Below are 57671 nucleotides of genomic sequence, written 5' to 3'. Positions count from 1 at the left end.
ACGGTACAGAGGCTTTTTAATTCTGTGCTCGTTACGTGACATGGAAAGCAGTGCGGCACCTTTAGCGCACAGTGCACCTTCGTTGATAGGGAAGTCCGGATCACCCTCTGTGCTGATAAGCTTGCCATCGCGGACATGGGCGATGATGTGGCAGCTTACAGAGCAGAAAGGACAAATCGTAATGACTTCCTTTGCACCTTTAGTTTTGAGGGAAGTCGCGTAGGCTCGCGCTTCCGTCAAATCAAATCCCAGCTGGCTCAGAGACAGACATGCTACCCCTGCGCCTGTGAGTTTAAGGAATCCTCGCCGCGTATAACTCATGCGTCGACCTCCTGTTGCAGATAAAAAAACAGCACTGCGTACATACAGTGTTCAGGGCAAATCATCACATGTTGCATGATTTTTTTGCAATAAAAATATTTTAATTCAATATGTTAGTATTAGCATTGTGATGGACGCACCTCTCCTGTCCGTGTGTCCGGTCCATGCCGACACAATCCACTGTATGAAAAATATATATTAGTCCTTTGAAATGGCTGGAGGAGGCAGGTCTTTTATCGACCAATATTTATCCGGTGCATATCCAAAATGCTCTGTTGCTGATGCCAGAGCATATTCTTCGACACTGGAAAGCCATTCCCTATACGAGGTGATGAGGTGTTTTGCGGCTGTGCTGAGCTGGGCAGAAGAACCTTTACCTGCTTGTTGCTCCAGCAGCTTGACTCCGAGAATTTGTTCAGATGCTTTTATTTTACCCCATGCTGCCCGGTACGACATTCCAAGTGCCTTGGCAGCAGCACTGAGCGAGCCTGTATGCTGTATGTATTCGAGCAGCTGTAATCGTCCTTGCCCCATAAGAACCCCGGCTGAGGTTTCGAGCCAAAGATGAATACGCATTGTAGGAGCACCCGTTGTCATAGTTCTTCCCTGTGTGAAACTTTGTGTTGTTATGCTCGATTGGATATAACAAATTGCTAAAAAGGGTAAGGGAAAAAGAATTAGGTTCTATTTGACACCAAGATGTGTAACTCCTTTAAATACGGGGTATTCAAGAGTGGTCGTGAGTGTTTTTATGTGCTTGTGTTAAATAAAACATAGCGGCAGTTGGTTGTTGGACGCATGTAGAAGATAGGGGCTGTTGAAAACGTTTTTTTGTAGAATTGAGACCAAGCTGCAGTACCAATAATGAGAAGATGTCAGGAGGGATGCATATAGAGGCAATTGTGAGCGCCTGACTTTTTCGAAATGACGCTGCAATGTGCGGGTCTGTAGTAATTTGAGACCTATGTCTTTTTAGACATAGGTCTGGCGGAGGAACTCTAAAATAGTTGCAATTATCTTTAATGCATAAAAGCATGGATGCTCGTCCAGAGAAGTGAGTAATTTGATAGCAGGAGGGACTAATGCGAAAGAGTGATGGAGATATTACCAGCCCGGAAAGCATTGAAAGGGTGCTGAGCAGTGTTTCAGTTTGCCGGTTGGCAATGTGTGTGGAGAATACCCCTTATGTGGTGCCATTAAATTTTGCCCATGAAGGGACGACTGTTTGGGTGCATTGTGCAAAGGCTGGGAAGAAAATAGATATCCTTAAGCAGAACCCTGTGGTCTTTTTTGAGGCTACCCGCGAAGGAGCCTTGATACCTTCGGCTGTTGCCGGGAATATTTGTAAAAGTGACTTTTCGTACCAGTGCGTTATGGCGGAAGGTGCTGTGACATTTATCGAAAATGAAACAGACAAAAGAGATGTGCTCAATAAAATATGTGTAAAGTACTACGGGCATGCGGGAGAAATGCCGGCTGCGTCTGTACGTGGGACATGTGTTATGCGCATAGAATTACGGAATGCTACTGTTAAGCAGTCAGGTGAGTGGAAATAAAAAAGTTGTTTGGATGTAGTCTACCAGTGAATAGCAGGTAGTTTTGAGTGAAGAGAGGTGTGTTGATTCTGCATGTTGTTTGAGGCAGGGTGCAGCAGGCTATCTTTTTACGATAAGGAACAGATGAATGATTGTAGATATTCTCGAAAACATAGATACCTATGAATGCCTCTCACCACATTTTGCAACTGCGTTTGAGTTTATGCGACGCACTGATTTGGCGACGCTACCTGACGGGCAGTATGAAATAGATGGGCGCACTGTTTTTGCTACTGTCTTTCGTGGGCAGGGAAAGAAGGCCACTGAAGCAAAAATGGAAGCGCATAATGAATATATTGATATTCAGTTTGTGCTGCAAGGTACTGAAAAGATGGGCTGGAAAGCTCGCAGTACGATGAGTTCCGTTGCAGAAGAGCCGGAAGAGTATCCTGATGTCTTTTTTTATGATGAGGAACCGGTAAGCTGGAGCACTGTTCAGTCTGGAGCATATGCAATATTTTTTCCGGAAGATGCACACATGCCGTTGATATCAGATGGTGAAATTCACAAGGTGATCATCAAGGTTGCTGTCGCATAAGTCATAACTTGAGGCTGTTGATAAAATTTATTGGAGAGCTTGAGTAACTCTGTGCAGCGCAAAGCACAAGAGATGCTTAAGCAAGCGAAGCATCGTAGCCATTGAGCGTATTTGATTCTTTCAAAGCAACGTCGCAATGTGCGGTTTATCATTAATTAAAAAACGTGCACGTATTTTGAAATACGTGCACGTTTTGTTTTTTATTCGGCTCTCAGAGGCGAAGAGTCGCGTACTGCGCTCTTCGGGGGGATCTCTGGTGATTTATACGTACTGATTTCATTAAGAGCTGCGCGCTGGCCTTGGCGTGCTGCTTTTTCGATCCAGTACACAAATTGCTTTGTATCTTTTTCTACACCTTCACCATACTTATAGCACATGGCGATGCGGAATTGTGCATCTTTATCACCTTGCTTTGCAGCTTCAAGATACAAAAATGCGGCTTCGGCGAGGTCTTGTCCGACGGAATTACCTGTCCGGTAGCGTTCTGCAAGGTTGTACTGCGCAATGGCATGTCCTTGTCTGGCGGCATGGTAATACCAGAATGTGGCTTTTCCTTCGTCCTTAACCACACCTGTACCTGTTGTGTAGTAGTAGCCCATATTATTCTGGGCAACAGGATCACCGTATTCCGCGGCCTTGGCGTACCAGATGATTGCTCTGTTAAGGTCGGACTCAACACCTTCACCACGGGCATAGCATGCTGCTACATGAATATATGCTTCTTCGTAGTGCTGGTCTGCGGCGCGCTTAAACCAATAAAAAGCTGTAGCCAGATCATAATCAACATCAACACCTTTTGTATGAAAACAGCCAAGCGCAAACTGCGCCATGGCATTTCCGCCTTCTGCTGCAAGGGAGTACAGTTCGAGCGCGCGGGGAATGCTTTGCTCGATGCCGTCTCCGTATTCATAACAGCGGGCAACTTCTGCAATAGCGTCCGGCTGTCCTGTGACACGTGCGCGATCGTACCACTGGAGAGATGTTTTACTGTCTGCATCTACGCCGTGCCCGTGGCGGTAAATGTAGCCCAGTTCCATTTGCGCCTGATAGTAGCCTTGCTCGGCTGCTGCAATGAAAAGGCGTAAACCTTTTTCCTGATTTTTTTCAGTACCCAGACCCCAGTAATAACAGGTACCAAGGTAGTACAACGCCTTCGGGGTTCTGTCTCTTGCTAGTGATTCAAACAGAGAAATAGCTTGTTCATATTCTTCTCTGTTGTACGCCGTCAGGGCTTGATCTAGTGAGGATGGCTGGGGAGCTTGAGCGAAAATTTTTTTTACGGAAGATAACACGGGGGAACTCCAGTCAATAATAGGGAATGTCTCGAGTCAGTAAAAGCGTGTCCCTGCATTACATGGCAAAGTCCATATGGACAAGATGGAAACGTGCAGGAGTACACTACTGCGGGGGATGTAAGAAATTAGATGTAAAAAAAAGTTGTGTTGTCAACTTAAAAGCTGTGCATTTTTTTAGCTGGGGAAAGTTGTGCTGCGTGATGATAGTCCTGCTGAATGTAGTGATAATGCGGTTTACAAGGAGTATGTCTACGTGTTTTGGTCTAGTTGTATCATGAAAAAGTACTAGAATTGACTTTAGTCAAATCAAGGTAATTGATGATGCAAAAACGCAGGAGCGTGATAGACCAGAACCAGAGAAAACGATGTTTAGTTCTATTATATGTTTTCGGCTATATTTCTGAAAACATAAGGGTTAAAAAAATTGTTTTTGCGTTTTGGGGAAAATTCTCGAGAACGTTTCCTTTGCATGACTAAGAGCTTAGCCACTCTTTTTCATATATGAAACTCACCGCAGGGTCGCATTGTCTTCGTTAGCCGCGAAAGAATAGTGTGGAGCCACCTTGTAACAAGAGTTTCATCTTCGGCTGTATATTTTTTACCCATTGGGTACAAAAAATTGAACAGCCACTGACTTTGGACATTTAGTGAATTTAAGAAGGAAAAATTTTATGAAACGTATTATCGTTCTCGCACTTGCTGCATGCATGGTGCTTGGTGCTGCTTTTGGCGCATCTGCTGCTGAGTTTAAAGCTACTGGTTACCTCTACACAGGTTACGATTACCAGAGCATTGACGCTGGTAAGAAAACTAACGACTTCTCCCAGCGTTTCCGTTCCCAGATCGACATCGTTGCTTCTGAGTCCCTCTCCGGTACCGTATTCTTCGAAATCGACCAGACTTGGGGTAAGCAGAACGGCAAAGTTGGCGGCGGTTCCGGTGGTGGTCTCGGTGCTGACGGTGTTAACATCGAAACCAAACGTGCTTACATGACTTTCATGCTTCCAAGCACTGTTGTTAAAGTACGTTCCGGTATCCAGGGTCTTTCTCTCCCAGGTGCTGTAATGGGCTCCCCAGTTCTCGGTAACGACGTTGCTGGTATCGTAGCTAGCGCACCAGTTGGTAACGTTAACGTTACTGGCTTCTTCGCACGTCCTTACAAAGGCACAACTTCTAAATCTACAACTGACCTCTTCGGTGGTATCCTCTCCGCAGATCTCGGTGTTGTTTCTGTAAGCCCATACTTCATGTTTGCTAACAACGGCAAACAGTCCCCAGTTGCTAACGGCAAAGAAACTCAGTGGTACGGTATCGCTGTTGAAGCTGCTCCAGTAGAAAACCTCACCCTCGCATTCGACGGTGTATACGGTAAATCTACTAGCCTCGACGCTGGTTACTTCCTCGCTGGTAAAGCTGCTTACGCAACTGACTTCGCAGTTCCTGCATTCGTTGCTTGGTACGGTTCCGGTAACGACAGCGACGGCGAAGGCATCATGCCATTCGCTGGTGGCGACAACAACCTCAACGCAGCTCCAACTACTCTCGTAGGTTACGGTGCAGCTGCTACCTCTACTGATGCTACCTTCGGCAGCGCTATCGGTAAATGGGGTGTTTCCCTCCAGGCTTCTGAAATCACTTTCATCGAAAACGTAACTCACACTGTTCGCGCTACCTACCTCCGTGGTACCAACGACAGCTCTAAAGACATCGAAAGCTGGGGCGACGACGACTCCGCTTACGAATTTGACTTCGTAACTGTTTACGCTGCATACCCTAACCTCGACTTCATCTTCGACCTCGCTTACGCAGGTACTGATTTCGACAAAGGCACTGCAAAAGACGTAGACAACGTTTTCAAAGCTGCTGTAGGCGCAAAATACAACTTCTAATCTAGAAGCTTCGTTTTCACAAAGTCAGTGTGCAACAGCCACTCCAAGGGGTGCCCATTTGGGCACCCCTTTTTTGTTGAGTCATCATCAGGAGGCATTGGAACACGCCAAAAAGCCCTGCTACAAATTCTGTAGCAGGGCTTTTTGGTGATCGGTGAGATAGGCCACCGTACTGTATAGTATGATAAAAGGGATCGAGGAGCTAGATAACCAGCTGGTTTGATCCGTTGTAGCTGTCAGGGTGAAGAAGCAGTCTGTTGCCACGGTTAGGTAAGTGTGGAAAGTCCCTTACGCAGAGCGTACAGAGTTGCCTGCACTCTGTTTGACAGATGAAGCTTGGTAAGAATGTTGTTCATATGTGTGCTTACAGTAGCTTCGCTCACAGTAAGCTCTGTAGCAATTGTCTTGTTTCCTTTCCCTTCAGCAACAAGCTGCAGAATTTCTACTTCTCTTGGAGTGAGCGGATGAGATTCAACATGCTTAGGCTCACCCGGAGTAGCAATAATGGAAAGTGCTTCAAGAGCAATAGATGGTGTAAACGCAGGTTCTCCCTGATTTACCTTGCGAATGTACTGGGCGAGTTCTTCAGCCGCAATGTCTTTAAGAAGGTAGCCCATGGCACCGGACTTGATGGCTGAGAAAACAATGTCTCCAGATGTGTTATTGGTCAGGATAATGATCCTGCTGGACAGGTTAAGCTTTTTGAGCTCCTGACTTGTCTGCACGCCGTCCATGACAGGCATGCTGATATTCATAAGGATAACGTCTGGAGTGAGTAATTTTGCCTGAGCAAGGGCATCGTTTCCATTGGATGCTTCACCAACAATGGACATGTCAGCATGCTTGGAAAGGCTTTCACGCAGTCCTATTCGAAAAATTTCGTGGTTGTCTACAACAAGGAGGCGTATTGGTCTGAGAGAGCTGTTGTTCATGTGTAAGTCCAGCTAAGTAAAAATAGAATAAAGTGTGTATCATCTGTCAAATGGAAGCTGGTGTACTGGTCAAATTACACGCAGTATCCATATTATACGAAGGCAGAGGTCAGGCCGCGTTCGTTTGAAACAGTAAGGTTATTTACTGATTCCGTTTTCAACTAAAGCAAATATTTCTCGTATTTCTTCTTCTGGCGAGTGTGTGCATCGGGTCAGGATGCGTCGCACTATAGAGCCTTCAGTCGCGTCTGTAAGGTAATAAGCCGTCAGTTCAGCATTGAGCGGTCGAAATTGCTTGCTTTGTATGCCGTCTTCAAGAGTTTTGATGATGACTCTTATTACGTCCCAGTACGTTGATCGTCTGGTTTTGAGATCAATCTCTGTAAGCTGACCGAAAGCGCCGTGAAGTTCACAAAATAACTCGGGAGCATATTCACAGTGCTTGAACGAGGCAATGAGGTATTGCCGGATTTTCTCAAGCGGTTCGATATCCTTTTTGTAAATATCAAAAATTATTTGATTCAGCGGCTCATAATAGCAGTCTAAAATGGAGAGCAATAACTCTTCTTTACTGGAAAAATGCCTGTACAAAGAGCCTTTTGCAATTTCAGCATGCTCTGCAACCTTAGCCATGGTGAAACATTTTAATCCAATTGTTTTAAGGATATGAATGCCACTTTTCTGGATTCGGTCGCGGGCTGCTTTTTCCGCTTTTTCATGTCGTGTTGTTTTGTACTTCAAGGTGTAATTTTCTCGCTTGATCATGCTGTGAATCAAAATTCACAAAATGACCGTTAGTCATGGTCATGGATTTTTACGAAGGCTGATTTGTAAAGTCAACCCTGCGTTAGAACTGAACAGTGTTTTTCCGTAGATATAATCTATAGGTTCTTAAGAAAAAATGAAGATTTTTTGAGTCGGATTCTGGTTTCTGCTCGTAAAAAACAAGTAAGCCTTGCCAACATATCTGTTGGCAAGGCTTACAAGATTGCATGCATAAACATGGCGAGAGTCCGCATGACTATCTGGTTAACGAAAGGGACGGATTGGGTGAATCCGAGGTGTTCATGCACTGCAATTTGACGGATGGGTGACAAATAACAAAATGTTGAGGCTACTTACATAGACAGAACATAGCGCCATCCGGCAATAACGATCATTCCTGTGAGGATTGTTCCAAAAAAGCTTTTTGTGCGCATGGCAACAATAAAGACTGGGATGGAAGACCACAGGTATTTATTGTCAAAAGAAAATGAAAGTGAACCGTCCTGAATGAAGAGAGAAGGGGCCAGCAAGGCACTGAGAATTGCTGCCGGTACAAAGCTGAGCCAACGGGTCACAACTTCAGGAAATTGTTTGTTTGAAAGTAAGGCAATTGGCAACAGACGAGGGATATATGTTACAGCCATCATGCCTACGATAGTGAGAAAAATTATTTCGTGCGAATACTGCATAACACTACTCCTGTTGTTGCGCCGATAATAGCAGCAAGGATTACACACAACTGTTCAACACCGGCAAGGTAGAGCAAGACAGCTGTTATGGCAGATAGAAACGCAACAATGGCATGCATGTTTGATTTCATCTGCCAGATGAGCAGGAGAACGAACATGGACGGAAGTGCGTAATCAAATCCAAGAGGTTTGATGTCCGTTATCAGGTGTGAGCCATAGACTCCGAGTAGCGTGCCGAATGACCAGCAGAAATGCGCGATGCAGTTCAGCGTGATTGCCTGCACTTCTCCGAAGTGATTCCGGTCAATGTTAGCCATATGAATGGCGAAGCTTTCATCAATGAGCTGAAAACTGAATAACAGCTTGCGTGTTAAACTCATTTTTGAAAGATGCGGAGCTATGGCAGCTGACATAAGGAAGTGCCGCAGATTTACAATAAACGTTGTGATGATGATTGTGATAGGCGACATGGCGGCTGCAAACAGACTGACAGCAATAAACTGTGATGATCCTGCTAATACAAGAATAGACATGAGAACTGTTAGATAGCCGGGAACCCCATTCTTAGTAGCCAGGACGCCGAATGCAAAGCCGACAGGAATAAATCCGATAATGATGGGAATGGATTGTTTGATGCCGTCCGCTATATCGGCGCGCAAGGTACTGGTTGTGCTCACGATAGAAGTGGCTGTGTTTTCAATTGCTTCGCTTTGCATATTTTCTTCCTTTTGTGTGCTTCGATCTGCTTGAATAGAAACACAAAATCTGACAACATGACAGATGCAGATTTTACAAAAAACGATAAGTACAGATTGCTGAAAAACAGACAGGTGAGCTATGCAGGCAGTATCCAAAGATTTTAAGTACCAGAATCTTGAACATTATTTGCGTGATATGATTGACTCGGGCAGATTTGCGGTAGGTGAGAAGCTTCCTTCGCTCCGTGAGATAAGCCAGAAAATGCACGTATCTCTGGCAACAGTCACGCATGCCTATATGGAACTGGAGAAAAAAGGGATAATCGAAGCTCGCCCGCGTTCTGGATATTACGTTCGTCAAAAGACTGCTCCGCTACCTATCCCTGAGTCACCGGAACATGATGTTCAGATGGGTAAGCTGAGCAGGATACAGCTTATCCAGACAGTACTCGGGATTGTGGGTGAAAAGGACATGCTTCCGTTCGGCTGTATTTGTGCAGACAGCTCTTTGCTTCCGCATAAGGCAATGGCTCGGATTATGAATTCAGTCCTCAGAACATACGGACAGGATGTGATGGGGTATGAGTCCATTCAGGGCAATTCGCTGCTACGTAAACAGATTGGCTGGCGTATGCAGGAACACGGGTGCCGAGTTACCGGTAACGATGTCCTTGTAACCTTTGGTGCAATGGAAGCACTGTATCTTGCTCTTCGTTCTACAACCCGTCCGGGGGACAGTGTTGTTATTCAGTCCCCAACGTATTTTTGCTTTTTACAGTTGCTTGAAAACCTTGGGCTGAGAGCTATTGAAGTGGCATCCAGCCCTACGCACGGCGTTTCTCCGCGGGATTTGGACAGAGCCTTTTCCAGTTTTAATATTGCTGCGTGTATTCTGGCACCCAATTTTAATAACCCTGACGGGGCGGTAATTCCAGATGAGGCCAAGCAGGCTATTGTAGAATTATGTGACAGTCACAACATTCCACTGATTGAAGATGATGTTTCAGGTGATTTGTACTGTGATATGGAGGCGCGACCGCGTCCGCTTAAATCGTACGATACAACAGGGAATGTTATTCACTGTTCATCATTCTCCAAAACTATTTCAGCCGGTTTCAGGGTTGGATATATGCTTCCGGGAAAGAAACTGGATAAGGCGCTGGAAATTAAGGCGACAACAAATGTTTCCTGCACAACTCCTTTGCAGCTTGCTGTTGGAACGTATCTGGAAGAGGGTATGTATGACAGGCATTTACGAAAGTTGCGCACTGCTATTCAAAACCAGAGAGCAGTCATGCAGCAGTTCCTGCCGGAATATTTCCCTGAGGGAACAAGAGCGACACAGCCGAAAGGCGGTGGAGTGTTATGGGTGGAGCTGCCTAAAAAGGTTGATGGGACAAAGCTGTTTTTTGATGCGAAAAAGCATAATATTAGTATTGCGCCCGGTGCTATCTTTTCTACGAGCGAGAGTTTTACAAACTTTGTTCGTCTTTCCTGTGTAGGTTTTTGGAACGAGGAGATGCAGGCGGGGCTGAAGACTATCGGGAACCTTGCTCAGCAACAGATTGATCAGAGCTCATAATTATCCAACGTATTGGACGTTACAATATGCTGATAGGCAAAGCCCCTGCCGGAGGATGAAGTTGGCAGGGGCTTTGCTATGTATGCGCTATCCTTGTTGCAGATTGTGCATCATATTTTTAAGTGAGTCAGATACATCCCCCAGTGTGCAGACCGAGGTTTCTGCCTGCTGCATTTTGTCAGCAGTGACTGTGGAGATGTGACTTATTTCATCTATTGCCTGAGTAATTTCTTCGCTTGCTGCTGATTGCTGTTCCGCAGCAGTGGCGATCGCCCGAACCTGATCTGTTGCAGGGGTAACTTTGGATACAATACGGTCAAAAGCTTCACCGGATTCTGTAACAAGCTGAGTTGCCTCTTCAACAGCGACAGCAGTGTTGGACATGGCATCAATGTTCTGCTGTGTACCGGACTGAATGGTTTGGATAGCAGTTCCAACACGGCTGGTTGCTTCCATGGTGTTTTCCGCAAGCTTACGTACTTCATCAGCAACAACAGCAAATCCTCGTCCGGCATCACCTGCCCGTGCAGCTTCAATGGCAGCGTTCAGTGCCAACAGGTTCGTCTGGTCTGCAATGTCACTGATGACATTAAGAATATCGCTGATAGATTCAACCTGTTCACCCAGCTGTCCCATTTCTTTTTTCAGATGTTCGCTGAGGGAATGGACGTTCTGGATTGTGGAAACAGATTTTTCAACAACAACCAGACCGGATTGTGCCTCATGGGAGACTGCTTCCACACTTGTGGCAGCTTCAGAAGCGTTGCGCGAGACTTCCAGAATGGTACTGTTCATTTCTTCCATAGCCGTGGCTGTTTCACTGTTTCGCGTATCTTGCTGAGCAACGCCTTCAGACGTGGTTTGAATTTGTGTTGTTAGCTCTGAAGAAACAGTGGTCAGGTTCTGCACAAGGACTTCAAGCTGGCCTGCTGCTGCAAGCTGACCATTCCGGTGCGCCTCTGTTGCTTCCTGCTGCGCTTGTTCGGCTTTTGCCGTTGCTTGTTCAGCCTCTTCTGAACGAAGTTGCACTTCTTCCAGATTATGTTCAATTTCTTCTATATTTTTCCCAAGAGTTTCAGCCATGCTGTTTACAGCATGCTGCATGTCTGCAATTTCATCTTGCCCGTGCGGGTGGCAGCGAACAGATAAATCGCCTTCAGCAATTTTAGTAATGACTGAAGAGGTTTCAATGATCGGGTTGGAGATTATCCGGACAAGATACATAATAGCTGCCAGTGCAATGAGGAGGCCGGCGACACCTGTGATGAGCAGTGTATTGGTAATCTGGTCTGCTTTGGCAAGGACAATGTCCATAGGGACAGATAAGGAAACAACCCAGTTCTTATGGGCATTACCCAGAGTAACAGGAACCAGCACCCGTAAGTCTGTATCAGTTTCGCTGATGGTAACGCTGCCGCGCATTGCATTTTGCAGTAACGCGCTGCCGTCTTGAATCAGATCTGCGTACGGTGTTCCAAGCAGTTCCGGGGCTTGAGTTGCCGCTTGGATGGTGCCGTCAGACGCGATGAGGCTCATTTTGCAGTTCCCGTTGAATGCCTTGATGTTGTTCACAATGTTTTTGAGGAAATCCGCAGATAAATCCACACCAACAACACCTATTGCCTTGCCGTTTACAAGAACAGGTATGGAAAGGCTGGATACACTGTATTTGGAACCCCCAGTACTTGTGTATTCTGTAACGACGGTGGCGGCTTCTTCTTTGGTGTCCCTGCTGTAGGTATACCATTCACCGTTAAGGTCAGTGCAAGGGGCTAATGCCAGTGCACCATCTGACTTACTCCAGTAGGGAATGAATCGCCCGTCAGCAGCGCTGAACTTTCCGTCATTTGCAAATTGTGCATCTCTTCCATCGAAAAGCTGAGGCTCGGTCGCCATCCATACGCCGTACAATTTGCTTTGTTTGATAGCGACCTGCTGCATGATGCTGGAAAAACGCTCACGGTCAGGTGAATTGTTGTACGCAAGTAATCCTTCAACTGTATTTGCCAGTGTACGCGCCACTGCAAAGCCGTCGTCAAATTCCTGCTTAACAAGTAATGCCTGCTTCTCTGCTGCATCCTGTGTAATGACTCTGGCAGCTTCAATAGTTGCAGTACGTGTAAAGTTGATCGTGACAGCGAGTAAAGCTCCGATGAATACAGTAGAACTTCCTGAAATAATAAACAGAAGTTTAGTCTTGAGTGATTTGAATTGCATAGCTCCTCCGTCAAATGAGGCTAGAAAGTATTCATTACGAGAGTAAGGCAGATTGTAGAATTACGTATGACAAATAAATACAACGTATTGCGTAGTGAGTATGTTCTCTCATTTACTAAAGTGTTCTCTCAATTCTCTTCGGTGGACAATATTATGTCTTAAGGGGCATGAAGCATGTTTTACAACTTTACATACTGTTATAACTGCATAAATTTCGTAAAGAAAAATGGTGAGTGATAAGCCGTGCGCTATTGTTTTAATGGGGGTGATCATTATAAGAAGACAGTAGTAATTGTAAAAAATGTAAAAAAAGTATGGTGCACATAAAGTAAACTATTTGTTTTGTGTGGTTGGAGGACGTGTAAATAGTATTGCAGTGTCACTTCATGTGATCATTTCCTTTCGTATGAAAAAGATACGTTATGCAAAAAAAAACGGCTCTGTTATTACAGAGCCGTTTAACGCTTATTATAGTCTGAAAGGAATTATAAAATATTATCGCATAGTAGCCAGATGGCAACATGCCCTGCGACCAGGGGCAATTTCCATATCAACGGGTGCTTCTTTTTTACAGATATCCATTACGTGCGGACATCGAGGGTGGAAGTGGCAACCGGATGGCGGATCAAGCGGGGAAGGGATTTCACCTGCAAGCGGAGTAAAGTCGACGCCGCGGCGATCAAGTCTTGGAACTTCATCAAGCAGTGCTTTGGTGTACGGGTGGAACGGAGAGTTGAAGATATCCTCAACAGGAGCAACTTCAACAACACGTCCAAGGTACATCACTGCGATTCTGTCAGAGATATGCTCCACAACTCCAAGGTCGTGGCTGATGAACAGACACGTCAGGTTCAGCTCATTACGCAGTTCCATAAACAAGTTCAGAATCTGTGCCTGAATGGAAACATCCAGCGCTGCAACAGATTCATCACAGACAAGGCATTCAGGCTGTACAGCCATAGCACGGGCAATGCCGATACGCTGTCGCTGACCGCCTGAGAACTGATGCGGGTAGCGATGTGTGTATGACGGGTCAAGTCCGCAGCGCAGCATTACTTTGGCAAGATAGTCATCCAGCTCAGAAGATGTTGTCAGCTTATGGAAAAGCGGAGCTTCTCCAATAATATTCCGGACACGTTTACGCGGGTTCAAGGACGCGAAAGGGTCCTGAAAGATCATCTGAACATTAATATTGTAGTTCTTGATTTCTTGCGCAGAAAGGCTGTCTATGTCCTGCCCTTTGTAGTAAATCTTTCCTTCACTCCGTGGCAGAATACCGCAGAGCATGCGGCCCAATGTTGATTTACCACAACCGGATTCGCCCACAAGACCAAGCACTTCGCCCGGCATGACAGAAAGGTCTACGGAATCAACTGCCTGTACCCGTTCCTCACGTAAGTTGGAACCAAGGGAACGGGCAATACGGCCTGCTAAATCGAGCTTTTTGACGAAAGCGCGGCTCAGACCTTCGCATCGAAGATAAGGTTTATTGGTATCGCTCATAATTGTTTCCTACAAGTTCGGGTGGAAGCAGCAGACACGGCGTCCGTTGGCTGTCTCTGTAACAGGCGGTTCACAGTGACATTTTTCTGTAGCCTTTGGACAACGCATACGGAACGAACAGCCTTCAGGAAGATTGATAAGAGAAGGTGTCATGCCCGGAATCTGGTAGAGTGGTTCGCCTCTGTGGTTCTTGCTCGGCACAGACCCGACAAGACCTTCGGTGTACGGATGAAGTGGCTTATCAAGCACATCTTCCACAGCACCTTCTTCGATAATCTTGCCTGCGTACATAACAGCCACTCTGTTCGCAAGGCCAGCAATAACAGTCAGGTCATGTGTTACCCACATGAGAGACATGCCAGTTTTGCGGCAAAGGGTCTGCATTTCAGACAGGATCTGACTCTGAATAGTTACGTCGAGAGCCGTTGTGGGCTCATCAGCGATAATCAGGTCAGGACGGTTAAGCAGACCGGTTGCAATGGCAACACGCTGGCGCATACCACCGGAGAACTGGTGCGGATACGCTTTAACACGTTCTTCAGGAGAAGGAATACCCACCATTGCCAAAGCTTCGACCGCACGTTTACGTGCTTCTGCTTTGCTTACTTTTTCGTGGGTACGTACTGCTTCAATCATCTGGGTATCAATTCGCAGAACCGGATTCAGGGTCATCATTGGATCCTGAAAGATCATGGCAACTTCGTTTCCACGGAAATTACGCCATTCCTCCACGCTTTGAGTCAGGAGCTCACGTCCTTTGAACTTGATGGAACCGCCCACAACGCGACCCGGTTCGTCAACAAGCCCCATAATGGAAAATCCGGTTACAGATTTACCGCTGCCGGACTCACCAACAATACCTACGACCTCACCTTTGTTGATGGTAAGCGAGATGCCGTTAACAGCTTTTGCTACACCAGCGCGGGTGAAAAAGTGCGTTTTAAGATTAGAAATTTCAAGAAGTGGAGTGCTCATCGTTTTAACCTCGGATTCAATACATCGCGTAATCTGTCACCAACAAGGTTGATGCTTACAATAAGGATAAGCAGGGCAACGCCCGGATAAAAGCTGATCCAGTAGTATCCGCTTTGCAGGTATTTAAAACCGTTGGAAATAAGCAAACCTAATGACGGCTCGGTGATAGGCATGCCGAGACCGAGGAATGAAAGGGTCGCTTCAAGCGCGATGGCACTCGCCACTTTAACTGTAGAGATTACAATAAGCTCAGGAGTACAGTTGGGCAGAACGTGTGAGAACATGATTCTGCGTTGCGGAAGTGCAAGACATTTTGCAGCCTCCACATACTCTTTACTTCGCTCGACAATAACGTTGGAGCGGATAGCACGGGCATAGTACGCCCACTGGACAAGGATAAGCGCGAGGATAATTTTATCCACACCCTTACCAAGAATAGCCAGCAGAATAAGCGCCACAAGAATAGCCGGAAAGCTGAGCTGAAGATCTACAATACGCATGATGACAGAGTCAGTCTTGCCACCGACAAACGCAGCCCACAAGCCGATAACTGCACCAATAACCAGCGCAATAATGGTGGAAACCACGCCGACCCCCAGAGAAATACGCAGTCCGTATAGAATGGAGCTGAACATATCGCGTCCCTGACTGTCTGTGCCGAGCCAGTATGTGACGGAACCATCAAATGATTTGGAGCCTGGTGCAAGTTTTCCGTCCATAATATCAATGGACATAAGGTCATATGGGTTCTGTGGGGTAATGTACGGCGCAAACAGCGCAACGCCGATCATTATAATAAAAATGACAAGGCCGACTGCAGCGACGCGGTTTTCAAAAAATTCTTTTACTGCCTCGAGGATCAGGGATTCATCTTGAACCGCCGGAGCCTGAACGACAGCTTCAGTAGTATGTTCTGACATATCAGAGTCCTTGCGGTTATCGTTCCTGACCGAGGCGGACGCGAGGGTCAAGAATGGAGTAGAGAATGTCCACAACCAGATTGATGATGATGAACATTGTTACGGTAATGAGCAGGTAGGCAACAATAATCGGGCGATCAAGTACGCCGATGGAATCGATGACCAGTTTACCCATTCCCGGCCATGCAAAGATGGTTTCGGTAACTACTGCAAAAGCGATAAGGCTACCGAACTCCATTCCGAGAACCGTGATAACAGGGATCATAATGTTTTTCATAACGTGCAGACCGATAACCCGTGTTTCGGACAAGCCTTTTGCGCGGGCAAACTTAACATAGTCCATCTGCATGTTTTCCTGCACACCGGCGCGGGTAAGGCGGATTGCAAGAGACGTTTTGAACAGGGCGAGGTTTGTAGCCGGCAAAATAAGATGCGCAAGGCCACTTAAGGTAAGGAAGCTGACAGGTATGCCGAGAAGCATGACTGTTTCGCCGCGCCCCCCCGAGGGCAGCCAGTTAAGCTGTACTGAGAATATGATGATAAGCATAAGCCCCACCCAGAATGTAGGGAGACTGAAACCGAGAATGGAGAAACGCATAATGTTTCGACCAATCCAGTTGTTTGCTTTCATACCGGCAACCATACCGAGTGGAATACCGAAAATTACAGCAATAAACATAGCAGTAAAGGCGAGTTCCAGTGTGGCAGGAAGGCGATCAAGAATAACCTTGAGAGCTGGTTCGTTGTACACAAAAGAGTTGCCGAAATCACCGTGCAGCGCACCTTTTAAAAAGATGGTGTACTGTTCCCACAGTGGTTTATCCAGTCCCAGCTCGTGAACTGCACGGGCGTATTCTGCCGGAGTTGCATCCGGTGCGATTAAGATATCGATAGGGTTACCGATGTAGAATACTCCCACGAATACCAGCAGGGACATGACAAGCAGAACGACAGCGCTCTGCGAAATGCGACGTATGAGGAAAGCGAGCATAAAGGATGACGCTCCAAAAAAGCCAAAAGGGGTAAAAAACAGGCTGAAGGGGCGTGATGTTCACGCCCCTTCAGGTGTAGTCATTAAACATGGCATGCCGCGCAGTGCATTCTTGGGTATCCAGACGAAAAGGCTGAACACTGTTTTGTCTGCATTATCCTGAATCGGAGGCGTTGTCCGGTCAGGGGCACGGATGTCGTTTGTATGCGGCAGCAGAACCGCAGCATTATGTTCTGGTTATGTTATTTGGTTTCACTTACTTCGCGCGGAAGGGTGTAGCCGTCGGTACGACCATTGTAGTCGAGACCTTTTTTCATTGCCCACACGTTTACCTGATAGTGGATAGGCACGATACCGATGTCGTTCATACCAGTCTCAACTGCTTCAACAAGCAGAGCATTGTGTCTGGCAGGGTCAACAGTAACAAGAGCCTGTTCGAGCAGCTTGTCTACTTTCGGGTTGGAGTAACGACCGCGGTTTGCAGAGCCGAAACCTTTATCTTTGTCGTAAGTGTGGAGCAGAGCACCGAGACAGTTGGAGTGTTCACCGGTGTCAGTTGCCCAGCCAACGAGCATGAGGCTGAATTCCAGAGCAGAAGCTTTGCCGAAGTAAACGCTCTTAGGCATGGTGTTTACTTCTGTTTTAATGCCAACTTTTGTGAGCATCTGTGCAACAGCCTGTGCAATGTCGCCGTCGTTTACGTAACGGTCGTTCGGGCCGTGGATAGTAATTTTGAATCCATCAGGGTAGCCTGCTTCAGCAAGCAGAGCCTTGGCGCCTTTAGGGTCGTATGCTTCAGGCTTCAGTGTTTTACTGGTGCCTTCGTAACCTTCAGGAAGCATCTGTGCTGCAGGAACAGCAAGGCCGTCCATGATGCGGGCAGCAATTGCTTTACGGTTGATTGCTTTAGAAATTGCTTTACGTACGCGTACGTCTTTCATTGGGTTTTTGATTTTTTTACCGTTGTTGTCAGTCACCATAGGGGTGTCATTACGGTCAGAATCAAGGTGCAGGTAGATAAGACGTGTGGAAGGAGACTTGGAAAGCGTAAGCTTAGAATCCTTGGACAGGTGAGCCACGTCTGCAGGCGGTACGAAGTTGATAATGTCAACATCGCCGGACTTAAGAGCAGCTACACGGGTGCCGTCATTTGTAATAGGCTTGGCAATAATAGTTTCCCAAGGCTGTTTCACACCCCAGTAGTTATCGTTGCGCTTGTAGGTAATGTGATCACCACGCTTCCATTCCACCAGCTTGTATGGGCCGGTACCGATAGCAGCTTTTCCGGAGTTGAAGTCAGCAGTGCTTGCACCTTTGCCGTATTTTTTAGATACTACGTTAAAAGTCGCCATGTTACGTGGCAAGAGCGGTGCAGGGCCCTCTGTGTGGAAACGGATGGTGTGCGGGTCAACAATTTCAATTTTTTTGATAGCGCTGACCATACCGGTGAAAGAAGACGGGCTGTTAGGTACAGTTGGAATACGTTCGATAGTGAACTTTACGTCTTCAGCGGTAAATGGGGAGCCGTCATGGAATGTAACACCTTTACGGAGTTCAAATTCCCAAACATTATCGCTTACAGGAATCCAGGAAACAGCGAGTCCCGGCATGAGGTTCTGACGTGAATCCTGACGGATGAGCTTGTCAAAAACATAAATAGCCTGTTCGTTGTTTGCATTCACGTTATGGAAATGGGGATCAAGAGAGGTAGGTTCACCTTTCAGACCAATAGTCAGCGTCTCAGCTGATGCACCCGCGGCGCATACGAGCAGAAGCATACAGACGGTGACAAGAGCCATAAATTTATTACGCATAAATCTCTCCTTGCTTGTTAGTCTCACTCAAAAACAAGTGACCATACGGGAAAAAATTTTGAGAATCAAGAAACTCTCAAAAAACCGCATAAGTCGGCGCTGTTAGGCGCTTTGTATTTCATGCCTGCCAGACCCTAATACATAAAAAAGCAATATCTGTCTTGCTGAAAATTACAAAAAAGTAAGGTATTCGACGTGATTAAGAAAGTACAATCGTTCATTGCTGAACACGAACAGGAAATGGTTTCGCTGCTGAAAGAACTTGTCTCTATAAACAGTTATACAGGCAATAAGTCCGGTGTTGATGCGGTTGCTGATGTTATTCAAAGAGAATGTGAAAAAATGGGGCTGCATGTGCGCAGGGAAAAGCGCGATAATGTGGGCGATAACCTTGTCATCGAGACGCAGCTGCACAGAAATGGAGTAAAAGGAATTCTTATGTGCGGGCATATGGATACCGTATTCCCTCCGGAACTTGGATTTACTGAATTCACGCGCGATGAAACCAATTTTTACGGCCCGGGCGTTGCCGATATGAAGTGCGGGCTTGTTGAAGGGGTTTATGTGCTGAAGGCTCTGGATACCCTTGGCTTGCTGCAGGATATGTCCATTGCTTTCATCTGCAATTCAGATGAAGAGACCGGTTCGACAAATTCTTCTGAGCTGATTTTGCAGGAAGCACGTAACAGCTTTGTGGCGTTTGTTCTTGAATCCACGAAAGCGGGCGGAGAGCTGGTTATTGGTAGAAAAGGCCGTATGACCTTTGAGCTGGAAGTAACCGGAAAGGCGTGTCATGCTGGTAGTGCCGGAGACGACAAAGCAAGTGCTATCCTTGAACTCGCCCATCAGGTTCAGGCGTATGAAGCATTGAATGATCTTTCGCAGGGAACCAGCGTGAATGTCGGTAAAATTGAGGGCGGCATAGGTGCTAATACTGTCGCTGAAAAGGCACGGGCTATTGTCGAGTTCCGGTATACACAAAAGGAGTGCGGAGACACCGTCTGGCAGACAGTTCAGGAACTTGCCGCGAATCCTTTTTGCTGCGGAACAACATGTACTGTTCGAACCATCACAGCGCGACCATCCATGGTAACGAATGATGCTATTCTCGGACTCTATGACATGATCAAAGAAATTGGGCAGGAGCACGGCTTTGATATTCAGTGCGCGCAATGTGGCGGTGGGTCAGATGCAAACTTTATTTCCCAGACAGGCATACCTGTGATTGACGGCATCGGACCTATCGGCGGCAAGTTGCATTCTGTAGATGAATACCTTGTCACCAGCACTGTTCCTGAACGGGCTGTTCTTGCCACATTGATTGTAGCACAGGCATGGAAACAGTATTGCTGTGCCAAGTAAGACCATGCTGGTTTGATATCAACCACGAAAAAAGAGGCTGGTGATAGTCCCTTACCTTCCTTGAATACATTTACGCCGTGAAAGGAATACAAAGCAGTTGGGGACGACGCAGCTACGACATCTGGCGTGTCTGCTTTTTTGAAGTGTTGCGCGCAGTTGTGAGATTATTATCAACCTGAAAAAGGTGGAGTATTAATTACTCCACCTTTTTTGATGCCGTATGTTCCGGCTGAATATTGCGACAGAACAGAATTTGTAAGAGTTGATAACGGCTCTTACGTCAGAAACAAATTTGTCCTTGCTGTCTGCTTACTTAGCAAGCGGCTCGGAATAGAATGTTTTGGAAACAATAATCCATTTTCCATCATTCTTGATGAGGGAAAGGTAATCGGTAAAGAGACGGTCAACAATAACAAGGTTCACTTTAACCATTGCGTAGTTTTCATTGATAAAATCAATAGAAAGAATGTTGTCTTCGCGTGCTACACCGGCTTCCTTGGAGGAAGTACGGCTGGCGATACGCTGTTTGAGCACGTCACGACCAGCAATGGTTACTTCACCGTTATCTACAAAAGAAATGTGTGCACCTTCATGGAAAACTTTTTCCATGGTTTCTGCATCACCTTCATATAACATGATGAAGTACGTTTCTAAAAAGTCGATAATTTCTTTGATTTCAGCTTGCATGTTTTCTTCCTTGCAAAGGTAAGCAGTAGAGATCGAATTACAAAACTACTGCCTGCGAAAAACACAGACCCTGAATGCGCTTGCTGTGTTTTCCGGTAAAAGTATGCTGGTTGTTCTGTCGCAAGCTTCAACCAGAAGTTGCTTAGCGAATTGTTTCGCTTTAGCTATTCCAACTTGTTGTTAGTATTAGATGCTAGGATACCAGAAATATGTTGTCTACTTAAAAGAACAGAGTCGAGTGTTGCCTTAGCATCGCGTGTACAGTTAATAATGAATGGTAATGTAGTAAAGGAGTGACCGACACGAAGCTTCTAAAGCGCTCGTGCCGGTTTTGCGGAAGAATCACTCCATGTGCCCTTGGCTTTGTAACCGTTATCCGAAACTATTTCGGAATGCAGCGAAAAGATTGCGCCGGTTGTCTTCATGAGGTCTATAGAGGAGCCACTAATTCGCTGCAAATATGGTGGAGTATCGAAAAGTTTCTGATAATCTATGGAGATCCTCGCGGTTACGTTGCGCTAGGAAAATCGCGCAATTCGCGAACGGTTACCGGACGAATTGGCGGTCGAATATGTAATGCACCAACATTTGGTACTTCTGTTTGTAATGTTGCAGCGGTAATCTCTGCGAGCGCACTACCGCACATACGTCCCTGACATGGTCCCATGCCGCATCGGGTACGTAATTTGATTTCATTCACGTCGTGGCATCCTTCCTTGATGGCTTGACGGATGTCGCCTGCGGTTACGCCTTCACATCGGCACACTACAACCTCGTCTACCATCGTAAAAAGGTTTTTTCGGGGAGCGAAAAAGGCATCAACAAAGCCACGTGGTGCGAGAGCTTTATAGAGGCGTCTCTTTACAGGAGCAATTTGCAGTTGTGCAGCACTTTCGCAGAGAACATTCAGGCGGCGTGCCACATCAATACCGGCAAGTTCGCCTTTGGCTGTTGCAGCATTCACGCCGTGAACTTTTTGGCCGTCACCTACAACATAGATAGCGTTATTACTGGAGCGACCAAATGTGTCTGTTTTTGCATACCAATAGCGTTGGACGCGATCCCACTTGTGCTCAAGGTTCAGCATGCGTGTTATATGCGTGCGCGGAAGCATTCCTTCATGAACAAGCAGCGTAGCAGCATTAAGTGTTTTATGTTGCCCGCGATGTACAAAAGATACCTGATTAAGTTGACCGTTTCCCTTTGCTTCTATCTCAGTCACATTATGGTACTGCTTTGCACCGCCAAGGAACATGGCTCCCATCATTTTGAGCCCCTTAAAAAGGAAAGGGATGTCTGCAATTGCAAGTGGAATACGCAGCATTGACTTCGGTTTATTCTGGAATGGGCTTGTATTTAGAATGCCTGCAATTTCAACACCCAACTCATTGAGATGGTTTGCAACGAGTGGAATAAGGGGGCCGTTTCCCGCAAGCACAACAGGGCCGTGCGGTACGATGCCGGAACTTTTGTAGAGAAGATCTGCTGAACCTGCGCTCATGACCCCAGGTGTGGTCCACCCTTTGAAAGGTACAGGGCGCTCCATTGCTCCGGTTGCAACCATGATGTATTGAGCTTTGATCTCTCTTGATTCACCATCGCTGCTGCATAATACCCCATCGTGCGATACATCCCAGACGGTTGTTTTGGGAAGATAGACAGCCCCGCTTTTGGTAAAGCGGTCAACAAGATTGAGTCCGTCATTACGGTCTTCTTTGGAAAGGAAGCGGCTGTAACTTTTTTTACCGGAAACAGAACGATAAATTTGTCCGCCCGGTGAATCTTGCTCATCAAGAAGAATAACATCCAGACCATTTTCAGCAGCAGTGCTCGCAGCTGAAAGACCTGCAGGCCCTGCACCGATAACAAGTACGTCGTATTGTTCCTGCATTAGTATTTCTCCCTGAGAGTGTTCTGCCGTTTAACCTTCATTCCTTCTCTCACAGTGATGAGGCAGGATTGCTGATTAGGGATGCCGTCAATTTCCATCATGCATTCAAAGCAGACTCCCATGAGACATACTGGCGCGCGATTATCGTCCATAACTGGGTTTTTCCCAGTGTGACCAGCGTGCCCCGGCCCGAGTACAGCTGCAGCAACAGAAATATCAGCGGGAACTGTCAGGGACTTGCCTTCAAAGAATATTGTAACAGTATCTAAGGTGGTTGATATATTTGTGGACATGAAAAGCTCCAAATAAAACTACGGCGAGCTACTTCTCGTCGAAACGTGAAAGCGTGAAATCAGCTGCTGTTTTGCAAATCTCTTTGCCCATTATGAAGTCAGGCAATTCAGCAATATGAACGGCTGCAAGGGTTACGGCACTATGAGCATTTAAGATGAAAGCATTTTCATGCCCCGGAATTTTGTCATAAATCGGGAAACCATCTTTCGGCCATACTCGCAAACAGCTCCATGTACGGATAATGCGAAGGTCTGCAAGAGCAGGCCAGATGTCTGTTGCCCATTTAGCTACGTGACAAAATTTTTCTGTATGAAGTGACGTATCGGTTCCTACGTACTCATGTTCGAAGCCGATCATGATAGTACCGCCACGTGTACGTGTGATTCCAAGAAGTGGTGAAGGCAGGATGTCTGGCACGCGTTCGGTAAGAAATACCTGACCCTTGTTTGGGACAACAGGCACCGTTACGTTGAATTTACCGGCAAGCTGACGATTGCCTAGTCCAGCTGCGAGTACCAGACGAGTACATTCAATTTCACCATCATCAGTTGTGATAAGGTAACCGGATTCTGTCTTGGCAATATCGATGACATTGGTGTTCGGGATAAGTGTTCCGCCAAGGTGTTCCATGCCATGCCGGAGGGCGAACATAAGTTTGAGTGGTTCGACTAAGCCATCTTCTGCGCACCATGTTGCACCTGTAACGTTGGTGCCAAAAGTAATATTTGGAAGCTTTGCTTGAAGTTCGTCACGAGTCAGCATTGTTCCGGGGTAGCCTTTTTCGCCTGCTTCTTTGCGAAGTGCATCAAGGTAATCACTGCGTTTGGTAAATTCTTCTTCACCAAGACAGGGAATAAGGCCGCCGGATTCAGTGTATTCAATATCAATGCCGGAAGTTTTTTTCAGTTCGCTGGCTAAGCTTTTGAATAGCTTGGAAGAAGAAAAGCACCATTCAACATAGTTTCTGTTGCCAAGTGCTTTAGATTGACACCAGATAAGTCCCATGTTGCTTCGCGAAGCCCGGTCAACAGAAGGTGTAGCATCCACTACACCGACGCTAATGCCTTTTTTAGCAAGTCCGTAGCCCACGGCAGCACCTGTAACGCCGCCGCCCACAATGAGCACATCAAAATTCTGTCGCATTATGCGATCCTTTTTCCTGCAATAACATCGTATCTACTTATTATATGGTTTAGCAGCAGATCAGATTTGCGGTGCAGTTCCCAAATCCTGAGATGGTAAGTAAACGAGAAATCAAAATTACTGGCAGTTGCTGCCTGTCTCTCTATTTCCAAGTACATCAGTGCATTACGGTGCTTTGTAAGCGATTGCGTCTACTTCTACTTTACAGTCGCACATCATGGAACTTTGGATAGTGACACGTGCCGGTGCATGCTCAATGTCAAAAAAATCTGCAAAAACACTATTAAATTCCGGAAAGTCACGAGGGTCATCTATCCAGACCCCGATGCGTACGATGTCCTTTGTTGTATAGTTGGCGCTTTCTATAACTTGCTTCAGGTTGGAGAGCGTTAGACGGGCTTGCTCCGTCATGTTTCCTGCCAGAAGGTTGCCTTCTGCGTCGCGTGGAACTTGGCCGGTAACATAGAGCCATCCGTTTGCTTCTACAGCGTTGGAAACAGGAAGCCTTGGGTGTGTGCCGTGTCGTATAATTACAGACATGCTATAATCCTTTTTTATTGTGCCGGAGGCGGGGCTTGGTATTGAACCCAGCAAAGTAGCGGCGCTTGTGCACTGGCGTAGCGTAGGGTGTTGCTGAACACAGGCGCCGCTAGATTGCTTCATAGAAATGAGGCAATCAAAAGCAGAGTTGCTACATAGAGCCGCCTGTAGAACAGGCGGCCTGTGTTCACTTAATCCTTCTTGTCTAAGCTTTTCAGCCAGGAGAAGACGTTAACGGCAACCCATGCTCCACAAATGATATTGAGGGCAAAGGAGGCATAGATAAGGTACTTTACGATAACTTCCATATATCCTCCTAAATAAGGTGCTCAGGTACAAATGCACCTTTAGGCTCTTTGTTTTTGGTAGCCATATGAATGATGAATAAGACTGAACAGTTGGCTACAATTCCTGCAAGGTTGGCAGGAATGCCAAATGGATCATGCAGTACTTTATCACCCCAGATGAGACAGGTTGCGAGGCCGGCAATAATAGCAGGTGCCCCTGCGTATGGAGAGATTTTGATGGTTCCTATTTTACCTGAGAGCGCTATGAGCAATGGAGGCAAAATGGCTGAAGGCCAGAGTTTGAATACGTAGATCATGAGTCCGAAAACATCCTGGAAAAGAACAGCAACAGCGATGGAACCACTACCGATAATCAGAGTAGCCCAGCGGGATTGCTTTAACAGGGTGCTCTGAGATGCTTTCGGGTTTACGAATTCATTGTAGATGTCACGGGTGTATATAACAGCTGCTGTGTTGATAAAGGAGTCACCTGTTGACATGACAGCCGCGAGCAACGCACCAAATACGATACCGGCAAGTCCCATTGGCAGGGTGTCTCGTACGAGATTGGTCATTGCAAGACCCGGTTCTACATTGGGCTGTAATACGAGGGAGGCAAGACCGATACCAGCTGTTGTCGCAAGAAAGAAGCCGTAATAGCCAGCAAAGATGAGAACGCCTTTTTTAGAATCCTTAGCGGACTTTGCCGTTGCGTAGCGTTGAATAAAGTACGGAGCACAGAACTCACCGAGCAGGAACGCAAGGAACAATCCCAAAAACTGCATTGGGGTCCAGTCCGCAAAAAGCTGGAGCTTTGTAGCCATTTCCGGCGCATTATTCAGTACTTCCATTATGTGATCGTATCCACCGGCATTGTTCATAGCCAGAATACCACACAAGGAAATACCTACTGCGAGAACAACGTATTGGACAGCATCGGTTAAGACTACTGCAAGCATGCCACCTGACCAAGTGTAGGCAACTGTGATAACGGAAGAAAGAATTGCAGCCGGAATGAGATCCATGCCGGTGGCAGTCTGAAGAATGCGACCCATCGCAAGAATCTGTACTCCGAACAGGGCGAGGCAGAATAAGAACGCTACGATACTTGAGAAAAGGCGTCCTGCACGACCGTAGTACAGACCAAATATGTCACCAATACTGTAAATGTTTTTACCAGCTTCCCGCACTTTTCCTGCGATAAAGAAACCGGACCAGAATTGGTTTAAAACAACGCCTATAAGACCGGCAAAAACAATAATTCCTGTCTTGTGCATAAAGGCGATACGGCCAATTGTAGCTCCACCACCGCATAGTGTAGCTGCAATTGTAGCGAACAAAATAGCAGTTGGTACACTACGTCCGGCAACAGCATAATCGTCGAAATTTTCGACTTTGCTCATGGTGTAGATACCCATCCAAATGACAAGCCCGAAGTATAAAAATACAACGATCATGTCTAACCAGTGAAGTCCCATGCATACTCCTCATTGTTTAGTTGCTAAGCGACATAACAGTCGTCAGCAAATGGCAGAATAGTGAGATAATAAAAAGCTCTATCCAAAGACTGCATCTGCAATGAGCAAGGAGCGTACCATGCGTTATTTTTAGTTAACTATTTGATATGTATAATGTTTGCAGGATTGTTGTTGGCTTGTAAAAGTGTAACAAAATATTACAGTTGAAAGCATGTTCAATATAAAAACAGGGCGTAGAAGCCCTGTTCTTAGACTGTTGGTTATATTTTTTGAGCAACTGCTCAATGTGTAATGTTTTATTACATGTAATAAAACGTTACACTAGCAAGAAGCAATATGGTATTTTTTTAGTTTTCTATAAAGAGTGGGGCGGCTGACTCCCATCACTCGGGCTATCTGGCTGATGTTACCTGCATGTTCTTCTATCAAACGTTTTATAAGTGCGTGTTCCATCTCTCCTAACATGGCATTACTGTTCGGATTTAGATTGGTAACTTCTGCGGGAAGACTCAGTTCCTGCACTTGTCTGGCGGCCAAGGTATCCTGATCAGATCCCTCTTTGTTGGTATATTCCAGTCCAAGATCTTCGGGCGTAATAAAATTTTCTTCACAGACATTTACTGCGCGCTCAACTGCATTTTCCAGTTGGCGGATATTCCCTTGCCACGGGGCTTGTGTGAGAGATTGTGATGCCTTTGGGCTGTATTCTAAATCAGGTTTGCCAAGGCTAGGTCGAATTCGGCGCAGAAATGTTTCTGCTAGTGTCAGAACATCATGACCTCGTTCGCGAAGCGGTGGAATGGTAATGGCGAGTGTGCTGATTCGATAAAAGAGGTCTTCGCGAAAGGAGCCTCTGCTGATCGCACTGTCCAGATCGACATTCGTAGCTGCAATAATGCGCAAATCTACTTTGATCGGCTGTATGTCACCAACTCGGTTTACTTCACCGGATTGAAGAGCCCGAAGAATTTTCACCTGCATATCGAGTGGCATATCACCTATTTCATCCAGAAAAAGGGTGCCGCCGTCTGCCAGTTCAAATTTACCGGGGCGTCCGCCTTTTAGTGCACCTGTAAACGCTCCTTCCACATAGCCAAAGAGTTCACTTTCAAGCAGTTCGTTGGGGATTGCTCCACAGTTAATGACAACAAAAGGCTTGTTGCTTCTTGGACTGGCATTATGAATTGCTTGTGCAAATAACTCCTTACCGGTTCCGGTTTCCCCGCATAAAAGCACTGAAGCATCACCTCTGGCAGCAGTTCTGGCAACTTTTTTAGCCTCTTCTAGCGGGGCACTTGATCCAAGAATTGACTCAAATGTAAAGCGGGCTTGTGAGCCGGCAATCTCATTTGCCAGCTGCAGCATTCTGTCATGCTCCATAACAAGCAGAATCCCTCCGGCATGTTCTCCGTCAGGCATGGTAACCGGGTCTAGTGTGCAGACAAGCGGGAATCGAGAATCACCTCGAATAAAGGTTACTTCTCTTTCTGTAAAACCTGATTTTGACTGGAGCACTTGTTGCCAGTCTAAGCGGGTACGGGTGAGATTTGCTATATTGATTTGCGGGATGGAACGTTCAGATTCGGACAACGTATTGGGAACAACGCCTTGGTCGAGACCAAGGAGCGCATTTGCTTTTCGATTGATCTGCATAATCTCGCCGGCATCGTTGAGAGCAATGATACCTCGTTGGTCAGATTCCATCAAAGCTGTCATGTAGGTGTTGCGGACAGCAATTTCCCGTGCCTTTTCTATTTCACCGATCTGTGAGCGGATAGCTTTGGCAGTAAGGATTACCATCCCGAGTGTATGCAGGTGTACTTTGTCTGCATGCCCGCTAAGAGCTATTGCACCAAGAAGCTTACCGTTGTTGTCGTATACTGGCGTTGCAGAGTTCGTAATATTGTGCGCTCGTTTACAGAACATTTCTTTGCCGGAGATCTGGATAGGAATGCCTTCCTTGAGCGCCAGACCTATACCGCACGTACCTACAGCCTTTTCAGTCCATAGGTATCCGGGCATGCAATTTCCCTTCTTGTAATGTTCCAGAATTTGTTTGTCGCCAAGGGAGTGCAGCACATATCCGTCAGCATCAGCTACAGCCATACAGAATCCTGAACCCTTTAAAATTTGGTACAGAGTGGACATTTGAGTTGTGACAAGGTCGTAGAAAGGCTGGCTTGCTTTTATGCGTAGTTGCAGTTGCTCTGGGCTAAGTTTGTACTTTTCCGGGGAAGCTGTTTGATTGGGGTCAATTCCCATTGCTTTAGACCGAGAATGTGATTTCTGGATAATTTGCGCATAGCGCTGTGCATTAAGTTCTGTGCTAACAAAAAAATCTTTGTCAGGCACAGGAGTACGTGGTGAATTTTGGTACGGCATCTGGTTCTCCCCCCGAATGGCATAGAGTATGTAACATTTTGTTACGCCTTCTCATTATATTGCGTAGAAAGACGGGAAAATCAAGAGAGATAAAGCCAGTATTTTCAGGGTAATAAAAAAGCCCCGACACTTTCGTGTCGGGGCTCATTATTTCATCTAATGCGCGATACTAAACAGATTCGTGAGCAGTACGTGCGATGAGGTCGTTCTGGAGATCTGGAGAGAGATCTACGAAGTATGCAGAGTAACCTGCGATACGAACGATAAGGTTACGGTATTTTTCTGGATCCTGCTGTGCAGCAACGAGAGTATCTTTGTTGATAACGTTGAACTGTACGTGCCACAGTTTGAGGTCGCAGAATGTACGGATGAAGGAAACGAGTTTTTCTGTACCTTCTTCACCTTCAACACACTTAGGAGTGAACTTGATGTTCAGCATACGAGCAGCGCGATCGCGGTGGCCGTAGTTCTTAGAAGTGTAGTTGGAAAGGAGAACCGCAGTAGGACCGTTTTTGTCAGCACCGTGAGATGCAGAAGAACCGTCAGAAAGCGGAGTCCAAGCAAGACGACCGTTAGGAGATGCACCAACTACTTTACCGAATGGTACGTGGGAGGTGAATGGTACGTAACGAACGTCGTTGTGCATGCCGAGTTCTTTAGCGTATTTCTGGCCGTAGAGAACGTTGAAGGAGTCAATTTTGTTAGCTACTTCATCAGCGTACTCATCGTCGTTGCCGTAGCAAGGAGCAGTCATGAGGAGCTGACGTACGTCTTCTTTGCCTTCGAAGTTGCAATCACAAGCTTCGATAACTTCTTTCATTGTGAGTTTTTTGTCTTCGAATACGAGTTTCTTAATAGCGCAGAGGGAGTCTACGAGAGTACCAAGACCCATGTGCTCGAAGTAACCCATGTTGATGCCTTCTGGGATCTGCGGGGTGTGCAGGTCGAGGCAATGCTTCATGCAGAGGTCGTGCATTGCAGAGCCCATTGGCTGTGCAAAGTGCTTAGCACGAAGGTTGTTGATTACGTACTGCTGGTAGAATGCAGTCTTGAGGAAGTGATGATGCTGTTTTTCGTATGCAGCAAAGAACTCTTCCCAAGTTTCGAAGGAGAGAGGGTCACCGGTTTCGAGACCGAGAACCTGGTCGCCGTGCTTGAGCATTTTACCGTTGTGCAGAACCATTTCGAGAGCTGCTACGAAGTTGATGTATGCACCACCGGAAGTGTATGTGTCGCGGTTAGGCATACGCGCTTCGGTACAACCGGAAACAGCGTAGTCGTAAGCTTCTTCAAAGGTTGCACCTTTGGAAACGTAAAGAGGTACTACTTCTTCGTCGTTGATGAGTTTAGGGAAGCCGGAGCCGTCCTTAATGGTTTCAGCAACGTCTGCGAGGTAGCGCTCAGGAGAGCAAGAGTGAATACGCGCTGCAAGGTCAGGGTAGTGAAGCGGGAATTCACGTTTTGATTTAAGGAAGAGGTAAGTCAGTTCGTTGGTTGCGTCGCGACCTTCTGGAGTCTGACCACCGATAGTTACAGCTTCCCAGTGAGCGTAGCCTTCGTTGAATGCGCCGCCGGTAGGGGAAACGTAGAGGTCGATGAACTGTGCCATACCAACCCAGAGACACTCGAGGAGTTCAAGAGCTTTCTCGTCGTCGAGGATGCCAGCTTCTACGTCAGCCTGGTAGTAAGGGTAGAAGTACTGGTCCATACGGCCGTTAGATACGATTGTACCTGTTTTCTGCTCGATACGGGAGAACATCTGAGTGAACCACTGGGACTGAACAGCTTCGTGGAAAGTACGAGCTGGGTGCTCAGGAACGTGAGCACAAATTTCAGCCATTTTTTCGAGTTCAGCTTTACGTACTGGATCAGATTCTTTCTTAGCGTACTCAGCTGCGAGCTCGGAGTGACGACGTGCCCAAGTGATAACAGCGTCACAAACGATTACGATGGACTCGAGGAAAGGTTTTTTCTCAACGTTGTCGATTGGGGAAAGCGGATCGAGAGCTTCGATTTTTTCGAGAGCTTCTGCTTTAATGCCACCAAAACCACGCTTGAGGATTTTTTCGTAGTCGTGAACCCACTGAATGGAAGAACGGAAAGAAGAAGTTTCGTTAACGATGAAGCGGGAAGCAAGACCTTCTGGATCATCGTAAGTAAGTTTGTGTACTTCTTCTGGGAAAGATTTGTTGAGAGCTTCGTGGTAAGTTTTACCTTTCCAGTAAGGAGCGATCTCTTCAACAACTACTTTTGCGTCTTCTGCAGAAATAGAGAAAGGAGATTCAGTACGGTTAGGGAGATCTTCAACAGCGATGTCGAGGAAGTCACCATCGAGTTCAGGGTAGAGCAGACCGTAACGGCCTTTTACACCACCACGACCACAAATGAGGTTGTCGTCGTCGATGTAAACAGTGATGTTCTCAGCAATGTGCTTCATTGCTTTTGCCCAACGCAGGCAGAGCATTTCACCTTCGGTCTCTTTCATGGACTCGGTGAAGTATTTAGCACGCTCAATGTCGATGATTGGACGAACGTTGTCGAAGGTTTCGAGGATTTTGAATACACGCGGGTGGGATGCGCGGTAGATATCTTCTTTGCCTTCAATTTTATCGAGCAGACGCTGTTCGTGAGGTGATACACAACAAGACATAACTGACTCCTGTGAATTAGGTTCAAGTAGGTGGCACAGTTTTCTGTGCAGTACCTGTGGGTTAAAAAATGCTGCGGCCGCTGTGTGCTCAGCAGCAGTAAATTTGGATTCTCATTAGTAAGAGTGCGTTCTTCAAAAGCTAATATCAGCGATTCGTATGGTTGCTTCTGAGAGAGCCGCGCCCTGTGTTTCTCTTAGAGCAAAGGTGATGCCAACATAGGCAGTCGGAGTGCTTTTTTCTTAGAAAAGTAGCGAAAAACATGAACTCGATGTCTTGGCGGAGGTGTGAATAATCGGCAAAAGAGATTCAAAAAAATTGAATTACTGCCTCAATCCTATTGAATAAAGCGGGGTTTGGGCTTGCGTGGATATTTCCTGAGCACGGAGAAGCTGTATCCGTGAGAAATGTTCAAAGGTAGTATTCTTTGTGAAAAATAGCTCGTGAAAAAGGCGTGCAGGGTGGCAGAGGTTCTAATGCTTTGCAAAAATAGCATAAAACCGTTGCGTTGTTGCAACATGTGGAAAACCTACTTTGTGCAGTTCTGTAAAAACAGTATGTTATGGATTGTTGCATATCTGCTACTGTCGTTCATGATTTGCATCGTTGCAACATGGTTTTGTGGGGTTCCAAGTAACATTCTGAAATTAAATGAAAAGTATGGTAATAGGTGAAGGCTTTTGCTCTATATATAATGATAGAGTGCGTAGTGAGTTGACTGTATGTTCAGTCAGTCTTATTTATATTGCTGAGGTCTGCAAGAGGGCTCGTGAGCGAATATGGTCGTCTTCGTACTTGGGGCGGTCATGTGAGAAAGGTCAGTTATTATTGTGAAAAAAAGTGCAAAAGGGCGAAATGAGAGCGGTGGCTGAAGGCGTTTTGTGTATTGTTTTTCTTCAATAACGTTTTATTTCAGATTGTTGCATGGCTGTTCGTGTCGGCTTTTTATGGGGCTCCTTGCTGCTGAAAAGATGGTTGTGCATTGTTGCAACATTGCACCTGGGGATGCATCTCTGCAACAAGCGTTTTTGTTCTTCTCAGTATCCTGATATAAAAGGCTTTCGCGGCTTTGTGTTGCAGATATGAAACCTTGAACTGGCGTTTTTGCAACTTGAGAGGGGCTTTTTTGTCCCTGAAGGATGAATTTGAGCGCTTGCACAGCCTAGAACGTAAGTACAATTTAGGGCGGCGGTCAGCTCGATTTACAGTCTTAACTGTTTGCTTGTTCTGTTTTTGAAAAAATGATGTATTATGGAGTGTTATATTGAATTTTTGAACTTCTTTTATCAGTTTGTGATGATATGGAGGCAAAAAAGCGCTGAACTAGCTTGCACGAAAAATCACAAATTGTAGCTAAAAAAATGCCCATTGGCATTGGTATTGCTTTTATAATCGGCAGTGCATCTTAACGGCTTTATGGATGCGCTGGTTTTTTTTAAACATTTGGAGGATATATGCGCTATTTTATTAAATCCTTAATGTTGCTTCTCGTAGCTGCAGTACTTGTTGTCGGTGCTACATCTATGGAAGCTCAGGCTCGTAAAATTACTCTTCGCCTTGGTCACCCAATGGCTCCGGGTAACAACGTTACTCTCGGTTACGAGAAATTTAAAGAGCTCGTAGAAGAACGCTCTAACGGTAAAATCCGCGTTCAGCTCTACGGTAACGCTATTCTCGGTAGTGACCGTGTAACCATGGAATCTGCACAGCGTGGTACTCTTGATCTCGCTTCTGCTTCTTCCCCGAACATGGCTAACTTCTCAAAAGCCTTTATGGTTTTTGACCTTCCTTACGTAACTGGCCCTAAATATCAGGAAAAACTTTACGCAGCTCTGGATAACGGAGAGCTCGGCAAGTACCTGTCCGCTGAACTTGAGAAAATTAACCTCAAGCCTATTATGTACAGCGAATACGGCTACCGTAACTTTGTTGCTACCAAGAAAGAAATCAAATCCGCTGCTGACCTTGCAAACATGAAGGTGCGTACAACTGCTTCTCCAGTAGAAGTAGCTGTAGCATCCAAGCTTGGTATGAACCCGACTCCAATTGCTTGGGGCGAGGTTTACACCGCACTTCAGCAGGGCACAGTTGACGGCGAAGGTAACACTTTCTCCCTGCTCAACGATGCAAAGCATACTGAAGTTCTCAAGTATGCAATGGATTCTGCTCACAACTACTCAATGCACATTCTTCTTATGAACAAGAAGAAGTTCGACGGCCTTGCTCCTGAACTTCAGGAAGCAATCGTTTCTTCCGGTCGTGACGCTCTCGCTTACCAGCGTGGCATCACAGCAGACCTCGAAGCTAAAGCTGTTGAAGCATTCAAAGCTCAGGGCATCAAAATCCACAAGCTCACAGACGAAGAGCGTGCAAAGTTAGTAGAACTTACACGTCCTGTCTGGGACGAGTTTACAAAAGATATCCCAGCGGATCTTCTTAAACTTGTTCAGGACACACAGAAGTAGTTCCGTTAATGGGGCAGGCTTCAGGTCTGCCCCGTTTTACATTACGGTTCTGCACTAGGAGAAATAATGACAACTCTTTCCCAGACAGCAGAAAAGAAGTCCTGGCTTGCATGGCTGGACGACAATTTTGAGAAACCGTTTCTTTTTACGGGGATGCTCAGCATCATTCTCATTATTACTTTTCAGACTTTCTATAGATATATTGGAGCGTACTTTTCATCCGATGCCAGTGCGGCAATTTGGACTGAAGAGCTCGCTCGTTTCATTTTTATTTGGATTTCATATCTTGCTATTCCGGTAGCTATTAAGAACCGCAACAATATTCGTGTAGACATCGTATACGATCGGCTCCCTGCTCGACTGCAGAAAATGAGCTGGGTTGTAGTAGATCTGTGCTTCCTGATTCTTGTTGCTGTTGTGTTCTACATGGGCTTGAACCATCTTGAGATGCTCCTTGAGTATCCACAGGTGGCACCAGCTACAAACATGAGCTACTTTATTCCTTACCTCATTCTTCCGATCGGCTTTGCGCTGATGGGCATCCGTCTGCTTCAGGACTTATATGCTCAGGCAAAAGAATGTGGTCTGGTTGATACTCTTCTCGGTGTTGCATTCACAGCAGCTATTGCAGCTCCGGTTCTTATCAGTGAAGATCTGAACACCCTTCCGGTTTTGTTCGGTTACTTCCTTCTTTTCCTCGTAATTGGTGTACCGATTTCCATCGGCCTTGGTCTCGCAGCGACTGCAACCATTTACGCAACAGGAACTCTGCCGATTGAATATGTTGCACAGATTACATTCACATCAATCGACAGTTTCCCGATCATGGCTATCCCGTTCTTTATTGCAGCGGGTGTGTTCATGGGTGCTGGTGGCCTTTCCAAACGCCTTTTGAACCTTGCTGATGAAATGCTTGGTTCTTTGCACGGCGGTATGGCACTGGCTACTATTGCTACTTGTATGTTCTTCGCAGCTATCTCCGGCTCCGGTCCTGCGACTGTAGCAGCGATTGGTTCTTTGACCATTCCGGCGATGGTTGAGCGCGGATACGATAAGCTCTTTGCAGCAGCGATCGTTGCTGCGTCCGGTGCTATCGGCGTAATGATTCCGCCTTCTAACCCGTTTGTTGTATATGGTGTATCTGCTCAGGTATCCATTGGTAAGCTCTTCATGGGTGGTATTGTACCGGGGGTTCTTACCGGTCTTGCTCTTATGACCTACGCTTACATTTACTCCAGAAAACGTGGTTGGAAAGGCGAACAGCGTGAACGTAATGCATCCACTTTCATGCGTGCGTTCTGGGATGCCAAGTGGGCACTCATGGTTCCAGTAATTATCCTTGGTGGTATTTACGGTGGTATCATGACTCCTACCGAAGCAGCAGCGCTTGCAGCGTTTTACGGTCTTGTTGTTGGTGTGTTCGTATACCGCGAACTTAACTTCACCAACCTGGTACCAAGCTTCATGGAAGCTTGTTCCACATCTGCGATCGTAATCGTACTGATGGCTATGGCTACCATTTTTGGTAACATCATGACCATTGAGCAGGTTCCTACAACAATTGCAAATGCGATGATGAGCCTCACCAGCAACAAGCTGATGATTCTCTTCCTCATCAACATTCTGCTTCTGATTGTTGGTACCTTCATGGAAGCTCTTGCAGCTATCGTTATTCTTACCCCGATCCTTTTACCTATCGTTATGAAGGTCGGTGTAGATCCTGTCCACTTCGGTATTGTAATGGTTGTTAACCTTGCTGTTGGCTTCGTAACCCCGCCTGTAGGTGTAAACCTCTTTGTTGCGAGTGGTGTTGCCGATGCTAAGATCGAAAAGCTTTCCAAAGTGGCAATGCCGCTGGTTGGCCTCATGATCGCGGTTCTCTTGCTCATTACTTACTGTCCGGCAATTCCTTTGCTTTTTGTAGACTAACTCTTGGACGGACGCTCGTGCGCCTATACGGGCGTCCGTTTTTTCGAATCGGGCAAACTGCTTAAATTACAGGATTACTACAATGACTCAAAAAGAAATTTTAGAAACAACTGGTCAAGTCTTTAACATTCAGAAATATTCTGTCCATGATGGTCCGGGCATTCGCACAGTTGTTTTCCTGAAGGGGTGTCCCCTTTCTTGTAAGTGGTGTAGTAACCCGGAATCACAATCGTTTAAGCCGGAGCTTGCCTACAACTCAGGCAAGTGCCTGACTCTTTCAAAGTGCCTGCGCTGTGCTGAAGTTTGCACAGCCGGCTCTCTTACTCAGGGCGATGACGATAAAATTGCTGTAAACTGGGATACCTGCACTAACTGTATGGCGTGTGCCGAGGCGTGTCCTGCTGGCGCACTGATTAGCTACGGTGAAGAGATGACAGTAAAGAAAGCCATCGATTCCGTAGAAAAAGACGCCATGTTCTACGCACGTTCCGGTGGTGGTCTTACCCTTGGTGGCGGCGAGCCTTTTGCTCAGCCTAAGTTTGCTATTGCCTTGCTTAAAGAAGCAAAACGCCGTTACATTAAAACAGCAGTTGAAACATGCGGTCATGTTCAGACAGAAACTCTCGTAGAAGCAGGAAAGTACCTGAACTACGTGATGATGGACATCAAAAGCATGGATCCTGAGAAGCACAAAGAATTTTGCGGTGTAACCAACGAACTTCTCCTGAAGAACATTAAAGCGCTGCGCGAAGCTCATCCAAAGCTTAAAATCCGCATTCGCACACCGGTTATCCCGGGCTTTAATGATACTCCTGAAGACATTCAGGCAATCGTTGATTTCATCAAAGACCTTGACGTTGAATATGAATTGCTCGCATACCACCGCCTTGGTACTCAGAAGTACACGAACTTAGGTCGTGAGTACCCAATGGGCGAAGTATCTCTCGCTAACGAAGTGTTCTTACCTCTCGTGGAGATTGCTAAGCAAATCGGTTAATATTCAATGTAAGGAAAGTACCTTCGCACTTCGGGGGAAACCTGTTTTAAAGTACCTGTCTATGCGGGCTGAATGTCAGCCCGCACAGGCAGTATCTCAGGGAGAAGGGTATGGATACCTATCTGGATAAAATCGGAGCCTCTGTCCGGCACGTTTTTGAAGTATTGGACGATGGCATCTATATTACGGATAAGGACGGCAAGACGCTGTTCGTTAACTCCATGTATGAACGCCTCACCGGTCTGACGGAAGGTGAATTGCGTGGTAAGGATGTCCGGTACCTGAAAGACAGTGGCATCTTTGATGCAGTCCTGAACCCAGAGATAGTAAAAACGGGTAAGCCCGCAACCGTCGTACAGCAGCTTAAAACCGGCAAGCGCCTTGTTTTACGCGGCTTTCCTGTTTTTGACGATGACGGTGAACTCATCCTTGTTGTAACACTTGCACGCGACATTACCCTTATCGGGCAAATGCGTAAGCAGATTGCGCAGCAAAAAGAACAAATTTCTCTTTTCTCAAAGCAGCTTGCACACCTGACCTCTCAGGATTCTACAGATAATAATCCTGATAATATGTTCTATGATTCTCAGGTGCAGCAGCTTGTTTCTCTTATTAAACGTATTGCCGAAACTGACGCCACCATGCTTTTGCTTGGTGAAACAGGTGTGGGTAAAGACTGGTTTGCGCGTCTTGCCCATGACAGCAGCCCGCGCAGGGACGAAATGTTTCTGAAGGTTGACTGTGGCAGTATTTCTGAAAATCTTATTGAATCTGAACTGTTCGGCTATGCTCCTGGCGCATTTACCGGTGCGACATCCAAAGGAAAGCCTGGCCATTTTGAAATGGCGAACCGCGGTACCGTATTTCTTGATGAAATAGGTGAATTGCCCCTTTCCATGCAGGCAAAGCTGTTGCGTGTTCTGCAGGATCAGGAAGTTGTCCGAGTAGGTGCTTCTGTTGCGAAAAAAGTGGATGTTCGCATTATCGCTGCAACAAACCGCAATCTTGAAGAAGAAGTCCGCAAAGGGAATTTCCGTAGCGACTTGTTCTACCGTCTGCGTGTTGCTGTTGTGGATATTCCACCGCTTCGTGAGCGTACAGAAATGATTCCGGGTCTTGTTGAACATTTCCTCTCTATCTACGGAGAGAAATATAAGAAAGATATCACATGCGCCCGTGATGCCATGCAGCTGCTGTTGAAATACCGCTGGCCTGGTAACATCCGTGAATTGGAAAACCTTGTTCAGAGCCTTGTGGTTACTCTTGAGCATTCAGAGATTTCCGCAAATGATCTGCCACCGTCCATCAATTCCAGACACCCTATGGACTGTCTGCCGAATGTGGAGCTTGATTCCAAAGATCAGGGTAAATCGTTGAAAGAGATCATGGCAGAGCTTGAACGACGTGTTATTCAGCAAGCGCTTGATACCTATGGTTCCGTCAACAAAGCTTCCGAAGTTCTGAAAGTAAACAGAACTACTATTTTCCGTAAGATGAAGCAGTAGTTTTCCTGTCGGATAATCACGAGATGGAACATATTCTTTTTATTGCGATGGGGTGGTTTGTCGGCGGCTTTATTAACGGCCTTGCCGGATTTGGCGCAGCAATGGTTGCGATGCCGATCATCAGTTATGTGATGGACGTGTCAGTTCTTGTACCAAGTGCAACCATGATTGTTCTTACACTGAACTGCCATGCAGGCTGGATTTACCGTAAGCACATTGAATGGAAGTATACAAAACCGCTGCTTATCGGAGCGGTACCCGGAGTGGTGCTGAGCGCGTATGCGCTGCAATTTGTCCCCGAACAATTACTTCGGTTCGGGATGGGAGCGTTTGTTGCCTTTTACGCTATCTGGAGTTTGGTTTTTAAATCAAAGGAAGACAGAGTAGTAAATCCCGCATGGGGATATGTGGCAGGCGTAATGTCCAGTTCTCTTGGAATGGCATTCAGCTTCAACGGCCCGCCTCTTGCAGTATACACTGCATACTGCGGGTGTCCGAAGAATGCTGTTAAGGCCATTATCAGTGCCGGATTTATTCTTACAGGTGTGTTGATTGTAGGCACTCAAGTGGCAGTTGGAAATATAGATACCTATGCTCTGACGATTTATGCTGCATCAGTACCGGCTGTGGTAATCGGCAGTAAGCTTGGAATTTATTGTTCTGCATATATTTCCGAAGCATCGTACAGAAAATTTTTCTTTGTGCTGATGGCGATTCTTGGTTTGAAGATTGCCGGAAGCGCAGCACAGTTTTTATTATAAACGAGGTCGCTGCAAGGCTATTGAGATTTTCATTACAGAATAAGTGTTTTACGTATACTTTCTGTGACCAGTTTATAATATTTTATGTGGCATGGTTCATGCCGTACATAACTCCCGTTTGACTAAGCCGGTTTTGTTGCTCCTACGTGTGCTGAGCAGCAGAACCGGCTTAAGTGGTTTTTACGCTCCTGTTCATGAAAATATCATTATTTCCCGTTGGCCTCTTCACAATGTATGTCGTTAGGTGTACCTGAGTTAGTAAGGGTTCCTAATAAGTGTTTCAGACGCTTGTACGCATACAACACATAGTGTGGTCATGGTAATCATCAGGAAGGTATGTGGATATGACTGAAGATGTAGGTAGAGAAGAACGTATTGCGGATGTTATTGAACGAGAACTGGCTATGTTCTTGAACACAAAAAATATGGGCGGCCCAGCCTCCTGTCAGGAAAATCCGGATATGTTCCGCAAGTGGCGCTGGATGATTTTTTCTGTGCTGTCAGATGAATATATTGCGTCATATCGTGATGATCTTATTGAAGCAGAGCGCACAGGACGTAACCTGATGATGGAGAAATATGCCCGCATGGATAACCTTATTCCGTGTGTTTCTCCGAATATTGATAAAGTGCGCAAAATTACGGTTACAGAACGTGTCTGGATGGAACAGCTGCTCAAGGAGTTTCCTTTGTTGTTCCCTCAATCTCTTGCACGCTTTGATATGTATTTTCCGGCAGAAATGGAAACAGTCTCAGAGCGGAGCCTTGATCTGTATCAGGCGTGTATTGATGCTGCCCTCCAGCGTGGGGAAAACCTTGCAAGAAAGCGGTATGCTAATTTTTACGAGAAAATGGGCATGGGCACACTTGAAGAGCTAGAAGCACGTAGGCGTGAAAAACTTCAATAGGACTACATAGAGAAGGGAGAGCCATGCAGGGGTTAGCATTATCCAGAGAATTTTATGCCGAAATAGCTGCGCCTATACTTCATAATGAGCTGCCGAGTTATGTAAACCAGCTTGCCGTAGGGCTTGTGGGTGAAGGGTCAGAGTGTTTCGGCTTTGATGATGAATACTCACAGGATCATGACTGGGGAGCAGGTATTTGTGTCTGGGCGCCAGAGCAGATGGCTGTAAAGTTGGAGCCGCTTCTAGAACCTGTTTTTGCCCGTTTTCCTTCAACGTTCAAAGGATACCCTGTTCGTATGGCACCCAAGTTCCGCAACGGACGTGTAGGGTTATTTTCCATTGAAGGGTTCTACAGACGTTTCATAAACAGCAGTCAGCCGCTTTCAACTTGGCAGCAATGGTACACCGTGCCGGAATATTTTCTTGCAGTTGCCACAAATGGAGAAGTGTTTGCTGATCCGGAAGGTGAATTCAGCGCGTTCAGGCAATCACTGTTGGACTTTTATCCTCAGGATGTCATGAAGAAAAAGCTCGCAGCGCGTTTTGCAACAATGGCGCAGAGCGGCCAGTATAACTTGCTTCGCATGCTGAAGCGTAATGATACTGCGGCAGCGTTTCTTGCTGCTTCCCGTTTTGTGGAGTCTACAATAGGGGCATTGTACCTCATGCACGGAAAGTACATGCCGTTCTATAAATGGGCCTTTCGTGGCATGAAAGACTTACCGGATGGCAATCTTATCGCCGGCAAACTTAGCAATGTTCTTTCGCTCAATTTGCAGCAGGGGGCAGGAATTGTTGCAACTGCAGAAGCAGCTGTGGAAGAAGTATGTGTTGATATGATGACTCTTTTACAGAAAAAAGGGCTTAGCCGGAGTAAAGAAAGCTGGTTAATGGCTCAGGCGGAAATGATCCAAAGTCAGATTGAAAATCCGCAAATTCGAAACTTGCCTGTGCTGCACGGCATACAATGCAGTTAGCATAGGTTGCTCGTAGAATACATAAAATCCGTTGAAGTCTTACAGAAGACTTCAACGGATTTTTTATTGTACGGCGAGTACTGATACCATGCTCGTTTAGTAGTGTACTGTTCAGCAAAAAACTGAACAGTTCGCGCCGGCAAAAGGCCGGACGGGAGCATATGTATCATAGAAAGCTAACTAGTGTTATTTTTTGCCGGTTCCCACAATACGTAAGAAGTGTCGCGGGATTTCCTTAAGAAGCGTTTTTGCACGATCTTCGCCTACATGGAATGGCATTCTTCCTGAGATATAGAGGCTGAGTAATCCATGTATCTGAGACCATGACATAAAAAGTGCCTCTTCCACGGTACAGTCGGGGAAGTGCCCGGCATCAATAGCTCGTTCCACAGCATTGCGAACCATGCCGAGTACGGCCTCATAGCCTTTTACGGGTACAGTTCCGTCTTCAGCGAGCTGGATAGGCATGTGGAACATGAGGTCGTAGTATTCCCAGTAGTCAACGCCAAAACTGCCGTATTCTACGGCCAGATCTGACAGATGCAGGATAGGGTCAGGGTTAACCTCAAGGCGTGATAGCCGGTTAAGAAGAAGTTGGTAGCCTTCTGCGCGGAGCTGGTCCAGCAGTTCTTCTTTGTTTTTTACGTACCGGTAGATGAGTGCCGGACTGTAATTTACTTTTGCAGCAATGCGTCGCATGGAAACATTGCCTACACCCTCTTTAGAAAACAATTCACGGGCTGCATCAAGTATGAGACGGCGCTTTTCTGATTGTTCCGGTGTCCAGTCTTTATTCATTAAAACTCCCATTTGCAGACATACGGTGCTTATCTATGAACGAGTGCAGTATGCCTTCGAGTTCCCCTAGTATACGAAGGCAGGAATTTGTAGAAAAATTATATTCTAACGCAGTTCCTGATACACAAATTCATACCGTATCTGTCCATTTATATATAGTAAGCAAGTGGCTACGTAAATGTTCTTTCAACAATATATTAACCAGATAGAAGCAATTGGCATGTTTCTATAATTATAGCAGGTGATTGCGTTGTAAAGTTTCGATAATGTCGTAACTCAGTTCCGTGCTGCATATAGGTAAACCCTATGCATAGAGTACGGTGTTTTTTCAGCGGCAAGAACGTGTTGCGGCAAATGTATGCTTGTAGGAGGCATGGTGTTGCTATGTATCTACCTGCTAATATTCTTTAAATATGTACTCTGTCTGGTTCTGTAGAAAATAAAACAATAAAGAGTGGCTATATAGTATAACCTAGTGTCATGTTTTAAGCGGCAATATAGAAAGTGTGTTCTGCACAGAGAGCAGAACAGTGCCATTACTCGGCAGGCGGAATATGTTTTAAGACGTAACATGCGATGTTTATTGGTAGGTAGAATAAATCTATATAGAATTGATGGAAAGAAGATAGCCGGTTGCTGCAATTAAAATAGGTACATTGGAATTGTTATCAAACGGTAACTAATTCTTCATAGTCAGTTCATACAATAAGTTTAGATGGACTGGCGTATTATATGGAATACTGGAGACAGGAATGACGCAATCAATAGACGACGTCCCGTTTACGGTGCAGGCTGTTGGAGCCTTGGCAGAGAGTGCACTGCGTGGTGATATTATTCTTAAGGAAGAGCTGGGAGTTACAGATGGGCAGATGGAAGCCATGTATGCTGTTGCCTATCATCAGCTTCAGGAAGGACAGCTGGATGGTGCCATAAAAACATTTAGTGTTTTGTCCATGTTGAACCCCAAAGAGTATAAATACGTTTTGGGAATCGCATCCTGCTTTCATGCAAAAGGTGAGCACGAGCTTGCCGGAATGTATTATATTATTGCCAGCGGGTTGGGAGATGATGACCCCGTACCATTTTTGCATGCTGCAGAATGTATGCTGGCGAAAAACAATGTGGAGTCTGCACATAACGCATTGCGTCTGGCTATTGAGCTGGCAGGTACAAAGCCGCAATATGCCCCTATGCGGAAACGGGCTGAGATTATGCTTGAAGAGATTTACGGTTAATTAGTGCCAGTGAGGAATACCATGCAGGAAAAAGTAGTTTCAATATATTCAGTAACAGAAGCTGACGCAACGTTGATATCATCTGTGTCTCCTTGTCTTCCTCCGCCATCCAATCCTATGGATTTTGGCGGTGCAAGTGAGCTGTTATCGCACGTGGAAGCATTAGCGCAGCTTTTTTCCAGAATGGCGTTATCTGACAATGTGCAAGAAGGTCGCAAGGTGCAACCAGAGAGGAGTATGCCTCAATTTTTCACGGCAGGAAAAAGTAATCAAGTGTCCTCTATCGTGTTTGCTGCAAGCTATGCCGCAGTTGCGTCTACAGCAGTGCGTCTTCTGCAGAGAGAAGAGCAAGGTACGATGAAGAATCTACAGAAGGAGGGCGTTTCGTCGTTGAGATTGATGCCTCCTTATCAGCCTGCATTGCCTAAACCGCTACATACCCTTGTTCCTGTGTCTTCCGCCAAGGTGTTACCTTGTACGGAAGAGCGGAGTGCAGTCAAAAGTAAAATGATGATAGACGGGCGGATAGCGCAAGGTCATCATGTTGTTTTTAGAAACGTTGTGAGGCAGACGCTGGAAGTGTTGCAACAATTTGTAGATGCGCAGAAGAAGGCTGAGGAAGCAGCCTCAGGGCATAGTTGAAAGCGTTAGCGGGGTTGAGATGTGTCTCTGGCTGGAGCGTTGAAAAAAGCGGGAGTACGCTGTTTATCATTGTGGATCAGGACGTTATCCCATGCCGTTTAAGCTTTTTGCGTAGCCCTTCCCGTGAAATTCCCAGAAGTCGTGCAGCTTCTGACTTGTTCTCTTTTGCTTGCTTCAGCGCAATCTTAATCAACTGAATTTCAGCATCCTTGAGTGTCATAAGTTCAAGATTGGAAAGAGAAGCTTTCTTTTCAAAATGCTCTGCGGCCAGTTGCAGTTCAGGTGACAGGTCGGCAACCTCGATTGTTTCATGCTGCGAAAGCACAACGGCGCGGGCGACTTCGTTTTCGAGTTGACGGACGTTTCCCGGCCAGTTGTAATCCACAAGTGTTTTCATGGCTTGCTGAGAAAAACCGCGGATTTCTCGTCCCATACGTACTACTGATTTTTCAAGAAAATGCTTTACAAGCAGGGGAATGTCGTCAGGGCGCTGGCGTAACGGCGGGATTTCGAGTCTCAGGACGTTCAATCTGTAAAAAAGATCTTCTCTGAACGTGCCTTCTTCCACCATCGTTCGTAAGTCTTTGTGAGTCGCTGCAACAAGGCGGGTATCGATTTTGATGGTTTTTCTGCCCCCCACTCGTTCAACTTCTCCGTTTTCAATAACGCGCAATATTTTTGCCTGACTGGAAAGCGGCATGTCACCGATTTCATCAAGAAAAATAGTACCACCGTCGGCCTGCTCAAATCTGCCTATTCTTTCGCCGACACCGGAAGCAACGCCTTTTTCAATCCCAAATAGTTCACTTTCCAACAATGTATCAGGGATAGCAGAACAGTTCAGCGCAACATATGCACCAGAGGCACGTATGCTTGAGTAGTGCAGAGTCTTTGCTACAAGTTCTTTGCCTGCTCCGGTTTCTCCGGCTATCAGCACGGTAACTGGTGTGTCAGCAACGCGGTCAATCTGCGAGAGTATTGTCTGCATTTTGCTGTTTGCACCAATGATGTTCACTGGCTGGTATTTTTCCTGAAGATCCCGTTTTAATGAGGTGTTTTCACTTGCCAGTAATGCGCGTGCCTGCTCCAGTTTGTCGCGGGTAGCTGTCAGTTCTTCGATAATCTGCTCTAAGTGAAATTCTCGTGCTTCAAGCTTAACAAGCATAAGTCCGAATGCTTCTGCAAGTTCAGATACCATCGCCGGATTATTTTCTGCTCCGGTAAGCGTGTACAAGTTTCGAGCTTGATCGTAATGGCCTTTAGCTATTGAATCGCAAACAGCCAGTAGTTGCTCATACGTTGCAGGGTTGGAGAGGGGCATGATGAAATCCTTTTGCAGGGATAATAGAAAGCAGTACTACTGGGTGTAGTGCATGTAGTTAGTTTTTGAGTGCTGCATCGCACGTGTCGAAAATGGGGAACATACCTTTGAATCCGGAAATGGTGAATACTTCTTCGACTATTCCATGCAGTCCGCAGAAACGTATTTCACCACACCCTGTGCGGATTTTTTTAGCAAGAAACAGTATGCTTCTGAGTCCTGCAGAGCTGATGTATTCTACGTTATCCATATCAACGACAGCGTTGCACATTCCTTTTTCAAAAAGTGCTGCACATTCTTTTTCAAATTCAGAGGAGTGGACAGCATCCATGCGGCCACTTATCTGTAAAATGAAAAAATTATCTTTTTTGACAACGTCGAATTGCATAAAAAACTCCTATATAATCTTTACGGATGTTTAAATACTATTGTAAGGGAAGTTAAAGGTCAACTGCGTCTGTTAATCGTTTATGATGTGAAGATGTTATGAGTTATGAATTACAAAGTATCAATTAGAACAAGAACGATGTTTTTGCTGGCACTTGTTATTGCAGCAACTGCACTGCCGCTGATTTACTTTACAGAAGAAAGTGCAAGTGTTGCAATGCGCAATGCAGAAGAGAGATCTCTTTCTAATATTATGCGGCTTGTCGAGTTAAATATAGATAGTAGTTATTCAAAACTACTGTCAGATAAATTTATAACCGCTACAGAAAGGAAGGCTAACTTACGTCAAACTGCAAGGCGTATACGAATTTTCTTAAATGAATTGCCTGAAGGTGATACTGAGGCATCCATAAAAATGGTTAATTCATTTAATGAACAGCCAGAATCAGCTACGCGAGTCTATTTGTATGATAAAAATGGTTCACTGTTGTCCGGTTGTGTAGACAGGGATGCAGAGTATTCATTGCATCATGTTACCGACATGAAGAATCGCAAGTTGGCAGCTGTTGCAAAGCCGGACAAGTTACCTCCGGAGGGTGCGTTTTCCGTATTTCAGCATGTAGGAGGAACACAGGAAGCGAAGTCAGTGGTCTATTTTCTACCTATCACAGATAAAGGGTGGACTATTGGCGTATTTGCTTCTCTGGCGGATATACAAGCAATTGTAGATACACAACTTGCTAATATTATTTCCTCTCTTGATCGTGCCTTTTCTAAGATTTCTGTGTATCGAACTGGATATATAACGCTTTTTTCCGGCTCCGGTGATGTGATGATTAATACATCCAGCACTGCGATTAGTCCGTTATTGCAGAAAAAAATTATTGCAGCAGCAGAGAATGGATTGAAGCGGATGAGCATACAGAAGGACGGAGTAGGACAAATTGAGCTCAGATTTGTGTATGTTCGTGCGTTGGACTGGTATGTGCTTGTGGCAGCACCAGTTTCAGAAATTGAGCTGCCGGCACGCATGCTGGTTAACCAGCAGCTGCAGCTTATTGCTGTCATCGCTGCCTGCGTTTTAATATTTGCGTTATTCACTGCGAAGCGTCTTACCAGACCGATAGAAGTACTCTCCAGTTTTGCCCGACGATTGCCACGTCAGGATTTTACCAATCATTCTGCCATTGATAAGCTTACCCTTGAGTTGCCTATACGGCGTAACGATGAGGTGGGGGATCTGGCTCGTTCCATTCAGTTTATGTGTAAAGAACTGAACACCAGTGTAAAGAGCATGATGGATGCGACTGCTGCAAAGGAACGCATCCAAAGTGAGCTTTCTGTTGCACGTGAGATACAGGAAGGCATGCTTCCAAAGACATTTCCTGCGTTTCCAGATCGTACCGAATTTACGCTCTATGCTGCACTCGACTCTGCCGAAGAAGTCGGGGGAGATTTGTACGACTTCTTTTTCATCGATGATGATCATCTTTGCCTTGTTGTAGGAGACGTCTCAGATAAGGGCGTCCCAGCCTCGTTGTATATGGCAGTTACTGTGACCCTGATCCGATCTACAATGCAGGAGCAGGTTCCATTACATAGCGCAATGGAAAAGATTAATGATGTCTTGAGTCAGGATAACCCGAAAAGCATGTTTGTAACCTTGTTTATCGGTGTATTAAATGTCCGCACTGGTAAGATGGAATTTGTTAGCGGTGGTCACCTTCCACCAGTTCTGGTGCATGATGGAACTGCGCAAGAAGTCAGAGGAGTCAGCGGGCTTGTTGTCGGTGGAATGGAAGGATGTACGTATACACCGTTTGAGCTGCAGCTTGAAAAGGGAGATACACTGTTCCTCTACACTGACGGAGTGACTGAAGCTATGGACAATGACAAGGCATTGTATGGCACACCACGTTTACTGCAGTTGATGGAGGAGAAGAGCACGCTTCGCCTCGGTGACCTGCTGTATGAGGTGCGAAGAAATGTGGATGCGTTCAGTAAAGGAGCACCGCAGTCTGATGATATAACCATGCTGGTGCTGCGTTACAACGGTATTGAATAAATAAAAGGCTCCCGCCAATCCAGGGAACGGGAGCCTTTTTTATTGCGAGCGCTTAACAGCGTGGTGCTATGAAAACCTTGCTGTCTTCGTTCAGCCTGAGCGCTTCGCAGATATTGTCACGGATAACGGCGGTGCCGTTCTGGAACCCGCAATGAGCCATGGCTCCGTAAAATTCGCCGTTTTCATTGACAGTTGCCATCAGATGAATGTCGCCTTTTATGCTTCCGCGACATGCGGAGTGCCATGCACCACTTTGCAGTGGTGTAAGGTCTTCACGTGCAGCCTTATAGTAGAGAGCCCCGTCAACAGGGTCTACTCTGTTCTGGAACGTAAAGCCCAGCTTTTTTGCAAGATGTTGCGACCCGCGGGATGAAAGAGATACGGAAGTTTCACAGATGCGTGCTTTGGCGCATCCGTACGACAGTTCGTACTCATACGGGAACATATCTAAAAAGCTGCGGTCATTTTCAGCAATACGTTTATAGGCTTCAGGAAACTCCATTCCAGTAAATTTTTTTCCGAAACAATCCCAGAAGTGACATTGTCCCTTTGTGTTGATTTTCCCCAGCAGTTCAAGGACAAAAGTATCGGTAAATCGCTCTGGTTTTATTCCTGCGTAGAGTAGGCGGACATGTCCCAGCTGTGAGCCGAGCTTGTAGTGGGTATTGCGGAAAATATCATCAACGAGCAAGCCGCCCAGTCCGCTATAGCGTGTAGTGTCTACACCGCGTCGGTAGGTTTGAGTGCCGTCATTATCTATCACGTCAAGATAGTGTTGGGGCCGCTCTGCTGATGTGTATGATCCGAAGAGGCTGGAAGCACCGGCAAGCTGTTTTGTAGCAAGATCTTCACATACAAACTGGTATTCAGATTTTTCCGGTGGCAGAAGGCCTGCAAACGATTGTTGACTGGTCTCAATGCGTTTTGCAAGCACGTCCGGATTTGCTTGCAGGTTCAGCAGCGGTGCTTGACTCGCAAGACGACATAGTTCGTCATGATCTTCCGGGCGTGCTCCTCGCACAATAAATCGCATAGCTAATCCTACTCGTACTAAAATATTAATCCGCTTTTGGGAGCTTGAGCCAGATTTTCGATGGAAAGACAAACTTCATCGTTGGGTTCTGGTAGCTCAAGATGCGGGGTGAAGCCAATCTTCTCAGCAGTAAGAAGATTGAGTGCAAGATTTCGGAATGACATTATCAACCATTGAAAATAAATGCTGTGTTGTTCATGGTGAAGACAATGCGTCCCATTCTAAATTGTATTATTCAGTAAGTTTGTCGATGCAGAGCCAGAGACAATTTGAGACATCATAAGCAACTGTTGTACCAATATAAAATTTCGTAAGTGGAAATCTGATTTCAAAAGTTGCTATAGTGGGAAGAAGTCTTAGAAAGCGCACGCCAGATGCTTCGTAACCAAACATAACTTGTTACGAATGTGGCTGTTTTTTATACGCGGAAGAAGGTGATGTGTGGCAACTTTGGAGTATTCTCTTTATATAGTGTGCCAACTTTAGAGGCAACCTGTTGTTCAGAGATGCTTGTGGTGTTATCGGTTTATGGCCATAAAGTTGATAATATGCGCCTGATATCCTGCACCAAAACCGTTGTCGATGTTAACAACGGATACTCCAGGTGCGCATCCGTTAAGCATTGTCATCAATGCCGCCACCCCGCCAAGTCCAGTTCCATAGCCAATACTGGTTGGAACAGCGATTACCGGTGCATGACTGAGTCCTGCCACAACCGTTGGCAGGGCGCCATCCATACCGGCAACAGCAACAATGGCGGATGCTTTGGGAAAGTCTTGAGCTGCTGAAAAAGCACGGTGTACACCAGCTACTCCGCAGTCAAAGTGACGTATGACGTTACTGCCGAGAAACTCTGCTGTTTGTGCTGCTTCTTCTGCTATGGAATAATCAGAAGTTCCTGCGTTGATAACAATGACGCAGCCGCACTGTTCTTTGTTTGTTTTTTCCAGACGCAATACTCTGGAAACGGGATCGAACTGCACGCAGGGAAATGTCTTTTTGACAGCAAGATAGTGCTGTTCGTTGGCGCGAGTTCCCAGGCATTCTCCATGCGCTTCAATCATCTTTTCAAATATGACAGCAGTTTGTTCAGGAGTTTTACCTTCACAGAAGATAACTTCAGGACAACCAGTGCGTCGTGTCCTGTCTATATCTAACTGAGTATGATTGCTGATAAAACACGATGATTGCTGCAATGACTGTTGGGCTGTTTGCGCAGTGGCGCATTTATTTTTTGTGGTCATCTGGGAAGTATCCTTATTCCTGAATCCGTGGCGTAGAGCGTATTGTGTACGGTGGATTTGGTAGAAGTGCAATGCGGGGTGGGAAGGAAAATTTCATTTAAATGCATTTCTGAGTTGACAAGAAAAAGCAATTTCCATAAAAACACCTCTCACTTGCTGGGCTATCGTTCAATTGGCAGGACGACGGGTTCTGGCTCCGTTAATCAAGGTTCGAGTCCTTGTAGCCCAGCCAAATTTTTTCTATCAATGCATTCTGCTTCGTTACTTCGAAAAATTTATATTCTCATGTAGGGATATCTACACTTCGAACATAAATTTTCCTCGAGCCTTGCATAATACATCGCTAGAAAAAAATTACTATTTTCGACGCGTCCCCATCGTCTAGCCTGGCCCAGGACACCTGCCTTTCACGCAGGCGACGGGGGTTCAAATCCCCCTGGGGACGCCAAGTATATCAAGCACTTACGCGCATGCGTAAGTGCTTTTTTACGTTTTTAGCCATAGAGGTGTAAGCCCAAGGTGTAAGTTTTCAAATTTCTATTTTTAAGCCACATTTGCGTCACCTTTTTCTTCCAGCGTTTTCACTTCATTATTCATACTAGCCTCTGCCGCCACTGAACTGAGAATACCTACAGCTGCATTGTTTCTGTACTGCTTGCGTAAGTACTTGTCTGTTTGATGAGTAGATTTGTGTCGAAGCAGTTCCTTAACATCCATAAGGCACGCACCATTTGTATGAGCAAGTGTTCCTGCTAGTGCTCGAATCCCATGAACACCAAAAGGGATGATTTGGGCTTCAGCACAAAGTTTTTTTAGCCAGCGCATGTGAAGACCTGCTTCAAGTTGTATCCCAGAAAAAACATAAGAACGTTTGCTGCCTACTTGCAGTTTATATTCTTTTAGTTTGGTGGCTAGTTCCGTTGCCATTGGGATTAGGTCACAGCTTTCGATGCGGTCTCTTCTTTTTCGGGTACGCAAACCTATTTGTTCACCAATAAACTTCACATCAGCCCATGTAAGGCGGCGCATTTCGACGCGCCTAGCTCCGGTCATAAGTAAAGTAAACAGTACAAGGTAGTGCTGCGGTTCATCGCTTTTTGCTGCCAGCTTCAATACTTTAAGCATATCTTCAAGCGGCGGCATGTAATGAGGTTCTTCTTTTGTTGTCGCTGCCTTTGGAAGCCTACAGAATGGATTTACTTCTGGCATTTCTAAGTAATCAATACCCCAGTTCCAGCCCGCTTTCAGATTCTTGATCTGTCTATCAACATTTTTCCCTGAATAGCGTTGCTTGAGGATATTGAAAACATCAAGAATGTCTTTTTTGCGCACATCAGCGACTAGCATGTTGGGATTAACAACTTTTGTTTCAAAGAACCTTTTGAAGGCACGCTGTTTTTCTTTTGCTAGTTTGCAGTTTTCGTCTGTGAATGTATTGAATGCGTGCGTTATGTACATTTCAGCCCATTCACCAACTTTAAGCTCACTAAAGTTTTTATGCCTTGTTTCTGCCTCCTGATCCGCAAGTTCTAACCTTTTCCGTTCTTCATTTTGCCATTGAATTGCTTCACGTTTGCGATCAAAATTCTTTGTCTTTCTGTGAAGTTTTCCATTGCAGTCGGTGAAGTGAACTTGTCCTTTCCATTTTTTGTTTTTCATTTGGAAAGCCATATTGTTTTTTCCTTATATGAAAAACTGCTTATTCCTATCTAACAGCCTAAAACAAATCGAACTTTGAATGCAACTTTTTTCTACGATGAGTATTTTGTACTTTAATTTTATCTTCAGAATGATGTGCTGAAGACAACTTCATTTGATCGTTGATATAAGAATCAACTGCTTCTTTAGGGTAGCGTAGTGCTTTTTTACCAATATAAAATGCACAAAGCTTTTTTTTCATATCAGAACGCCTTACAAGGCTTTCTGAGCAATTTAATAATGTTGCAACTTCTTTTGTTGTTAGGTTCTTAGGGTCTGACATAGGCAGATTTCCATTACTGTGCCGTTTTATTATACAAGGTACGACTTAAACTTGTTTCATAAGATCCCCTTATTAGAAGAAATGATTAGGACACTCGTCCTTCGCACAACGCTTTTTTGGTGCTAACCAATAAGCATAGACTACATTGATAATGAAAAATCAAGGTCTTACATTAAAATATTTAACTTTTTTTCGTATATTGTTCGCAGAAGCTAGTTTTAAGATAAGCTTAAGCAAATCATAATACACAGAAGTAAGCTGTTCCCATGCAACTTGATGCTCTTGGAAGTGGGTCAGTGCACGGTAAAGAATTGCTACGCATGAAGATGGGATTGGACACTTGCTAGTTGTAGATCCATAAACCGCTAGAATATGTGTCACCAGACATCCTTCGATCAATTCCTCGAAGCTTTCACCAGCCAAGTGCGTTGAAGCGTCTTTGTTTTTTTTCACAAATAGCTTCGTAGTGCTCAGGCTTGAATGGCGGAGATGCTTTTGAATAAGGTCTAGACAATTGTCATTGTTCAAAGCAAAGCGTGCTTTTAGTGTGCGCAGGGCGTCGATTGTAAACGATTTAATTTTTGCATCGTTACAAAGAGGCCTTAACTTGTTCCTGTCTGCTGCCACTAGTGGGTGTGCTGAAAAAAGTTCACTATAGCGCTTGTTTTTTATAGCGAAATCAACAAGAAGATTAACCATGTATTCTGGTATATCTACTTCTTCAATTTGAGCGTTTCGAGTTCCACGTTTATGGGTTCGAAGCTTGATGACATTGTTTACTTGGTCGATATCTGTAAAATGCAGAAAGCGCATATTTGTTTTACTTGCATTCACAATCATACAAAGAAGCATGATGAGCTGTTCTTCTTTAGTCGCGAGACTGAATGCATTGATGACATCGTCAGATTTCGGTGCATATTGAGCTTTACTATTAACTTTTTTCCTTTTGATTGTTGCAAAAGGGTTTTGGGCTTTGATTAATCCCATGGATAGAAGCCAAGTCCACATAGCAGAAAGCTCAGTCAGTTTCCTGTTGTAGGTTGATGGCTTAAGCCCAGCGCACATAGTTTCGACAAGTGTTTCCGCTTGCTTAGTGCTAAGTGTTGTTAAATCAAGATTGTTCTCTATTAGAATGTTGTTGAAACTGCTGACAGTCCTTTTTTTGTTTTTTGCCACACTTGGTGCAAATTCTTTTGCAGAAAAGATGATGTATAAATCAGCTAATAATTTTTTTTTCATATAAACTCCTTTTTTTGTGGGCTTTAATTTTTTTTGCCCAATCGATAAGCATAGACTGCTTTTCAGATTGAAAATCAAGAGCATTTGAAAAATAAGTGCATATTTTATTGCATCAACCTGAAATAACTTAAAAATTTTTTTAAGAAAAGATCACTCGGCGTTCCATGACTTATGTAACACACTGCATTACTGATGCAGTGCAGTGGTTTTTTGCTGTGATGCTACCCATGTATCGATCCCAGATAGCTAGCAGTGACTTCACCTCGATTATGTCCGAGTTCATGGGCAAGGATTACGACGGCTCGGTCATGAACCTTGCGCCATTGCGAACCGTATTCGTCGTAGGCTGCTTGTCTAAAAGATGCTGGATTGCTGTGTAAGCAGGGTGCGTCTAGATTAGTTAATTCACGGTATCGACGGTGAGCAAAACCATGTCTGAGTCCATATAAAGATGCACCACAGGCTGCGATGGATAGTCCCAACGCTGTTACAACCTTATATACGTATTTTTCCCAGTTTGCCTCGGATGTAGTATCCGGCATGCTGTTGCCGTACTTTCCGATATATGGTGCCAGCCCTTTCACTGCTTCAATTTGCTCTTTGGTAGCGTCATGTATGATACGATCCCTACCACCCTTTGTACCTGCTGAAATATAGATCCGTCCGTCAGGTAGTAACGCGACATCAGGGTTAATTTTACGCGCTTCTTCTGGGCGCAGCCCAAGTTCATTCATGGCAATCAATTGATGACCAATGCGGCAGTGGCGTTCTGAACCAGCGAGAAGATGATCTTTTACTGCCTGATAAATTGCAGCAGGAACTGCACGAGATCTGGTTGGGATTGTGGATCGTTTTCCAATGCCGAATGCAGAATTTTCTTTGTGAAGACTGACGTTGCCATATGCCTTAGCAACAGAACGAATGCTGCCGACATACGCCTTTATCGTTGAAATTTTCTTTCCTTGGCGCAACCATTCTTCAACTGCGACTGCAACATGTTTATTGGTGATGTTGGTCCAGTGTTGTGGTCGATAGCCAAGCTGAAACAGCAGCTTTGCGAAACGCATTGCTTGTGCTTTGTTAGTGTATTGGGTTTTTCTTGAACCCGTTAATTTAGCATTTGCTATGCCGTATAAAAGTGTGTTCTTGGACATAATAAAAATTCCTTTTTAGTATCGTTATACTACTTAGAAAGACGGAATGTTAGGTCCAGAACAAATTTATTTGCAAAAAGTAAAACGCCTATCCATGTGGATAGGCGTTTTTGTTAGTTCAGCTGACTGTAAATTTGACGCACCTGTAGTGCCCTTCTTTTTTGTAATAATGCTTTATGACGATAAAGCTTTTTCCCGATATATATCACCGTATCATTTTACTAGTATTACGTGCTGTGCGTCAGCATGCACAGCTGGGGATGGTTAATCCGATAGCTACAGCAGTGTCTATCACTGTGTTTTGTAATAGCCAAAAAACGTAATTTTATAATGAACGAACGTATTCTTTTTACGAACGGGTAGGTGGGAAATAGACGATGGCGGGCCACCGTAAGTCGACTGGTATATTCGCCAGTGTAATAAAGAAAGTAACAATCATCAGCGTTTCGCTGGCAAAATGTCCTCTGTCTGTTTCACGAAACAGACAGGGACAAAAATGTCTTCCGTGAAAGGAAGGCCTCCAAAAATAAAGAAAACATTTCGGGTAGGTCGTAGTGACCATGCCGGGAAACCAAGATCCAAACCGCCTAAATAGGCACGGGCAAATGGCACCCCTTCAAATCAACATCCAACCACCTAAATAGGTACGGGGTAATGATTTGGATAGGTAAAACCTATGTTGTGTTCATACTACATTAAAGATGTGAATGTAAGTTTTCTGCAGAACATATTTATATCTGTTAGAAATAAAGTTTATGCCCATGTAATGTTTATTTATGCGCATTCTTCAATCAGAAGATGAAATGAGTATTCTTTTGTGTTGACTTCAGACCGCAATATCGAGCTATGGTGCAACAAAATTAATACAGGAGGACATATTCTATATGCTAGACTATTCAGATTGTATTGAACGTGATGACGTTGGTAAAGTTAAGAAGATGCTGAAAAGAAAATTGATTTCACCGTATTATTTTACAGAAGAAGATTGTTTCATTACGCCAATTGCTACTGCAGCACACCATGGTTCTATAGGTTGCTTGTTACTTTTATGTTCGCATGGTGCTGTTACTAATTTGCGAACAACAAAAAAACAAACTTTGTCACCATTAGTTGCAGCGATTGTAAGTAATCAGCCAAGGTATATTAAAATACAGATGCTGAAAATTTTGCAGGAAAATGGATGTCGATTTTAGGGTGAAGTGGCTTTTTGATGACTGAAGGAAGATGACAGCACCATCTTCTTAAGGAAAGGATAATGACAGAACCACTTATAGTTTAATTCTTAAAAAGCTTAGTGACTAGTTAGTTACTAAGCTTTTTTTATTTCAATCTTGCAGCGTGTTATTTCTTAGTTTCTAAATTAAAAGTAAGTACTTGCTCTTGATCAGTGTGTAATAATCATGGGATGTTGTATGAAAAGTATAAAGTGATGAGGTGTTATGTATCTTGCGAAGTTAAGCTTGTGGGATTTCCGGAAGTTCGGACACAACGGAAATAAGCCCGGTGTGTCAGTGGTATTTAATGAATGTTTAAATGTTCTGATTGGCGAGAATGATTCGGGAAAAACTGCAATCATTGACGCAATACGATTAGTGCTGGGAACTCATAGTCGAGAGTGGTTTTCAGTTGAAGATGACGATTTCCATGTTAAAGGTGGGGTTCGATCTGATGAAATAAAGATAGAATGCGTGTTTCAAGGATTCACGACTAAAGAAGCGTCAAATTTTCTTGAATGGGTTGATATTCAAGAATTAGAAGATGGACCTGAGTATTCTCTTACAGTTCGCTTGAAAATAAAGCGGGCTGATGGGCGCTTTATTAAAGAATTGAAAGCTGGAGCAGATAGTGATGGCAGTTCGTTGCCAACTGACGCTTTAGAGCTTTTGAAAGTCATTTATTTAAAACCACTGCGTGACGCTGATAGTGAGCTTACGTCTGGGCGTAGGTCGCGCTTAGCTCAAATTTTAAAAGCACATCCAGTTTTTATAAAGAAGGATGATTCTGCACATCCCATTGAGGATATAGTTAAGGGTGCTAATGAAAAAATAAAAACCTACTTTCACGATGACGAAAATTATCCAGAAGCAACTAAGCTTGTTGGCACAATAAATAAGTATTTAAATGAATTTTTTTCAAAAAAAGATCAACACAGCGCTGATATAAGTATTTCTGGAAGTGAACTGCATGAAATTTTACATCGACTTAGCTTGGTATACGATGGGGAAAAGGCAGGCTTAGGATCCCAAAATTTATTATATATAGCAGCAGAATTACTTCTAGCCCAATCAACATTGCAGCATGGCTTACAATTGAGCTTGATTGAAGAACTTGAGGCCCATTTGCACCCTCAAGCTCAATTACGTCTAATTAATTACTTGGAAGAACATTCAACTGGGCAGCTAATTCTTACAACCCACAGCACGACACTAGCCTGCAGTATCAAGCTTGAGAACTTGATTATTTGTAAGGACGGAAAATTATATCCGATGGGAGCTGATTATACTGGGCTAGATCGTAAGAACTACGATTTTCTTGAACGCTTTTTAGATGCAACCAAAGCAAATCTTTTTTTTGCGAAAGGGGTTATTCTTGTTGAAGGGGATGCTGAAAATCTTTTGCTTCCAACGATTGCGCGCATCATTGGTTACCCATTACATCACTATGGAGTTTCTGTAGTGAATGTTGGTAGTACTGGCTTCTTACATTACGCAAAAATTTTTGAAAGAAAAAACGGTACAAATATGGGAATACCAGTGTCTGTTGTTACAGATCTTGATATTAAACCATTGAGTGTGGCCAATGAGGAAAAAGAAAAAGACAAGCTCACGGCTAATGACATTCAGAAGCTTAAGAAAAACAAATATAACAGCTTAGTTGACCACTATACATTTGCACAAGTTAAGCCTTTTATAGCTCCCAACTGGACGCTTGAATATGAAATTGCTCTTGCTAAAGATTTCTATAAGTCATTTGTTCGTTCTTTACTTCGTGCAAAGAAAATTGGAACTTCAAAATATGGCATTCTACGGCAAGATAGTGAGGAGCGGTTAAAGAAAGAAATCAAAGAGCTATTAAAGGTAGTTGAAGATCTTTCATCCGAAGAAGCGGCGAAGCTTATTTATAACGATACAATGCTGACGCAAAATATTTCAAAAGCAATTACTGCTCAAGTTTTTGCAAGAGCGTTAGATCAAAGATATTCTAAACACCCTAGGATGGTTAGGGAGAAATTAACATCATGCGATGAGTTATCGTATTTAGTTGATGCCATTTCTTATGCGACTGGTCAGAATATCGAGAACGGATCATGATTAGAATTGAAGACAGTGACATTAACTATGCTGAAAAAAAGCTACTTCCTGAAGAATGCACTTTTGATGATGAAAGGCGGCAATTTATACGCTCTATGAGTTCATGCGATGTTGTTGCATGTCCCGGAAGTGGAAAAACCACTGCACTCTTAGCAAAGTTGATAATCTTACAAAGAAAAATGCCTTTCCAAAGTGGCGGTGGAATTTGTGTTTTAACACATACTAATGTTGCAATTGATGAGGTAAAAAATCGTCTTGGCGCTGCTGCAGGAAGCTTAATGGC

48 protein-coding genes and 2 tRNA genes (2 of these 50 cut by a window edge) are annotated in these 57671 nt (G+C 45.1%); 20 read left to right on the top strand and 30 right to left on the bottom strand.

Going from position 1 to position 57671, the window contains the following annotated elements; translation table 11 throughout:
• On the bottom strand, positions 1 to 321 hold the 5' end (the start) of the coding sequence (fdnG, locus tag SP90_RS04505; protein WP_157471186.1) for a formate dehydrogenase-N subunit alpha. 2721 nt of this gene lie to the left of the window's left edge; only the first 321 of its 3042 coding nucleotides appear in the window; it begins with the start codon at positions 319 to 321; its stop codon lies beyond the left edge, outside the window.
• A 198-nt stretch (positions 322 to 519) separates the two neighbouring features.
• Positions 520 to 918, bottom strand: coding sequence for a winged helix-turn-helix domain-containing protein (locus tag SP90_RS04495; RefSeq protein WP_066853038.1), 399 nt, complete (start codon positions 916 to 918; stop codon positions 520 to 522).
• Positions 919 to 1403: 485 nt separating this feature from the next.
• Between SP90_RS04495 and SP90_RS04490 the strand changes: the two genes are divergently transcribed.
• Both SP90_RS04490 and SP90_RS04485 read left to right on the top strand, forming a co-directional pair.
• Complete coding sequence (locus SP90_RS04490; RefSeq protein ID WP_066853036.1) at positions 1404 to 1877, top strand: pyridoxamine 5'-phosphate oxidase family protein; 474 nt, start codon at positions 1404 to 1406, stop codon at positions 1875 to 1877.
• Between the two features lie 127 nt (positions 1878 to 2004).
• On the top strand, positions 2005 to 2454 hold the full coding sequence (locus tag SP90_RS04485; RefSeq protein WP_066853035.1) for a YhcH/YjgK/YiaL family protein: 450 nt from the start codon (positions 2005 to 2007) through the stop codon (positions 2452 to 2454).
• Positions 2455 to 2654: 200 nt separating this feature from the next.
• On the opposite strand, the gene SP90_RS04480 is transcribed toward SP90_RS04485, so the two are convergent.
• Positions 2655 to 3746: an SEL1-like repeat protein gene (locus SP90_RS04480; protein ID WP_066853033.1), complete on the bottom strand. Its 1092-nt coding sequence runs from the start codon at positions 3744 to 3746 to the stop codon at positions 2655 to 2657.
• Positions 3747 to 4420: 674 nt separating this feature from the next.
• Here SP90_RS04480 and SP90_RS04475 point away from each other — a divergent pair.
• The gene (locus SP90_RS04475) at positions 4421 to 5638 is read left to right on the top strand and encodes an outer membrane homotrimeric porin (RefSeq protein WP_066853031.1); all 1218 of its coding nucleotides are present in this window, start codon (positions 4421 to 4423) and stop codon (positions 5636 to 5638) included.
• A gap of 266 nt (positions 5639 to 5904) precedes the next feature.
• On the opposite strand, the gene SP90_RS04470 is transcribed toward SP90_RS04475, so the two are convergent.
• The 4 genes from SP90_RS04470 to SP90_RS04455 all read right to left on the bottom strand — a co-directional run bounded on the left by SP90_RS04470 (position 5905) and on the right by SP90_RS04455 (position 8740).
• The gene (locus tag SP90_RS04470) at positions 5905 to 6570 is read right to left on the bottom strand and encodes a response regulator (protein ID WP_066853029.1); all 666 of its coding nucleotides are present in this window, start codon (positions 6568 to 6570) and stop codon (positions 5905 to 5907) included.
• 138 nt (positions 6571 to 6708) lie between these two features.
• Positions 6709 to 7335: a TetR/AcrR family transcriptional regulator gene (locus SP90_RS04465; RefSeq protein ID WP_066853027.1), complete on the bottom strand. Its 627-nt coding sequence runs from the start codon at positions 7333 to 7335 to the stop codon at positions 6709 to 6711.
• 353 nt (positions 7336 to 7688) lie between these two features.
• Positions 7689 to 8024: an AzlD domain-containing protein gene (locus SP90_RS04460; RefSeq protein ID WP_066853025.1), complete on the bottom strand. Its 336-nt coding sequence runs from the start codon at positions 8022 to 8024 to the stop codon at positions 7689 to 7691.
• The gene (locus SP90_RS04455; protein ID WP_066853024.1) at positions 8003 to 8740 is read right to left on the bottom strand and encodes an AzlC family ABC transporter permease; all 738 of its coding nucleotides are present in this window, start codon (positions 8738 to 8740) and stop codon (positions 8003 to 8005) included. The genes SP90_RS04460 and SP90_RS04455 overlap by 22 nt, the downstream gene beginning before the upstream one ends.
• Positions 8741 to 8861: 121 nt before the next feature.
• Between SP90_RS04455 and SP90_RS04450 the strand changes: the two genes are divergently transcribed.
• Complete coding sequence (locus SP90_RS04450; protein ID WP_066853023.1) at positions 8862 to 10304, top strand: aminotransferase-like domain-containing protein; 1443 nt, start codon at positions 8862 to 8864, stop codon at positions 10302 to 10304.
• Between the two features lie 87 nt (positions 10305 to 10391).
• Here the strand turns inward: SP90_RS04450 and SP90_RS04445 are convergent, their stop codons facing one another.
• The 6 genes from SP90_RS04445 to SP90_RS04420 form a co-directional block, all read right to left on the bottom strand.
• Positions 10392 to 12521 (bottom strand): methyl-accepting chemotaxis protein, encoded by a 2130-nt coding sequence (locus tag SP90_RS04445; protein WP_066853021.1) that lies wholly within the window; start codon positions 12519 to 12521, stop codon positions 10392 to 10394.
• A 495-nt stretch (positions 12522 to 13016) separates the two neighbouring features.
• Positions 13017 to 14024, bottom strand: coding sequence for an ABC transporter ATP-binding protein (locus tag SP90_RS04440; protein ID WP_066853019.1), 1008 nt, complete (start codon positions 14022 to 14024; stop codon positions 13017 to 13019).
• A 9-nt stretch (positions 14025 to 14033) separates the two neighbouring features.
• Positions 14034 to 14999, bottom strand: coding sequence for an ABC transporter ATP-binding protein (locus SP90_RS04435; protein ID WP_066853017.1), 966 nt, complete (start codon positions 14997 to 14999; stop codon positions 14034 to 14036).
• The gene (locus tag SP90_RS04430; RefSeq protein ID WP_082936293.1) at positions 14996 to 15919 is read right to left on the bottom strand and encodes an ABC transporter permease; all 924 of its coding nucleotides are present in this window, start codon (positions 15917 to 15919) and stop codon (positions 14996 to 14998) included. Before SP90_RS04430 ends, SP90_RS04435 begins: the two co-directional genes overlap by 4 nt.
• A 16-nt stretch (positions 15920 to 15935) precedes the next feature.
• Positions 15936 to 16910, bottom strand: a complete 975-nt coding sequence (locus SP90_RS04425) for an ABC transporter permease (protein WP_066853015.1) — start codon at positions 16908 to 16910, stop codon at positions 15936 to 15938.
• Between the two features lie 242 nt (positions 16911 to 17152).
• On the bottom strand, positions 17153 to 18724 hold the full coding sequence (locus SP90_RS04420; protein ID WP_066853013.1) for an ABC transporter substrate-binding protein: 1572 nt from the start codon (positions 18722 to 18724) through the stop codon (positions 17153 to 17155).
• Positions 18725 to 18919: 195 nt separating this feature from the next.
• On the opposite strand from SP90_RS04420, the gene SP90_RS04415 reads away from it, so the two are divergent.
• The gene (locus SP90_RS04415; protein WP_066853011.1) at positions 18920 to 20086 is read left to right on the top strand and encodes a M20 family metallopeptidase; all 1167 of its coding nucleotides are present in this window, start codon (positions 18920 to 18922) and stop codon (positions 20084 to 20086) included.
• Between the two features lie 309 nt (positions 20087 to 20395).
• Here SP90_RS04415 and SP90_RS04410 read toward each other — a convergent pair whose 3' ends face one another.
• The 8 genes from SP90_RS04410 to hpsG form a co-directional block, all read right to left on the bottom strand.
• Positions 20396 to 20773, bottom strand: coding sequence for a nuclear transport factor 2 family protein (locus SP90_RS04410; RefSeq protein ID WP_066853009.1), 378 nt, complete (start codon positions 20771 to 20773; stop codon positions 20396 to 20398).
• A gap of 508 nt (positions 20774 to 21281) precedes the next feature.
• Complete coding sequence (locus tag SP90_RS16865) at positions 21282 to 22664, bottom strand: NAD(P)/FAD-dependent oxidoreductase (RefSeq protein ID WP_066853008.1); 1383 nt, start codon at positions 22662 to 22664, stop codon at positions 21282 to 21284.
• Positions 22664 to 22957 carry a (2Fe-2S)-binding protein gene (locus tag SP90_RS04400; RefSeq protein ID WP_066853006.1) on the bottom strand — a complete coding sequence of 98 codons (294 nt, stop codon included), beginning with the start codon at positions 22955 to 22957 and terminating at the stop codon, positions 22664 to 22666. Before SP90_RS04400 ends, SP90_RS16865 begins: the two co-directional genes overlap by 1 nt.
• Positions 22958 to 22985: 28 nt before the next feature.
• Entirely contained in the window at positions 22986 to 24101 is a 1116-nt protein-coding gene (locus SP90_RS04395) for an NAD(P)/FAD-dependent oxidoreductase (protein ID WP_066853003.1), read from the bottom strand.
• Between the two features lie 165 nt (positions 24102 to 24266).
• Complete coding sequence (locus SP90_RS04390; protein WP_066853002.1) at positions 24267 to 24641, bottom strand: RidA family protein; 375 nt, start codon at positions 24639 to 24641, stop codon at positions 24267 to 24269.
• Positions 24642 to 24957: 316 nt separating this feature from the next.
• The gene (locus SP90_RS04385; protein ID WP_066853000.1) at positions 24958 to 26406 is read right to left on the bottom strand and encodes a sodium:solute symporter family protein; all 1449 of its coding nucleotides are present in this window, start codon (positions 26404 to 26406) and stop codon (positions 24958 to 24960) included.
• A gap of 321 nt (positions 26407 to 26727) precedes the next feature.
• Positions 26728 to 28788 (bottom strand): sigma-54-dependent Fis family transcriptional regulator, encoded by a 2061-nt coding sequence (locus SP90_RS04380; protein ID WP_066852998.1) that lies wholly within the window; start codon positions 28786 to 28788, stop codon positions 26728 to 26730.
• Positions 28789 to 28957: 169 nt separating this feature from the next.
• Positions 28958 to 31438 (bottom strand): (2S)-3-sulfopropanediol dehydratase, encoded by a 2481-nt coding sequence (hpsG, locus tag SP90_RS04375; protein WP_066852996.1) that lies wholly within the window; start codon positions 31436 to 31438, stop codon positions 28958 to 28960.
• A gap of 1452 nt (positions 31439 to 32890) precedes the next feature.
• On the opposite strand from hpsG, the gene SP90_RS04370 reads away from it, so the two are divergent.
• From SP90_RS04370 to SP90_RS04340, 7 genes are all read left to right on the top strand, one after another.
• The gene (locus SP90_RS04370) at positions 32891 to 33901 is read left to right on the top strand and encodes a TRAP transporter substrate-binding protein (RefSeq protein WP_066852994.1); all 1011 of its coding nucleotides are present in this window, start codon (positions 32891 to 32893) and stop codon (positions 33899 to 33901) included.
• Between the two features lie 66 nt (positions 33902 to 33967).
• Positions 33968 to 35830: a TRAP transporter large permease gene (locus SP90_RS04365; protein WP_066852992.1), complete on the top strand. Its 1863-nt coding sequence runs from the start codon at positions 33968 to 33970 to the stop codon at positions 35828 to 35830.
• Between the two features lie 82 nt (positions 35831 to 35912).
• Positions 35913 to 36827 (top strand): (2S)-3-sulfopropanediol dehydratase activating enzyme, encoded by a 915-nt coding sequence (hpsH, locus tag SP90_RS04360; protein WP_066852990.1) that lies wholly within the window; start codon positions 35913 to 35915, stop codon positions 36825 to 36827.
• A 110-nt stretch (positions 36828 to 36937) separates the two neighbouring features.
• On the top strand, positions 36938 to 38332 hold the full coding sequence (locus SP90_RS04355; protein ID WP_066852988.1) for a sigma-54 interaction domain-containing protein: 1395 nt from the start codon (positions 36938 to 36940) through the stop codon (positions 38330 to 38332).
• Between the two features lie 23 nt (positions 38333 to 38355).
• Complete coding sequence (locus tag SP90_RS04350) at positions 38356 to 39093, top strand: sulfite exporter TauE/SafE family protein (protein ID WP_066852986.1); 738 nt, start codon at positions 38356 to 38358, stop codon at positions 39091 to 39093.
• A 344-nt stretch (positions 39094 to 39437) separates the two neighbouring features.
• Complete coding sequence (locus SP90_RS04345; RefSeq protein ID WP_157471185.1) at positions 39438 to 40001, top strand: DUF4125 family protein; 564 nt, start codon at positions 39438 to 39440, stop codon at positions 39999 to 40001.
• Positions 40002 to 40024: 23 nt separating this feature from the next.
• The gene (locus SP90_RS04340) at positions 40025 to 40978 is read left to right on the top strand and encodes a DUF4037 domain-containing protein (RefSeq protein ID WP_066852982.1); all 954 of its coding nucleotides are present in this window, start codon (positions 40025 to 40027) and stop codon (positions 40976 to 40978) included.
• 186 nt (positions 40979 to 41164) lie between these two features.
• On the opposite strand, the gene SP90_RS04335 is transcribed toward SP90_RS04340, so the two are convergent.
• Positions 41165 to 41776, bottom strand: coding sequence for a TetR/AcrR family transcriptional regulator (locus SP90_RS04335; protein WP_066852981.1), 612 nt, complete (start codon positions 41774 to 41776; stop codon positions 41165 to 41167).
• A 752-nt stretch (positions 41777 to 42528) separates the two neighbouring features.
• Here SP90_RS04335 and SP90_RS04330 point away from each other — a divergent pair.
• Both SP90_RS04330 and SP90_RS04325 read left to right on the top strand, forming a co-directional pair.
• Positions 42529 to 43011 carry a SycD/LcrH family type III secretion system chaperone gene (locus SP90_RS04330; RefSeq protein ID WP_066852979.1) on the top strand — a complete coding sequence of 161 codons (483 nt, stop codon included), beginning with the start codon at positions 42529 to 42531 and terminating at the stop codon, positions 43009 to 43011.
• Positions 43012 to 43032: 21 nt separating this feature from the next.
• Positions 43033 to 43653: a hypothetical protein gene (locus tag SP90_RS04325; protein ID WP_066852977.1), complete on the top strand. Its 621-nt coding sequence runs from the start codon at positions 43033 to 43035 to the stop codon at positions 43651 to 43653.
• 76 nt (positions 43654 to 43729) lie between these two features.
• Here SP90_RS04325 and SP90_RS04320 read toward each other — a convergent pair whose 3' ends face one another.
• Together SP90_RS04320 and SP90_RS04315 are read right to left on the bottom strand one after the other, a co-directional pair.
• Positions 43730 to 44974, bottom strand: coding sequence for a sigma-54 interaction domain-containing protein (locus tag SP90_RS04320; protein WP_066852975.1), 1245 nt, complete (start codon positions 44972 to 44974; stop codon positions 43730 to 43732).
• 58 nt (positions 44975 to 45032) lie between these two features.
• On the bottom strand, positions 45033 to 45362 hold the full coding sequence (locus tag SP90_RS04315) for an STAS domain-containing protein (protein ID WP_066852973.1): 330 nt from the start codon (positions 45360 to 45362) through the stop codon (positions 45033 to 45035).
• A gap of 105 nt (positions 45363 to 45467) precedes the next feature.
• Between SP90_RS04315 and SP90_RS04310 the strand changes: the two genes are divergently transcribed.
• Positions 45468 to 47426: a SpoIIE family protein phosphatase gene (locus SP90_RS04310; RefSeq protein ID WP_082936291.1), complete on the top strand. Its 1959-nt coding sequence runs from the start codon at positions 45468 to 45470 to the stop codon at positions 47424 to 47426.
• A 52-nt stretch (positions 47427 to 47478) separates the two neighbouring features.
• Here the strand turns inward: SP90_RS04310 and SP90_RS04305 are convergent, their stop codons facing one another.
• Complete coding sequence (locus SP90_RS04305) at positions 47479 to 48459, bottom strand: arginine N-succinyltransferase (RefSeq protein ID WP_066852969.1); 981 nt, start codon at positions 48457 to 48459, stop codon at positions 47479 to 47481.
• Positions 48460 to 48977: 518 nt separating this feature from the next.
• On the bottom strand, positions 48978 to 49703 hold the full coding sequence (gene larB / locus SP90_RS04300) for a nickel pincer cofactor biosynthesis protein LarB (protein ID WP_066852967.1): 726 nt from the start codon (positions 49701 to 49703) through the stop codon (positions 48978 to 48980).
• Between the two features lie 157 nt (positions 49704 to 49860).
• Here larB and SP90_RS04295 point away from each other — a divergent pair.
• Positions 49861 to 49935, top strand: a tRNA-Gln gene (locus tag SP90_RS04295).
• 138 nt (positions 49936 to 50073) lie between these two features.
• A tRNA-Glu gene (locus SP90_RS04290) sits at positions 50074 to 50151 on the top strand.
• Between the two features lie 95 nt (positions 50152 to 50246).
• Here SP90_RS04290 and SP90_RS04285 read toward each other — a convergent pair.
• The 4 genes from SP90_RS04285 to SP90_RS04270 all read right to left on the bottom strand — a co-directional run bounded on the left by SP90_RS04285 (position 50247) and on the right by SP90_RS04270 (position 54077).
• A complete protein-coding gene (locus SP90_RS04285; RefSeq protein ID WP_066852965.1) occupies positions 50247 to 51374 on the bottom strand; it encodes a tyrosine-type recombinase/integrase in 1128 nt (375 codons plus the stop codon).
• Positions 51375 to 51420: 46 nt separating this feature from the next.
• Positions 51421 to 51684, bottom strand: coding sequence for a helix-turn-helix domain-containing protein (locus SP90_RS04280; RefSeq protein ID WP_066852963.1), 264 nt, complete (start codon positions 51682 to 51684; stop codon positions 51421 to 51423).
• Positions 51685 to 51843: 159 nt separating this feature from the next.
• Entirely contained in the window at positions 51844 to 52923 is a 1080-nt protein-coding gene (locus SP90_RS04275) for a site-specific integrase (protein ID WP_066852961.1), read from the bottom strand.
• A 221-nt stretch (positions 52924 to 53144) separates the two neighbouring features.
• The gene (locus tag SP90_RS04270) at positions 53145 to 54077 is read right to left on the bottom strand and encodes a phage integrase N-terminal domain-containing protein (RefSeq protein WP_066852959.1); all 933 of its coding nucleotides are present in this window, start codon (positions 54075 to 54077) and stop codon (positions 53145 to 53147) included.
• 884 nt (positions 54078 to 54961) lie between these two features.
• Between SP90_RS04270 and SP90_RS04265 the strand changes: the two genes are divergently transcribed.
• The 3 genes from SP90_RS04265 to SP90_RS04255 form a co-directional block, all read left to right on the top strand.
• Positions 54962 to 55270, top strand: coding sequence for an ankyrin repeat domain-containing protein (locus SP90_RS04265; RefSeq protein WP_066852957.1), 309 nt, complete (start codon positions 54962 to 54964; stop codon positions 55268 to 55270).
• 246 nt (positions 55271 to 55516) lie between these two features.
• Positions 55517 to 57388, top strand: coding sequence for an ATP-dependent nuclease (locus SP90_RS04260; RefSeq protein WP_066852955.1), 1872 nt, complete (start codon positions 55517 to 55519; stop codon positions 57386 to 57388).
• Positions 57385 to 57671: the 5' portion of a UvrD-helicase domain-containing protein gene (locus SP90_RS04255; protein ID WP_066852953.1), read on the top strand. 1645 nt of this gene lie beyond the right edge of the window; the window shows 287 of its 1932 coding nt (coding positions 1–287); its start codon is at positions 57385 to 57387; the stop codon falls past the right edge of the window. The genes SP90_RS04260 and SP90_RS04255 overlap by 4 nt, the downstream gene beginning before the upstream one ends.

Origin of the sequence: Halodesulfovibrio spirochaetisodalis (genome assembly GCF_001672295.1) — a bacterium.
Classification (GTDB): Bacteria; Desulfobacterota; Desulfovibrionia; order Desulfovibrionales; family Desulfovibrionaceae; genus Halodesulfovibrio; species Halodesulfovibrio spirochaetisodalis.
This window is presented reverse-complemented; position numbering and strand designations above follow the sequence as displayed.

Coding starts and splice junctions, on each gene's coding strand:
- SP90_RS04285 (WP_066852965.1), bottom strand. CDS start 51,374: ATGGCTTTCCAAATGAAAAACAAAAAATGGAAAGGACAAGTTCACTTC.
- SP90_RS04485 (WP_066853035.1), top strand. CDS start 2,005: ATGATTGTAGATATTCTCGAAAACATAGATACCTATGAATGCCTCTCA.
- SP90_RS04370 (WP_066852994.1), top strand. CDS start 32,891: ATGCGCTATTTTATTAAATCCTTAATGTTGCTTCTCGTAGCTGCAGTA.
- SP90_RS04345 (WP_157471185.1), top strand. CDS start 39,438: ATGACTGAAGATGTAGGTAGAGAAGAACGTATTGCGGATGTTATTGAA.
- SP90_RS04445 (WP_066853021.1), bottom strand. CDS start 12,521: ATGCAATTCAAATCACTCAAGACTAAACTTCTGTTTATTATTTCAGGA.
- SP90_RS04430 (WP_082936293.1), bottom strand. CDS start 15,919: ATGTCAGAACATACTACTGAAGCTGTCGTTCAGGCTCCGGCGGTTCAA.
- SP90_RS04305 (WP_066852969.1), bottom strand. CDS start 48,459: ATGCGATTTATTGTGCGAGGAGCACGCCCGGAAGATCATGACGAACTA.
- larB (WP_066852967.1), bottom strand. CDS start 49,703: ATGACCACAAAAAATAAATGCGCCACTGCGCAAACAGCCCAACAGTCA.
- SP90_RS04310 (WP_082936291.1), top strand. CDS start 45,468: ATGAATTACAAAGTATCAATTAGAACAAGAACGATGTTTTTGCTGGCA.
- SP90_RS04450 (WP_066853023.1), top strand. CDS start 8,862: ATGCAGGCAGTATCCAAAGATTTTAAGTACCAGAATCTTGAACATTAT.
- SP90_RS04495 (WP_066853038.1), bottom strand. CDS start 918: ATGACAACGGGTGCTCCTACAATGCGTATTCATCTTTGGCTCGAAACC.
- SP90_RS04425 (WP_066853015.1), bottom strand. CDS start 16,910: ATGCTCGCTTTCCTCATACGTCGCATTTCGCAGAGCGCTGTCGTTCTG.
- SP90_RS04400 (WP_066853006.1), bottom strand. CDS start 22,957: ATGTCCACAAATATATCAACCACCTTAGATACTGTTACAATATTCTTT.
- SP90_RS04275 (WP_066852961.1), bottom strand. CDS start 52,923: ATGAAAAAAAAATTATTAGCTGATTTATACATCATCTTTTCTGCAAAA.
- SP90_RS04280 (WP_066852963.1), bottom strand. CDS start 51,684: ATGTCAGACCCTAAGAACCTAACAACAAAAGAAGTTGCAACATTATTA.
- SP90_RS04265 (WP_066852957.1), top strand. CDS start 54,962: ATGCTAGACTATTCAGATTGTATTGAACGTGATGACGTTGGTAAAGTT.
- SP90_RS04455 (WP_066853024.1), bottom strand. CDS start 8,740: ATGCAAAGCGAAGCAATTGAAAACACAGCCACTTCTATCGTGAGCACA.
- SP90_RS04335 (WP_066852981.1), bottom strand. CDS start 41,776: ATGAATAAAGACTGGACACCGGAACAATCAGAAAAGCGCCGTCTCATA.
- SP90_RS04330 (WP_066852979.1), top strand. CDS start 42,529: ATGACGCAATCAATAGACGACGTCCCGTTTACGGTGCAGGCTGTTGGA.
- SP90_RS04465 (WP_066853027.1), bottom strand. CDS start 7,335: ATGATCAAGCGAGAAAATTACACCTTGAAGTACAAAACAACACGACAT.
- SP90_RS04390 (WP_066853002.1), bottom strand. CDS start 24,641: ATGTCTGTAATTATACGACACGGCACACACCCAAGGCTTCCTGTTTCC.
- SP90_RS04420 (WP_066853013.1), bottom strand. CDS start 18,724: ATGCGTAATAAATTTATGGCTCTTGTCACCGTCTGTATGCTTCTGCTC.
- SP90_RS04380 (WP_066852998.1), bottom strand. CDS start 28,788: ATGCCGTACCAAAATTCACCACGTACTCCTGTGCCTGACAAAGATTTT.
- SP90_RS04260 (WP_066852955.1), top strand. CDS start 55,517: ATGTATCTTGCGAAGTTAAGCTTGTGGGATTTCCGGAAGTTCGGACAC.
- SP90_RS04270 (WP_066852959.1), bottom strand. CDS start 54,077: ATGTCCAAGAACACACTTTTATACGGCATAGCAAATGCTAAATTAACG.
- SP90_RS04385 (WP_066853000.1), bottom strand. CDS start 26,406: ATGGGACTTCACTGGTTAGACATGATCGTTGTATTTTTATACTTCGGG.
- SP90_RS04440 (WP_066853019.1), bottom strand. CDS start 14,024: ATGAGCGATACCAATAAACCTTATCTTCGATGCGAAGGTCTGAGCCGC.
- SP90_RS04315 (WP_066852973.1), bottom strand. CDS start 45,362: ATGCAATTCGACGTTGTCAAAAAAGATAATTTTTTCATTTTACAGATA.
- SP90_RS16865 (WP_066853008.1), bottom strand. CDS start 22,664: ATGCAGGAACAATACGACGTACTTGTTATCGGTGCAGGGCCTGCAGGT.
- SP90_RS04460 (WP_066853025.1), bottom strand. CDS start 8,024: ATGCAGTATTCGCACGAAATAATTTTTCTCACTATCGTAGGCATGATG.
- SP90_RS04350 (WP_066852986.1), top strand. CDS start 38,356: ATGGAACATATTCTTTTTATTGCGATGGGGTGGTTTGTCGGCGGCTTT.
- SP90_RS04320 (WP_066852975.1), bottom strand. CDS start 44,974: ATGCCCCTCTCCAACCCTGCAACGTATGAGCAACTACTGGCTGTTTGC.
- SP90_RS04340 (WP_066852982.1), top strand. CDS start 40,025: ATGCAGGGGTTAGCATTATCCAGAGAATTTTATGCCGAAATAGCTGCG.
- SP90_RS04435 (WP_066853017.1), bottom strand. CDS start 14,999: ATGAGCACTCCACTTCTTGAAATTTCTAATCTTAAAACGCACTTTTTC.
- SP90_RS04410 (WP_066853009.1), bottom strand. CDS start 20,773: ATGCAAGCTGAAATCAAAGAAATTATCGACTTTTTAGAAACGTACTTC.
- SP90_RS04490 (WP_066853036.1), top strand. CDS start 1,404: ATGCGAAAGAGTGATGGAGATATTACCAGCCCGGAAAGCATTGAAAGG.
- SP90_RS04355 (WP_066852988.1), top strand. CDS start 36,938: ATGGATACCTATCTGGATAAAATCGGAGCCTCTGTCCGGCACGTTTTT.
- SP90_RS04325 (WP_066852977.1), top strand. CDS start 43,033: ATGCAGGAAAAAGTAGTTTCAATATATTCAGTAACAGAAGCTGACGCA.
- hpsG (WP_066852996.1), bottom strand. CDS start 31,438: ATGTCTTGTTGTGTATCACCTCACGAACAGCGTCTGCTCGATAAAATT.
- SP90_RS04470 (WP_066853029.1), bottom strand. CDS start 6,570: ATGAACAACAGCTCTCTCAGACCAATACGCCTCCTTGTTGTAGACAAC.
- hpsH (WP_066852990.1), top strand. CDS start 35,913: ATGACTCAAAAAGAAATTTTAGAAACAACTGGTCAAGTCTTTAACATT.
- SP90_RS04365 (WP_066852992.1), top strand. CDS start 33,968: ATGACAACTCTTTCCCAGACAGCAGAAAAGAAGTCCTGGCTTGCATGG.
- SP90_RS04475 (WP_066853031.1), top strand. CDS start 4,421: ATGAAACGTATTATCGTTCTCGCACTTGCTGCATGCATGGTGCTTGGT.
- SP90_RS04395 (WP_066853003.1), bottom strand. CDS start 24,101: ATGCGACAGAATTTTGATGTGCTCATTGTGGGCGGCGGCGTTACAGGT.